The sequence below is a fragment of the Sphingomonas hankookensis genome (genome assembly GCF_001619955.1).
In the GTDB taxonomy this organism is placed as follows: domain Bacteria; phylum Pseudomonadota; class Alphaproteobacteria; order Sphingomonadales; family Sphingomonadaceae; genus Sphingomonas; species Sphingomonas hankookensis_A.
This window is the reverse complement of record NZ_LQQO01000045.1, coordinates 111,003-157,351: the sequence shown is the minus strand read 5'-3', so window position 1 is coordinate 157,351 and position 46,349 is coordinate 111,003. Positions and strand designations below refer to the sequence as shown.

Annotated in this window: 49 protein-coding genes and 2 pseudogenes (1 of these 51 only partly in view); 22 read left to right on the top strand and 29 right to left on the bottom strand. The window is 67.3% G+C overall.

The features are described 5' to 3' along the window. The 3 genes from tsaB to AVT10_RS15335 form a co-directional block, all read right to left on the bottom strand. Window positions 1-424, bottom strand: a 424-nt coding sequence (gene tsaB, locus AVT10_RS15345; RefSeq protein WP_066693398.1) for a tRNA (adenosine(37)-N6)-threonylcarbamoyltransferase complex dimerization subunit type 1 TsaB, incomplete at its 3' end; no start/stop codon positions are given. Between the two features lie 7 nt (window positions 425-431). Continuing rightward, entirely contained in the window at window positions 432-1,022 is a 591-nt protein-coding gene (locus AVT10_RS15340; protein ID WP_420038514.1) for a malonic semialdehyde reductase, read from the bottom strand. Then, window positions 1,022-1,597, bottom strand: coding sequence for a NifU family protein (locus AVT10_RS15335; protein ID WP_066693430.1), 576 nt, complete (start codon window positions 1,595-1,597; stop codon window positions 1,022-1,024). Before AVT10_RS15335 ends, AVT10_RS15340 begins: the two co-directional genes overlap by 1 nt. 136 nt (window positions 1,598-1,733) lie before the next feature. Between AVT10_RS15335 and AVT10_RS15330 the strand changes: the two genes are divergently transcribed. Then, window positions 1,734-2,453: a Crp/Fnr family transcriptional regulator gene (locus tag AVT10_RS15330; protein ID WP_066693425.1), complete on the top strand. Its 720-nt coding sequence runs from the start codon at window positions 1,734-1,736 to the stop codon at window positions 2,451-2,453. Window positions 2,454-2,558: 105 nt separating this feature from the next. Next, entirely contained in the window at window positions 2,559-5,477 is a 2,919-nt protein-coding gene (locus AVT10_RS15325; protein WP_084401772.1) for a M16 family metallopeptidase, read from the top strand. A 279-nt stretch (window positions 5,478-5,756) separates the two neighbouring features. On the opposite strand, the gene AVT10_RS15320 is transcribed toward AVT10_RS15325, so the two are convergent. The 3 genes and pseudogenes from AVT10_RS15320 to AVT10_RS15310 form a co-directional block, all read right to left on the bottom strand. Continuing rightward, window positions 5,757-6,977: an MFS transporter gene (locus AVT10_RS15320; RefSeq protein WP_066693390.1), complete on the bottom strand. Its 1,221-nt coding sequence runs from the start codon at window positions 6,975-6,977 to the stop codon at window positions 5,757-5,759. A gap of 223 nt (window positions 6,978-7,200) precedes the next feature. Further along, window positions 7,201-7,683, bottom strand: coding sequence for a hypothetical protein (locus AVT10_RS15315; RefSeq protein WP_066693388.1), 483 nt, complete (start codon window positions 7,681-7,683; stop codon window positions 7,201-7,203). Window positions 7,684-7,712: 29 nt separating this feature from the next. Then, window positions 7,713-7,844, bottom strand: a pseudogene (locus tag AVT10_RS15310) (MFS transporter); the annotation flags it as partial. Window positions 7,845-8,320: 476 nt separating this feature from the next. Between AVT10_RS15310 and AVT10_RS15305 the strand changes: the two are divergent. Next, entirely contained in the window at window positions 8,321-8,710 is a 390-nt protein-coding gene (locus AVT10_RS15305) for a hypothetical protein (protein WP_066693384.1), read from the top strand. Window positions 8,711-8,742: 32 nt separating this feature from the next. Here AVT10_RS15305 and AVT10_RS18365 read toward each other — a convergent pair. The 3 genes and pseudogenes from AVT10_RS18365 to AVT10_RS15295 form a co-directional block, all read right to left on the bottom strand. After that, window positions 8,743-9,138: pseudogene (locus AVT10_RS18365) on the bottom strand (glycoside hydrolase family 73 protein); the annotation flags it as partial. Then, on the bottom strand, window positions 9,105-9,593 hold the full coding sequence (locus AVT10_RS18970) for a peptidoglycan-binding domain-containing protein (RefSeq protein ID WP_198158604.1): 489 nt from the start codon (window positions 9,591-9,593) through the stop codon (window positions 9,105-9,107). The pseudogene AVT10_RS18365 and the gene AVT10_RS18970, both read right to left, overlap by 34 nt. 115 nt (window positions 9,594-9,708) lie before the next feature. Beyond that, entirely contained in the window at window positions 9,709-11,499 is a 1,791-nt protein-coding gene (locus tag AVT10_RS15295; protein ID WP_066693380.1) for an AMP-dependent synthetase/ligase, read from the bottom strand. A gap of 101 nt (window positions 11,500-11,600) precedes the next feature. Here AVT10_RS15295 and ggt point away from each other — a divergent pair, with 101 nt between their 5' ends. Beyond that, window positions 11,601-13,340, top strand: coding sequence for a gamma-glutamyltransferase (gene ggt, locus AVT10_RS15290; RefSeq protein ID WP_066693378.1), 1,740 nt, complete (start codon window positions 11,601-11,603; stop codon window positions 13,338-13,340). A gap of 213 nt (window positions 13,341-13,553) precedes the next feature. Here ggt and AVT10_RS15285 read toward each other — a convergent pair whose 3' ends face one another. Further along, entirely contained in the window at window positions 13,554-14,231 is a 678-nt protein-coding gene (locus AVT10_RS15285) for an HPP family protein (RefSeq protein ID WP_066693416.1), read from the bottom strand. Continuing rightward, on the bottom strand, window positions 14,231-15,217 hold the full coding sequence (locus AVT10_RS15280; RefSeq protein WP_066693376.1) for a quinone-dependent dihydroorotate dehydrogenase: 987 nt from the start codon (window positions 15,215-15,217) through the stop codon (window positions 14,231-14,233). The genes AVT10_RS15285 and AVT10_RS15280 overlap by 1 nt, the downstream gene beginning before the upstream one ends. Before the next feature lie 384 nt (window positions 15,218-15,601). Here AVT10_RS15280 and AVT10_RS15275 point away from each other — a divergent pair, with 384 nt between their 5' ends. The 9 genes from AVT10_RS15275 to AVT10_RS15235 all read left to right on the top strand — a co-directional run bounded on the left by AVT10_RS15275 (window position 15,602) and on the right by AVT10_RS15235 (window position 23,849). After that, window positions 15,602-16,030, top strand: a complete 429-nt coding sequence (locus AVT10_RS15275; protein WP_066693373.1) for an SUF system Fe-S cluster assembly regulator — start codon at window positions 15,602-15,604, stop codon at window positions 16,028-16,030. After that, window positions 16,030-17,493: a Fe-S cluster assembly protein SufB gene (gene sufB / locus AVT10_RS15270; RefSeq protein WP_066693371.1), complete on the top strand. Its 1,464-nt coding sequence runs from the start codon at window positions 16,030-16,032 to the stop codon at window positions 17,491-17,493. Before AVT10_RS15275 ends, sufB begins: the two co-directional genes overlap by 1 nt. After that, window positions 17,490-17,786, top strand: coding sequence for a hypothetical protein (locus tag AVT10_RS15265; RefSeq protein ID WP_066693367.1), 297 nt, complete (start codon window positions 17,490-17,492; stop codon window positions 17,784-17,786). Before sufB ends, AVT10_RS15265 begins: the two co-directional genes overlap by 4 nt. Before the next feature lie 43 nt (window positions 17,787-17,829). Further along, complete coding sequence (gene sufC, locus AVT10_RS15260) at window positions 17,830-18,573, top strand: Fe-S cluster assembly ATPase SufC (RefSeq protein WP_066693365.1); 744 nt, start codon at window positions 17,830-17,832, stop codon at window positions 18,571-18,573. 142 nt (window positions 18,574-18,715) lie between these two features. Next, entirely contained in the window at window positions 18,716-19,792 is a 1,077-nt protein-coding gene (locus AVT10_RS15255) for a SufD family Fe-S cluster assembly protein (RefSeq protein ID WP_066693363.1), read from the top strand. Then, window positions 19,771-20,994 carry a cysteine desulfurase gene (locus AVT10_RS15250; RefSeq protein ID WP_066693360.1) on the top strand — a complete coding sequence of 408 codons (1,224 nt, stop codon included), beginning with the start codon at window positions 19,771-19,773 and terminating at the stop codon, window positions 20,992-20,994. The genes AVT10_RS15255 and AVT10_RS15250 overlap by 22 nt, the downstream gene beginning before the upstream one ends. Further along, complete coding sequence (locus AVT10_RS15245; protein WP_066693357.1) at window positions 20,991-21,449, top strand: SUF system Fe-S cluster assembly protein; 459 nt, start codon at window positions 20,991-20,993, stop codon at window positions 21,447-21,449. Before AVT10_RS15250 ends, AVT10_RS15245 begins: the two co-directional genes overlap by 4 nt. Beyond that, the gene (locus AVT10_RS15240; RefSeq protein WP_066693354.1) at window positions 21,449-21,796 is read left to right on the top strand and encodes a HesB/IscA family protein; all 348 of its coding nucleotides are present in this window, start codon (window positions 21,449-21,451) and stop codon (window positions 21,794-21,796) included. Before AVT10_RS15245 ends, AVT10_RS15240 begins: the two co-directional genes overlap by 1 nt. Window positions 21,797-21,818: 22 nt before the next feature. After that, window positions 21,819-23,849: a TonB-dependent receptor gene (locus tag AVT10_RS15235; protein WP_066693351.1), complete on the top strand. Its 2,031-nt coding sequence runs from the start codon at window positions 21,819-21,821 to the stop codon at window positions 23,847-23,849. Window positions 23,850-23,877: 28 nt separating this feature from the next. Here AVT10_RS15235 and AVT10_RS15230 read toward each other — a convergent pair whose 3' ends face one another. The 9 genes from AVT10_RS15230 to AVT10_RS15190 form a co-directional block, all read right to left on the bottom strand. Then, window positions 23,878-24,204: a hypothetical protein gene (locus AVT10_RS15230; protein ID WP_066693349.1), complete on the bottom strand. Its 327-nt coding sequence runs from the start codon at window positions 24,202-24,204 to the stop codon at window positions 23,878-23,880. A gap of 50 nt (window positions 24,205-24,254) precedes the next feature. Then, window positions 24,255-24,458: a hypothetical protein gene (locus AVT10_RS15225; protein WP_066693348.1), complete on the bottom strand. Its 204-nt coding sequence runs from the start codon at window positions 24,456-24,458 to the stop codon at window positions 24,255-24,257. A 56-nt stretch (window positions 24,459-24,514) separates the two neighbouring features. After that, window positions 24,515-24,727 (bottom strand): cold-shock protein, encoded by a 213-nt coding sequence (locus tag AVT10_RS15220; protein ID WP_066693346.1) that lies wholly within the window; start codon window positions 24,725-24,727, stop codon window positions 24,515-24,517. Window positions 24,728-24,914: 187 nt separating this feature from the next. Further along, complete coding sequence (locus AVT10_RS15215) at window positions 24,915-25,325, bottom strand: hypothetical protein (protein ID WP_066693344.1); 411 nt, start codon at window positions 25,323-25,325, stop codon at window positions 24,915-24,917. Window positions 25,326-25,422: 97 nt separating this feature from the next. Next, window positions 25,423-25,617 (bottom strand): hypothetical protein, encoded by a 195-nt coding sequence (locus tag AVT10_RS15210; protein WP_066693339.1) that lies wholly within the window; start codon window positions 25,615-25,617, stop codon window positions 25,423-25,425. After that, entirely contained in the window at window positions 25,595-26,104 is a 510-nt protein-coding gene (locus tag AVT10_RS15205) for a hypothetical protein (RefSeq protein WP_232308041.1), read from the bottom strand. The genes AVT10_RS15210 and AVT10_RS15205 overlap by 23 nt, the downstream gene beginning before the upstream one ends. Window positions 26,105-26,139: 35 nt before the next feature. Beyond that, complete coding sequence (gene uvrA / locus AVT10_RS15200; protein ID WP_066693336.1) at window positions 26,140-29,100, bottom strand: excinuclease ABC subunit UvrA; 2,961 nt, start codon at window positions 29,098-29,100, stop codon at window positions 26,140-26,142. Next, entirely contained in the window at window positions 29,097-29,468 is a 372-nt protein-coding gene (locus tag AVT10_RS15195) for a GCN5-related N-acetyltransferase (protein WP_198158603.1), read from the bottom strand. Before AVT10_RS15195 ends, uvrA begins: the two co-directional genes overlap by 4 nt. Further along, the gene (locus tag AVT10_RS15190; RefSeq protein ID WP_066693334.1) at window positions 29,465-30,271 is read right to left on the bottom strand and encodes a DUF1206 domain-containing protein; all 807 of its coding nucleotides are present in this window, start codon (window positions 30,269-30,271) and stop codon (window positions 29,465-29,467) included. Before AVT10_RS15190 ends, AVT10_RS15195 begins: the two co-directional genes overlap by 4 nt. 82 nt (window positions 30,272-30,353) lie before the next feature. On the opposite strand from AVT10_RS15190, the gene AVT10_RS15185 reads away from it, so the two are divergent. Next, window positions 30,354-31,205: an energy transducer TonB gene (locus AVT10_RS15185; RefSeq protein ID WP_164523843.1), complete on the top strand. Its 852-nt coding sequence runs from the start codon at window positions 30,354-30,356 to the stop codon at window positions 31,203-31,205. Between the two features lie 4 nt (window positions 31,206-31,209). Here AVT10_RS15185 and AVT10_RS15180 read toward each other — a convergent pair whose 3' ends face one another. After that, on the bottom strand, window positions 31,210-31,671 hold the full coding sequence (locus AVT10_RS15180; protein WP_066693330.1) for a vgr related protein: 462 nt from the start codon (window positions 31,669-31,671) through the stop codon (window positions 31,210-31,212). Between the two features lie 54 nt (window positions 31,672-31,725). Further along, window positions 31,726-32,442 carry a hypothetical protein gene (locus tag AVT10_RS15175; RefSeq protein ID WP_066693328.1) on the bottom strand — a complete coding sequence of 239 codons (717 nt, stop codon included), beginning with the start codon at window positions 32,440-32,442 and terminating at the stop codon, window positions 31,726-31,728. Between the two features lie 195 nt (window positions 32,443-32,637). Here AVT10_RS15175 and AVT10_RS15170 point away from each other — a divergent pair, with 195 nt between their 5' ends. Beyond that, entirely contained in the window at window positions 32,638-33,738 is a 1,101-nt protein-coding gene (locus AVT10_RS15170) for a helix-turn-helix transcriptional regulator (protein WP_066693325.1), read from the top strand. Between the two features lie 19 nt (window positions 33,739-33,757). Here AVT10_RS15170 and AVT10_RS15165 read toward each other — a convergent pair whose 3' ends face one another. After that, window positions 33,758-34,192 (bottom strand): copper chaperone PCu(A)C, encoded by a 435-nt coding sequence (locus tag AVT10_RS15165; RefSeq protein WP_066693323.1) that lies wholly within the window; start codon window positions 34,190-34,192, stop codon window positions 33,758-33,760. A gap of 155 nt (window positions 34,193-34,347) precedes the next feature. On the opposite strand from AVT10_RS15165, the gene dnaK reads away from it, so the two are divergent. The 3 genes from dnaK to AVT10_RS15150 all read left to right on the top strand — a co-directional run bounded on the left by dnaK (window position 34,348) and on the right by AVT10_RS15150 (window position 38,141). Continuing rightward, window positions 34,348-36,255 carry a molecular chaperone DnaK gene (dnaK, locus tag AVT10_RS15160; protein WP_066693317.1) on the top strand — a complete coding sequence of 636 codons (1,908 nt, stop codon included), beginning with the start codon at window positions 34,348-34,350 and terminating at the stop codon, window positions 36,253-36,255. Between the two features lie 115 nt (window positions 36,256-36,370). Further along, window positions 36,371-37,492, top strand: a complete 1,122-nt coding sequence (gene dnaJ, locus AVT10_RS15155; protein WP_066693314.1) for a molecular chaperone DnaJ — start codon at window positions 36,371-36,373, stop codon at window positions 37,490-37,492. Window positions 37,493-37,658: 166 nt separating this feature from the next. Continuing rightward, on the top strand, window positions 37,659-38,141 hold the full coding sequence (locus tag AVT10_RS15150) for a GNAT family N-acetyltransferase (protein WP_066693311.1): 483 nt from the start codon (window positions 37,659-37,661) through the stop codon (window positions 38,139-38,141). Between the two features lie 16 nt (window positions 38,142-38,157). On the opposite strand, the gene AVT10_RS15145 is transcribed toward AVT10_RS15150, so the two are convergent. Both AVT10_RS15145 and purB read right to left on the bottom strand, forming a co-directional pair. Then, a complete protein-coding gene (locus AVT10_RS15145) occupies window positions 38,158-39,504 on the bottom strand; it encodes a methyl-accepting chemotaxis protein (protein ID WP_066693309.1) in 1,347 nt (448 codons plus the stop codon). A gap of 73 nt (window positions 39,505-39,577) precedes the next feature. After that, window positions 39,578-40,888 (bottom strand): adenylosuccinate lyase, encoded by a 1,311-nt coding sequence (gene purB, locus AVT10_RS15140; RefSeq protein WP_066693307.1) that lies wholly within the window; start codon window positions 40,886-40,888, stop codon window positions 39,578-39,580. Window positions 40,889-41,096: 208 nt separating this feature from the next. On the opposite strand from purB, the gene AVT10_RS15135 reads away from it, so the two are divergent. After that, complete coding sequence (locus AVT10_RS15135) at window positions 41,097-41,573, top strand: EF-hand domain-containing protein (protein WP_232308040.1); 477 nt, start codon at window positions 41,097-41,099, stop codon at window positions 41,571-41,573. A gap of 56 nt (window positions 41,574-41,629) precedes the next feature. Here the strand turns inward: AVT10_RS15135 and AVT10_RS15130 are convergent, their stop codons facing one another. The 4 genes from AVT10_RS15130 to AVT10_RS15115 are packed head-to-tail and all read right to left on the bottom strand — an operon-like array spanning window position 41,630 to window position 43,709. Further along, the gene (locus tag AVT10_RS15130) at window positions 41,630-42,175 is read right to left on the bottom strand and encodes a sugar O-acetyltransferase (RefSeq protein ID WP_066693301.1); all 546 of its coding nucleotides are present in this window, start codon (window positions 42,173-42,175) and stop codon (window positions 41,630-41,632) included. Continuing rightward, entirely contained in the window at window positions 42,175-42,858 is a 684-nt protein-coding gene (gene radC, locus AVT10_RS15125) for a RadC family protein (protein WP_066693297.1), read from the bottom strand. Before radC ends, AVT10_RS15130 begins: the two co-directional genes overlap by 1 nt. Window positions 42,859-42,903: 45 nt before the next feature. Continuing rightward, on the bottom strand, window positions 42,904-43,140 hold the full coding sequence (locus tag AVT10_RS15120) for a helix-turn-helix domain-containing protein (RefSeq protein ID WP_055789866.1): 237 nt from the start codon (window positions 43,138-43,140) through the stop codon (window positions 42,904-42,906). Then, window positions 43,140-43,709 (bottom strand): hypothetical protein, encoded by a 570-nt coding sequence (locus tag AVT10_RS15115; protein WP_066693294.1) that lies wholly within the window; start codon window positions 43,707-43,709, stop codon window positions 43,140-43,142. Before AVT10_RS15115 ends, AVT10_RS15120 begins: the two co-directional genes overlap by 1 nt. A gap of 144 nt (window positions 43,710-43,853) precedes the next feature. Between AVT10_RS15115 and AVT10_RS15110 the strand changes: the two genes are divergently transcribed. The 3 genes from AVT10_RS15110 to AVT10_RS15100 all read left to right on the top strand — a co-directional run. Next, window positions 43,854-44,528, top strand: a complete 675-nt coding sequence (locus AVT10_RS15110) for an acyloxyacyl hydrolase (RefSeq protein ID WP_126013415.1) — start codon at window positions 43,854-43,856, stop codon at window positions 44,526-44,528. After that, window positions 44,528-44,854 carry a hypothetical protein gene (locus AVT10_RS15105; RefSeq protein ID WP_066693291.1) on the top strand — a complete coding sequence of 109 codons (327 nt, stop codon included), beginning with the start codon at window positions 44,528-44,530 and terminating at the stop codon, window positions 44,852-44,854. Before AVT10_RS15110 ends, AVT10_RS15105 begins: the two co-directional genes overlap by 1 nt. Window positions 44,855-44,951: 97 nt before the next feature. Continuing rightward, on the top strand, window positions 44,952-46,349 hold the 5' portion of the coding sequence (locus AVT10_RS15100; protein ID WP_232308039.1) for an intermembrane phospholipid transport protein YdbH family protein. Its footprint extends 1,773 nt past the window's final position; only the first 1,398 of its 3,171 coding nucleotides appear in the window; the start codon lies at window positions 44,952-44,954; its stop codon lies off the right edge, out of view.

Here is a 46,349-nt window from a genome sequence, read left to right as displayed (position 1 = left end):
CCGCATCGGCGGGCTTGCGCGACACCGCCGGTCCATCGGCGACCAGATCGCCGTCGAACCCCTGCTGAAACACCTCGCCATGGCCGCCGTCGAGCACCGCGACGATCGCGTCGCCCGGTTGCTCGGCGAGCGCGGCGGCGGCGATCAGCGCCAGCGACGAATAGCCCGTAACCGGCACGCCCCAGCCGATGCCCAGCCCGCGCGCCGCCGCCAGCCCGACGCGCACGCCGGTAAAGCTGCCCGGCCCGCAATCGACCAGGATCGCGTCGGCGCGTCCCTGATCGGGCAGGGCGGCGATCATCGGCACCAGCCGTTCGGCATGGCCGCGCCCGACGACGACATGGTCGCGCGCGATCACTGCGCCATCCTCGATCAACGCGACCGAGCAGGCGGCGGTGGCGGTTTCGATGACCAGCGTCCGCACGAGGGGGTCAGGCGATCCGGTTGAACTTGGCGAAATCGGGCCGGGGCGACCGCGGATGCAGGCTGGCGGTATCGCCATAGCCGAGCGTCGTGATGAAATTGGCGTGGACCGACGGCATATCGGCAAAGAACGCCTTGTCCACCGCGCCGGCATCGAAGCCCGACATCGGCCCGGTATCGAGCCCCAGGGCGCGTGCCGCGAGGATCAGATAGGCGCCCTGCAACGACGAATTGCGAAAAGCCGATGCCTGGCGCAGCTCGGCATTACCGTCGAACCACGACTTCGCATCGGTATGCGGGAACAGTTCGGGCAGATGTTCGTGAAATTCGGTGTCCATGCCGATGATCGCGGTCACCGGCGCGGCGCGAATCTTGTCGGGGTTGGTCCCGCTGGCGCAGGCGGCCAGCTTGTCCTTCGCCTCTGGCGAGGTGCACCACACGATCCGCGCCGGCAGCTGGTTGGCGCTGGTCGGACCCCATTTCAGCAGGTCCCAGATCGCGTGCAGCGTCGCATCGTCGACCGGCCGATCGGTATAGTGGTTGAACGTGCGCGCGCTGCGGAACAGCGTGTCGAGCGCCTGGTCGTCGAGCTTGGCCATCAGACTGCACGAACCTCCGTGACTTCGGGGACATAATATTTGAGCAATTGCTCGATCCCGTTCTTCAGCGTCGCGCTGGACGACGGGCAGCCCGAACAGGCGCCCTGCAGCTGCAGATAGACCTTGCCCTGGTCGAACCCGCGATAGACGATGTCGCCGCCGTCATTCGCCACCGCCGGACGGACGCGGGTTTCGATCAGTTCCTTGATCTGTTCGACGATGTCGGCGTCTTCCGGATTGTCGGTGAACGCCGCGTCCTCGGCCGGAACCGAGAAGCCGGCGGTGCCGGTCGCGTGGAACAACGGCATGCGCCCGCCGAAATGGTCGAGCAGCAGCGCCAGCACATCGGGCTTCAGATCGGCCCATTCGCTGCCCGGCGCCTTGGTCACCGACACGAAGTCGCGGCCGAAGAACACGCCGACGACATCGCCCAGCGCGAACAGCTGCGTGGCGAGGGGCGATGCTTCCGCTTCCTCCGGCGACGCGAAGTCGCGCGTGCCGGCGTCCATCACGACCTGCCCGGGCAGGAATTTCAGCGTCGCCGGATTGGGCGTGGATTCGGTTTCGATCAACATGGCGTCCATGTGGCGGCATGGGCACGGGGGATCAAGGGCGGTTGCGGAAACGCTGGGTTGTGCGGTGGCGACCCGCGCGTTGCCACGATTGTTACGCTCCTGTACGAGCCGGGAAAGGCAGAAGGGGAACGTGCCCGTGATCGAGACGCATCTGGCGAAACTGCGCGCACGCGACACGATTTCCGAGGAGGAGGAGCAGGTCATCCGTGCCTCGCTGGGCGAGGTGCGCGAATTGCGGGCGCACGTCACCTGCATCCGCGCCGGCGAGCGGCTGAGCGCGAGCACGCTGCTGCTCGACGGGTTGATGTGCCGCTACAAGGATCTGCCGGGCGGCGAGCGGCAGATCACCGAATTGCATGTCGCGGGCGACTTCCTCGACCTGCACAGCTTTTCGCTGAAACAGCTCGACCATAATGTCATGGCGCTGACCCCGTGCCGCGTCGTGCTGGTGCCGCATGCCAAGCTGACCGAGATTACCGAGACCCAGCCGCATCTGGCGCGGGTCTACTGGTTCCTGACCGCGCTCGATGCCGCGATCCACCGCGAATGGGAATTGTCGCTCGGCCGGCGCAGCGCGATCCAGCGGATCGCCCACCTGATGTGCGAGTTGCGCGTGCGGCTGGGCCTGATCGGGCAGGCGGACGATGACGGCTTCTCCCTGCCGCTGACCCAGTCCGACCTGTCCGACTGCACCGGCCTTACCCCGGTCCATGTCAACCGCACGCTGCGCGACCTGCGCGAACGCGGGCTGATGGATTTTCGCGGGCGGCGGGTGACGATCCATGATCTTGCCGGGCTGACCGCGCTGGCCGAGTTCGACGATTCGTACCTGTATCTGCGTCGCGAGGAGCGTTGAGGCCAAGCTGAGCCGGGGCTGAACCAGAGGCGCGTTTCGCCTTTATATTTGCAGCGCGCTGTCGATACTGGTCGGGCCGTTGCAACGACGCTACACCTGCCGCCCATGGCATCTTCGTTTCGTCTGGCCACGGGTGCGTTCACGACCCTGGCCCTGATCGCCGCGCCGCTCGCTGCGCAGACCCCGCCCGCATCGCCCGCGCCCGCATCGCCGGCCCCCGCGCGCCAGCTTCCACCGCTGGAGCCGGTGGCGCAGGGGCCGGACACGCCGTGGCTGTTCAAGGGCAGCGACATTCCGCCCGACCGGTCATGGACCTATGGCGTGCTGTCCAACGGCCTCAAATATGCGGTGCGCAAGAATGGCGTGCCGCCGGGGCAGGTCGCGATCCGCGTCGCGATCGGCACCGGATCGCTGATGGAAACCGACAGCGAGCGCGGCTTCGCGCACCTGATCGAACATCTGACCTTCCGCGGGTCGGTCCATGTGCCCGATGGGGAATCGAAGCGGGTGTGGCAGCGTCTGGGCGTCACTTTCGGCTCCGACAGCAATGCGTCGACCAGCTTTACCCAGACGGTCTACAAGCTCGACCTGCCCTCCGCTACGCCCGCCGGGTTGGACGAGAGCATGAAGATCCTGTCGGGGATGATGGCCGAACCGACGCTGACCCAGGCGGCGCTCGACGCGGAACGGCCGGTGGTGCTGTCCGAACAGCGCGAACAGCCCGGGCCCCAGGTCCGCTTCGGCGATGCGGTGCGCGCGCTGTTCTTCGCCGGGCAGCCGCTGTCCGACCGCTCGCCGATCGGCAATGTCGACACGTTGCAGGCGGCGACCGCCGCCAGCGTGAAGGCGTTCCACGACCGCTGGTATCGTCCCGATCGCGCGATCATCGTCATCGCCGGTGACGCCGATCCCGCCATCCTCGAAGCGATGGTGAAGAAGCATTTCGCAGGCTGGCAGGGCAACGGCCCGTCGCCGGCCGAGCCGAAGTTCGGATCGCCCAAGGCGGGCGAGCCGGTGGCGGCGGCGGTGAGCGAACCGACCATGCCGACGCTCGTCCAGATGGCGGTGCTGCGACCGTGGACGGTCGGTGACGACACGATCCTGTTCAACCAGGAACGCATGATCGACCAGATTGCGCTCCGCATCCTCAACCGCCGGCTGGAAAGTCGCGCGCGTGCCGGGGGCAGCTATATCTCGGCCGGAGCGAACCTCGACGACGTGTCGCGATCGGCCAACATCACCCAGCTGTCGATCCTGCCGCTGGGCGACGACTGGGCGGCGGCGCTGCGCGACGTGCGTCAGTCGATCGCCGACGCGATGCGCACTGCGCCTACCCAGGCGGAGATCGACCGCGAGGTCGCCGAAATCCGCGCGGGCATGGAGAATGAGGTGCGCACTGCGCCGGTGACGGCGGGCGCGCTGCTCGCCGACAATCTGATCGCGGCGACCGACATTCGCGAAACCGTCGCCGGGCCGGAAACGTCGCTGCGCATCTTCGAAGGGGCGGTGACCAAGAAGTTCTTCACCCCGGCACGCGTGCAGGCGGCGACGAGGAAGGTCTTTGCCGGCACCGCCACCCGCGCGATCGTCAACACCCGCACCCCCGATCCGACCGCGCAGACCAAGCTGACCGCCGCGCTGACGCAGAAGATCGCCGGCAGCGCGAGCCGGCGCAGCGGGCAGGGGGCGATCGGCTTCGACCGGCTGCCTTCGCTCGGCAAGCCGGGTGCGATCACCGCGCGCAGCATGGCGCTGAGCGATCCGCCGATCGAGCGCGTCGACTTCGCCAATGGCTCGTCGCTGCTGCTGTTCCCGAACGAGTCCGAAACCGGCAAGGTCTATGTCCGCGTCCGGTTCGGCCGGGGGCTGAACGCGCTGCCGGCCGACCGGCGTACGCCCGCTTTCGCCGCCGACCTCGCGCTGGTGGCGTCGGGCATCCAGACGCCGAAGGGCGTACTGGGGCAGGAGGAGCTCGACCGGCTGACCGGCGGGCGGCAGATCGGGCTGTCCTTCGGGATCGACGACGACGCGTTCAGCCTGTCGGGGATCACCACCGCCGCCGACCTCGCCGACCAGCTCAAGCTGATCGCGGCGAAGCTGCAATCGCCGGCATGGGACCCCGCGCCCGTCGCCCGCGCGCGGGCGGTGATGCTGGCGAGCTATGATGCGCTGGGCGCCTCGCCCGACGGCGTGATGGCGCGCGACCTCGACGCGCTGCTCCACGATAACGACCCGCGCTGGGGCACGCCCGACCGCAAGGAGATCGAGGCGCTGACCCCGGCGGCGTTCAAGGCGCTTTGGGCGCCGCTGCTCGCCTCTGGTCCGATCGAGGTGCAGGTGTTCGGCGACGTGCAGCAGCAGCCGGCGATCGACGCGGTTGCCGCGACCATCGGTGCGATGGCGCCACGTCCCGCCGCGAACACCCCGCCGCCGCCGGTCCGTTTTCCGGCGCATGTCGCGACACCTGTCACCCGCACCCATAGCGGCCAACCCAACCAGGCCGCCGCCGCCATTGCATGGCCGACCGGTGCGGGCAGCGCGGGCCTGACCGAAAGCCGCAAGCTGGAGGTGCTGGCCGCCGTGTTCCGCGACCGGCTGCTCGATCGCCTGCGCAGCCAGGCAGGCGTCAGCTATTCGCCGAATGTCGACAATGGCTGGCCGGTCGGCCTGCCCGGCGGCGGGCGGATCATGGCGATCGGCATGGTGCCGCCGGACAAGACCGGCTTCTTCTTCGACCTCGCCCGCGAACTGGCCGCCGATCTGGTCAAGACGCCGGTGCCCGAGGACGAACTGGACCGCGCCAAGCTGCCGGTGATCCAGATGATCGCCCGCATGTCGAGCGGCAACATGTTCTGGATGAACCAGACCCAGGGCGGCACCCGCGACCCCGCGCGACTGGCGGCGATCCCGGGCATCATCAACGACATCCGCGCAACGACCCCGGCCGAGTTGCAGGCACTGGCCGCAAAATATCTGGTGCCGGCCAAGGACTGGTCGATGCAGGTGCTGCCGGAGAAGAAGTAAGGCTCCTCCCCGGAACGGGGAGGGGGACCATCCGGAGGATGGTGGAGGGGGGTGTCCGCGCACGAACCGGTGGCGGACGCCCCTGACTTTTAGAAAGAAGGTAGGGGTTCGCGCGGAAGCGCGGAGACGCGGAGGGGTTGCGTTCCGGGCGAAGCGCTCGCGAACGGGAGACCTTGCGTGACCGGATAGGCTGATAGTGAGGCCGCTGACGCGGGGAACGCTGGCACAAGGCGCAACCCCTTCGCGTCTCCGCGCCTCCGCGCGAACCCCTACCTGCTTCTACGCCTCCACAACCTGACGAACCGGTGCGCCTGCCAGCACCGCGAGCCCCCAGATCGCAAACCCGCCCAGCGCCAGCCCGGCGCCGACGATCCCCGTCGAGGTCCAGCCATAGCCGGCCGCGATCGCCAGTCCGCCGGCCCATGGCCCGATGGCGTTGGCGGTGTTGAACGCCGAGTGGTTGAGCGACGCCGCCAGACTCTGCCCCTGCTGCGCGATGTCCATCAGCCGCGTCTGGAGCACGGTGCCGAGTGCCCCACCGATACCGATCAGGAACACGATCGCCAGCATCGACCATAGCTGCCCCGCCGCGAGCGGATAGAGCGCCAGCGTCCCCGCGCTCCATAGCAGCAGGCTGCCGGCGGTCGGCATCAGCGCGCGGTCGGCGAAGCGCGGCACGACCAGATTGCCGAAGGTCATGCCCGCGCCGAATACTGCCAGCACCACCGGTACCATCGCCGGCGCGGCGCCGGTCACCTCGATCAGCGTCGAGGCAAGATAGGTGTACACCGCGAACATCCCGCCAAAGCCGATCGCGCCGATGCCGAGCGTCAGCCACAACTGCCCTGATTTCAGCACGCCCAGCTCGGCCAGCGGGCTGGCTTGTACGTCCGGCCGGTCATGCGGCGCGGCCCAGGCGACCATCGCCATCGTCGCCGCCGCCAGCACCGCGACTACGCCGAAGCCCCAACGCCAGCCCAGCGCCTGCCCCAGCGCATTGGCCAGCGGCACGCCGACGATCGTCGCGACGGTCAGCCCCAGCATCACCCGCCCGATCGCCTGGGTCCGCTTCTCCGGGGGGACCAGCGATGCGGCGACCAAAGCGGCAATCCCGAAATAGGCGCCATGCGGCAACCCGCTGAAGAAGCGCGCGACCAGCATCGCCTCATAGGTCGGGGCCAGCGCGCTCGCCGCATTGGCGATACCGAAGCACGCCATCAGCGCGATCAGCACCGTCCGCCGCGCCATCCGCGCGGTCATCACCGCCAGCAGCGGGGCGCCGACGACTACGCCCAGCGCATAGGCGCTGATGACATGCCCCGCCGTCGGCTCGTCGATGCCGAGGCCGGGGGCGAAGAACGGCACGAGGCTCATCGTCGCGAACTCGGTCGTCCCGATCGCAAAGCCACCCAGCGCGAGCGCGAGATGGACGAGGGCAGGGCTACGGGTCGGGGTCACAGGCACGCTCCTTGCTGCAACGCAGCATTCGAAGCGCGCCATATGGGAAGGGGTCGGGGCAGTTCAACAATGAATAGCTATGCGGTGGCAAAGGGCGCTGCCGAATGCCGGCACTGTCGTGTTCGCCCCAACCGTCATCCCCGCGAAGGCTGGGATCTCCCGGTTATGCTTGGGGCAGGAGCCGCTTGAGGAACTAGCTTTTGCTGGGGCGACGCGCTGGTTCGGGCGGATCGGCAGCAAGCTTCGGCCTGGTCGCCGCTGCGCGCTACCGCGACGCGAAGTGGATCAGGACGCGGCGGTCCGGCAGCAGCATCGCAAAGCCGGTAGAGTACAGGTCCGATGCGAACGGCCGTCCGTCCGACACGGAGCGGTCGAAGACATAGTCCTTACCCCGCCGGTGCCGGGCGAGATCGATATCGGCCAGCAGCCACGCGGGCGGCGCGGCGACCGTGACCGGCTGCGTTGCCGGGGCCGATTCGAGCGCGCGGGCGATCTTGGCGGCATCGCCCTCGGAATAGCGGACTACGACCCACAACGCCCGGTCGGTCGGGCCGAAGCCGTCGTCCCTGCCGACGGGGTCGAGCGACCACCGCGCCTCGACCGGCACGGGTTGCAGCGTGACGAGCTTTCGCAACGTGGCGACGTCGTTCCGTGCGCCTTCGACCATATCTGCCGTGCTCTTCGAACAGCCGGGCGACCCTGCCATGACCAGCGCCCCGATCGCGAGCGTCCGGGCCAGCCGCTTCACGTCCGGTTTCGGATGCGGCGGTTGTCGTCGACCACGACGCCTAGCGCATAGGCGCTGATGACATATCCCGCCGTCAGCTCGCAAATGCCGAGGCCCGGCGCGAAGAACGGCACGAGGTTCATCGTTGCGAACTCGGTCGTCCCGATCGCAAAGCCACCCAGCGCGAGCGCGGGATGGACAGGGCAGGGCTGCGGATCGGGGGCACCGGCACGCTCCTTGTTTTGGTGCAGGTTCGGAAGCGGGCGATATGGGATAGGGTATCGCCGGTTCAACGGTGAATAGCTATGCGCGACGTCCTGGCGTCTGCCTGTGACGGCAACGTTTTTTTCCCCGTCATTGGGGTTCCAAACTTTCCTGCCACCTTTGCGACCGTTGTCTGGGATCGGGCAACGCCGACCTGCGTTACCTCGCAACTGCTCAGGATGCCGGCGTTGGAATGGTAACCGGAACTGCGCTTCACGCCTGGTACAGGCCCTACACGTATGACAAGCGTGGAATCGGAGGTGGATGGATGCGATCTGTATCGGGAACGGTTCGGGCGGTTGTGCTGGCTTCGGCTATGTTGGTGTCTGGCGTAGCCGGTGGTTTGCCGGCAGTCGCAACCGGTGTCCACGCGGCTGGGCAGTGGCCGACTTATGTGAATGCGCGCTACGGCTATCGCGTCTGCTATCCAGCCGGACTGCTTCGGCCGGCTGCAGAGGCCCCGAACGGCGATGGGCGCCGCTTCAACGGCGCGGGTGGTGCCGTCTTGCGCGTTTGGGGCAGCAATAACGCGCTGAACGACACGGTTGCCTCGAGCGCGGCCGAGGATCGCAAACGGCTGACCCAAAACGGGCAGGTGAGCTATGCCGTGACGCGTCCGAACTGGTATGTGCTGTCGGGACGTCAGAATGGTCAGATATTCTATCTAAAATCGATGCTTGCCCACGGTACGTTCAGCACGATGGAGTTGCGCTACCCCGCAGCGGCGCAACGCCAATGGGCGCCGGTCGTCGCGCGCCTGTCGAAGTGCTTCAGCGCCGCATAGGCCAGACGGGGAGAACCGTTCCAGGGACGGCCTTACCGCACGTTAAATCGATAGAAGTTGTTGCTGTTCATCAGAGACTTCAGCTTCCGACCATAGCCTGGATCGGTTGCATAGACGCCGGTCAGCGCATCCGCGAAGGCGTTCGGGTCGGGCAGGGTCGCTCGCGCGTTACGATAGGGGCGACCGGTCGCGAGCAACCTGCCATGGTGATCGAATGCGTCCGCGATCGAGGCAAAGGCGCGAAATCCAGCGCGGATGCGGACGCGCTGGCCGTTGATGACTTCTTCGGTGCCGGTGCTGACCGATGGTTCACCACGCCTGGCCTTGATGCCGAAGGGATTGTTGCTGCCGGGAGGCATTCGGCTGCCCCATGCGCTTTCCAAGGCCCATTGGGCTAGCGTGACGGAAGCGGGGATGCCCCAACGTGTCTGAGAGGCCTGGCGGCACGGATTACCGCATCGGGTGGCGTGCGCCCGCGCGCGGCCATGGTATCGGGAGTCGGTGGCGTTGCGCGGGTAACTGGGACCGCCGGCCCAGGCGTGCGTGGAGGACGACGCGAAACAGGGGGTGCAACAGGTGGCGGTGCCTTGCGTACTTCAGCCCGGGGAATGCTGTGCACGCGCCTGGCGCCGTTGAGCGCACGCAGTGTTGGCCCACCCGGATCGACGCGACCATCGGGCTGGCGCACGATGCCGTGGCGGCGTTGCCAGCGGGCAATGAGATCTACGGTAAGTGGACCGGCATCGCCATCGATCACCAGCGGCCGGACGCCGGAGGGTAGATGTTCGTTGAGCAATTGCTGTACGGCGGCCACATCGGGCCAGCGATTAAGCCCGCCCCGGCCCACGGATCCGGCAAGGCGCACTTCGGCTGCATGGCGCATCTTCCACCTTCTCTATGTCGTCGTTCGATGACGCAGCCGATTAACGCAGATCGAGCCGCTGGGATGCGTCACGTCGGCCGTCCGTATTGCGACGCCACAGGCTCGTCGGCCGCGATCAATTTCGGTACAGCGCGTCCAGCCGCTCGCCATACACCTCTTTCAACACATGCCGCCGGATCTTCAGGCTGGGCGTCAGCTGCTGGTTCTCGATGGTGAAGGGTTCGTCGGCGATGATGAAGCGGCGGATGCGTTCGGTGACCGACAGGTCCTTGTTGACCCGCTCCACCGCCGCGCCGAGCGCCGCGCGATAGTCGCTGTCCTCGCGCAGCTTCGCGAAGTCGCAGCGTGCTCCGCCCTTCGCACAGAATTGCTGGGTCCATTCGGCGTCGGGCACGATCACCGCGACCATATAGGGGCGCCGGTCGCCCGCGATCATCGCCTGCGCGATCTCGTTCTGCAGGGTCAGCATCCCCTCGACCTTTTGCGGCGCGACATTGTCGCCCTTGTCGTTGACGATGATATCCTTCTTGCGGTCGGTGATGCGGATGCGGCCCTTGGCGTCGATCTCGCCGATATCGCCGGTGTGCAGCCAGCCGTCCTTGAGCACGCGCGCCGTTTCCGCCTCGTTGCGCCAATAGCCGTGCATGACCAGTTCGCCGCGCACCAGGATTTCGCCGTCCTCGGCGATGCGGACCTCGGTCTCGGCGAGCGGCGGACCCACCGTGTCCATCTTGATCCCCGCCGCCGGGCGGTTGCACGAGATGACCGGCGCCGCCTCGGTCTGGCCATAGCCTTGCAGGAAGCACAGGCCGAGCGACTGGAAGAACCCGCCGACTTCCGGGTTGAGCGGGGCGCCGCCCGACACCATCGCCTTCAACCGCCCGCCGAAGCGCTTGCCGACCTTGGGTTTGAGCAGCGTGTCGACCAGCAGCTTGGTCGGCCGGTCGAGCAGGGTGGGGCCGTTCTCCTTGCCCCCGATCGTGACGGCGCGGTCGAGCAGCCACGACGATACGCGGCCCTGTTTCTGCACCGCCTTGGTAATGCGGGTGCGCAATACCTCGAACAGGCGGGGGACGACGACCATGATCGTCGGGCGGACTTCCTCGATATTGCTGGCGAGCTTGTCGAGGCCTTCGCTATAGTAAATCTGCCCGCCCAGCGCGATCGGGAAGTGCTGGCCGCCGGTATGTTCATAGGCGTGGCTGAGGGGGAGGAACGACAGGAACACCTCGTCGTCCCAGCCGAAATCCTCCGAGATGACGGTGCAGCAGCCATTGACGTTGTGCAGGATCGCGCCGTGATGCTGCATGACCCCACGCGGGGACCCGCCGGTGCCCGAGGTGTAGATGATGCAGGCGAGGTCGTCGCGGGTGAAATCGGCCTGCGCCGCGACGCTCGCCGGGTCGGCGGGGTGCCGGGCGATCAGGTCGTGCCAGTCGTGGAATTCGAGGCTGCCCTGCTGCGCGGTCTTCATCCGTTCGATCATGATGATCTTTTCGGACGACTGGGTGGTGCGCAGCGCGGCGGGGAGGACGGTGCGCGCCAGCTTTTCGGTCGACACGATGATCGCGCAGGCGCCCGAATTCTCGATGATATGGCCATGGTCGCGCACGGTATTGGTGACGTAGGTCGGCACGGTCACGCAGCCGGCCGCCATGATCGCCAGGTCGGAGATGCACCATTCGGGCCGGTTCTCGCTGACCAGCATCACCCGGTCCCCGCGCTTCAGCCCGATCGCCTTGAGCGCCGTGGCGAGGCTGGCGACCTGTCGCGCGGCATCGGCCCAGCTGATCGACTGCCATGCGCCCGCCTGTTTGCTCCACAGGAACGGCGCGTCGCCGCGTTCGGCCGCCCGCGTAAAGAACATCGCGACCAGATTGGGGAATCGTTCCAGTTGCCGGGCCATTGCTTATCCTTCTCCTGTCGCCGGGTGTAGGCAGGCGGAACCGGTACGGCAACGTTCGACAGCGGGTGACGGGGGCGACCGCGTTGGTTAGACAGGCGGTCATGAAGATGTTCGCCACCACCGTCGCCGCGCTCGCCACCGTCACGCTGGGGGGCTGCAACGTCCTGCCCTTCGGGAAGAAGGAGGTGGCGACGTCTGCGACACAGGCGCCGCCGACCGCGCCGGCGGGACAGGCGCAGAAGTTCGTGATCTCGGCCAACCCGATCGCCAGCGAGGCGGGGATGGCGGTGCTGCGCAAGGGCGGCAGCGCGGTCGACGCGGCGATCGCGGTTCAGGCGATGCTGTCGCTGGTCGAACCGCAAAGCTCCGGCCTCGGTGGCGGCGCGTTCCTGACCTATTTCAACGCGAAGACCGGCAAGGTCGAAATCTATGACGGGCGCGAGGTTGCGCCCGCCGGCGCCACGCCGACCATGCTGATGGGCGCCGATGGCCAGCCGCTGCCCTTTGCGCAGGCGGTGCTGAGCGGGCGGGCGACCGGGGTGCCGGGCGCGGTCAGGATGCTGGGGCAGGCGCATGCCGACCATGGCACGCTCGCCTGGAACCAGTTGTTCGACGATGCGGAAGAGGTCGCGCGCAAGGGGTTCGTGATCTCGCCCCGGCTCGGTCGGTTCCTGGGCGGCAAGTCGCCGCAGTTGCAGGCGGAGGATGTCCGCCGTTACTTCAAGGGCAAGGGCGGGGCGCTCGCCACCACCGGCGACCGGATCAGGAATGGCGACTATGCCGATTTCCTGAAGCGGCTGGCCAAGCAGGGGCCGGACGCGCTGTACACCGGCAAGACCGCCGAGCGGATCGTGGCGAAGACCACCAGCGGCAGCCTGCCCGGCACGATGACGCTTGCCGACCTCGCCGCCTATCGCGCGGTGAAGCGCGATCCGCTGTGCGGCAACTGGCGCGCGTACATCGTCTGCACGCCGCCGCCGCCGTCGAGCGGGGTGGGGCTGCTCGAGCTGCTCGCGATCCTCGGCCGCACCGATATCGACAAGCGCGGGCCGAACGACCCGCAGAGCTGGTATCTCTTCGCCGAGGCGAGCCGGCTGATGTATGCCGATCGCGACCTGTATGTCGGCGATCCCAAGTTCGTGAACGTGCCGGTCGCAGGGCTGCTCGCCCCGGCCTATATCGCCGAGCGGGCGAAGCTGATTGGCCCGTTCGCCGGACCCGCCCCGGCGGCGGGCGTGCCGGCCGGGGTGGTGACGGCGGCGGCGGACACGACGCGCGAGCCGGCGGGCACGTCGCATTTCATCGTCGGTGATGCGCAGGGCAATGTCGTGTCGATGACGACCACGGTCGAGAGCTTCTTCGGCACCGGGCGGATGGTCGACGGCTTCTTCCTGAACAACCAGATGACCGACTTCGCCTTTTCACCGCGCGATGCGCAGGGCCGGCCTGCGGCCAATGCGGTGGCACCGGGCAAGCGGCCGCGGTCGTCGATGACGCCGCTGGTGATGATCGACCGGCAGGGCAAGTTCGCCGGGGCGCTGGGATCGGCGGGCGGCAATGCGATCCTCGCCTATGTCGGCAAGTCGCTGGTCGGTGCGGTCGAATGGAAGCTGACCATGCAGCAGGCGCTGGCGCTCCCCAACCTCGTCGCGCGGGGCAGCAGTTTTCAGGGGGAGGTGACGAAGTTCTCGCCGGAAATCCTGAGCGGGCTGGCGGCACGGGGTGTCCGGTTGCAGCCGGGGCAGGGCGAGGATTCGGGGCTGCACGGGGTCATCATCCGCGACGGGAAGGTCGATGGGGGTGTCGATCCGCGGCGTGAGGGTAAAGTGATCGTGGAGTAGAAGGTTGGTTCGCGCGAAGGCGCGAAGGTACGAAGAAGAAGGACGAGGGGTTCGCGCAGAGGCGCGGAGACGCGGAGGAGGTGCATTTGCGGCTCCGTCTCGCGTCAGCCAGACCTTCGCTCTTCCGGAAGCCAGCAGCATGAAGGCCGCTGGCGCGGCTGACCGATCCGCGAACGCAACCCCTCCGCGTCTCCGCGCCTCTGCGCGAACCCCTTACTTCTTCCGCCGAACCGTCGCGAAATGTTCGGCCCGTTCGAGCAGCAGCGTCAAATCCTCCCGCGCGATATCGAACGCGTCCGGCGTCTCCGCCAGCGCGGCGTCGATATCCTCCAGCCGGACCCCGCCCGGCTCCACTGCCGCCTGAATCGCGGCGGGGGTCGCCGGCTGGTGCGGATAGCTGAGTGCGGTCATGCGGTGATAGAAGATGCCGATCGACACCAGCGCGATCGAATTGATCCCGACCGGCGCGAAGGCGAAGGCATAGCCCGCATCATGGATGCCCGCACTGCCGATCACCGCCGTCAGCGCCGCCGCCCCGCCCGGCGGATGCAGGCAGCGGCACAGCGACATGAGGAGAATGGCGAGGCCCACCGCGACCCCGGCGGCGATCGTCACATTCGGGATCGCCTGGAACACCGCGACACCGACCAGCGTCGACAGGATGTTGCCGCCGACCACCGGCCAAGGCTGGGCGAGCGGACTGGCCGGCACCGCGAACACCAGCACCGCCGATGCCCCCAGCGGCGCGACGATGATCGGCAGGTCGCCCTCGATCCACGGCACCTGCGCGCAGACGACCATGGTCAGCGCGATGCCGATGCCCGCACCGATGCAGGCGACGACCCGCCGGCCGAACCCGGCATTGGCGAGCAGCGAACGGAACAGCCGGATCACAATCCGTCGACGATCCGCCGGGCGAGGCCGGGGCCTTCATAGACCAAAGCGCTATAGAGCTGGACGAGGCTGGCCCCGGCGTCGAGCCGCCGCCGCGCTTCGTCCGCCGATCCGACACCGCCGGCCGAAATCAGGGGGATCGCACCGTCCGCAATCTCGCGCGCCTCGACCAGCTTGGCGAGTGCCAAGGGGGCGAGCGGCGCGCCCGACAGCCCCCCGGTCTCTTTCGCATTCGCCGACCGCAGCGTATCGGGGCGCGAGATGGTGGTGTTAGACACGATCAGCGCATCGATCCCGCCATCGACCGCCGCGCGGATCGCGACCTCCAGTCCCTCGCGCGACAGGTCGGGCGCGACCTTCAGGAACAGTGGTACGCGCTTGCCACCGACATGGCGCGCGGCGTCGCTCGCGGCGATCAACTGCCCCAACTCGGGCTGCGATTGCAGGTCGCGCAGGCCCGGCGTGTTCGGGCTGGAAATGTTTATCGTGACATAATCGGCGAGCGGCGCAGCCTTGGCGACCGCCGTCCCGTAATCGGCGATGCGGTCGGTCGAATCCTTGTTCGCGCCGACATTGATGCCGATGATGCCGGGGCGGGGGGTGAGCGCCGCGACCCGTGCCAGCGCCGCGTCGATCCCGCCATTGTTGAAGCCGAGCCGGTTCACCACGCCCCGGTCCTCGGGCAGGCGGAAGATGCGCGGCTTGGGATTGCCCGGCTGCGGCTGGGGGGTCAGCGTGCCGACCTCGACGAATCCGAAGCCTAACCCCAGGAACCCGGCGACCGCCCGCGCATCCTTGTCGACCCCTGCCGCCAGCCCGACCGGATTGGGGAAGCGAATGCCCGCCACCGTCACCGCGTGTTTGTCGTCGGTGCGGGGGGCGAGCGGTGCGCCGGCTTTCCCCCACGCCTCCAGCGTGGCGATCGTCAACGAATGCGCGCGTTCGGCGTCGAGGGCGAAGAGAAGCGGGTGATACCAGGCCATATGCGGCGCTCTATCGTTCAGCGGCGACGGAAGGAAGATTCGGTTTCACGCGAAGGCGCGAAGGCGCGAAGAAGAGAGTGGTTCGCGCAGAGGCGCGGAGGAGGTTCGCTCGCCACCCCGTCTCGCGTCAGCGAGACCTTCATACTTGCGGCAACCAACAGGATGAAGGCCGCTGGCGCAGCTGACCGATCCGCGGGCGCAACTCCTCCGCGCCTCCGCGCCTCTGCGCGAACCATTCTTCCTTCTTCTCTTCGCACCTTCGCGCGAAACCAAATCCTCGAGCCCCCAAACAATCGATCACAACGATCGACAGAAACCCGGTTGACCTCACGCCCCCGCGCGACCACATGCCAATCCGACCGGAATGATCCGATTAAGGAATCCATGCGCCTTTCCAGCCTTGCCGACTATGCCGTCGTCCTGCTCGCCGCCACCGCGCGGCGGGGCGGCGATGCGCGCGTGACGGCGACCGTGCTGGCGGAGGAAACCGGCCTGCCGCTGCCGACGGTGCAGAAGCTGGTCAGCCGCCTGTCCGCCGCCGGGCTGATCGAAACCGGGCGCGGCACCGGCGGCGGTTTCCGCCTTGCCCGCGCCCCGCAGGCGATCGACCTGGCGCAAATCATCGAGGCGATCGAGGGGCCGATCGCGCTCACCACCTGCGTCGACGCCGCGCGGCATGATTGCGCGGTGGAGACGAACTGCATGATCCGCCCCCATGCCGGCACGGTCAACGCCGTGGTCCGGGGCGCTCTGGCGGGCGTGACGCTCGCCCAACTCGCGAACACCGGGGCGATGCCCCAAGAGGTAGTGTGATGGCCACCAAGAATGCCGAGGCGCTCGCCGCCGCGAACAAGAAGTACGAGTGGGGTTTCTCCTCGGACATCGAACAGGACTTCGCGCCCAAGGGGCTGAGCGAGGACACCGTCCGCTATATCAGCGCCAAGAAGGGCGAGCCCGAATGGATGCTCGACTGGCGGCTGAAGGCGTTTCGCCTGTGGCAGACGATGGAGGCGCCCGACTGGGCCAAGCTGAACCTCGATCCGATCGACTATCAGGACGCGTACTATTACGCGGAGCCGAAGAAGAAGCCCTCGCTGTCGTCGTTGGACGAGGTCGATCCCGAAATCCTGCGCGTCTATGAAAAGCTCGGCATCCCGATCGAGGAGCAGAAGGTGCTCGCCGGGGTCGAAGGGTCGCGCAAGGTTGCGGTCGATGCCGTGTTCGACAGCGTGTCGGTGGCGACGACCTTCCGCAAGGAACTCGAAGCCGCCGGCGTCATCTTCCGCTCGATCAGCGAGGCGATCCGCGAATATCCCGAGCTGGTCCGCAAGTGGCTGGGCAAGGTCGTTCCGCAACGGGACAATTTCTTCGCGACTCTGAACAGCGCGGTCTTCTCGGACGGCACCTTCGTCTACATTCCGGAGGGCGTGCGCTGCCCGATGGAGCTGTCGACCTATTTCCGGATCAACGCCGAGAATACCGGTCAGTTCGAACGGACGCTGATCGTCGCCGACAAGGGCTCTTACGTCAGCTATCTCGAAGGCTGCACCGCGCCGATGCGCGACGAGAACCAGCTGCACGCGGCGGTGGTCGAGCTGGTCGCGCTCGACGATGCCGAGATCAAATATTCGACCGTTCAGAACTGGTATCCCGGCGACGAGAACGGGAAGGGCGGCATCTATAATTTCGTGACCAAGCGCGCCTTGTGTCAGGGCAGGAACAGCAAGGTGTCGTGGACGCAGGTCGAGACTGGCTCCGCGATCACCTGGAAATATCCGTCCTGTGTGCTGGCGGGTGAGAACTCGGTCGGCGAATTCTATTCGGTCGCGGTGACGAACAATCGCCAGCAGGCCGATACCGGCACCAAGATGATTCATCTGGGCAAGGGGTCGCGCTCGACCATCGTGTCGAAGGGGATCAGCGCCGGGCGCAGCGACAATACCTATCGCGGGTTGGTGCGCGTCGGTCCTTCGGCGGAGGGCGTGCGCAACTTTACCCAGTGCGACAGCCTGCTGCTCGGCGACCAGTGCGGCGCGCACACCGTGCCGTACATCGAGGTCAAGAACCCCTCGGCCCAGATCGAGCATGAGGCGACGACGTCGAAGATTTCCGAGGATCAGATGTTCTACGCGATGCAGCGTGGGCTGGATTCGGAAGCGGCGGTCGCGCTGATCGTCAACGGCTTCGCCCGCGAAGTCCTGCAGCAGCTGCCGATGGAGTTCGCGGTCGAGGCGCAGAAGCTGCTCGGCATTTCGCTTGAAGGGTCGGTGGGGTGATCGCGCTGCTGCTCGCGCTGCAGGCGGTCGCGCCGACCGCGCCCTATGCCGACTGCCTGTCGGAGCGGATCAATGCGGACGCGCGCATGGAGAAGCCGCCGACCGAGGCCGCGGCCCGCGTCGCGATTTTCGACGACGCGGCCAAGGCGTGCGCACCGGTGCGGGCGAAGGTCGCTAAGGCGCATGGCCCGATGCTCGACAAGATCGATGCGTCGATGAAGGCGGTGCTGACCAACCCGGACGCCGCCGAGGCCGAGTTCGGCACCGAACCGGTCGCGGGCGAGACGCCGTAAGATTTGGATCTGCGGGCCTGACCCCGCACGAACAGGACGGAACATGCTGAAGATCGACAATCTCCACGCCGAAATCGACGGCAAGGAAATCCTCAAGGGCCTCTCGCTCAGCGTCAATGCGGGCGAGGTCCATGCTATCATGGGGCCGAACGGCGCGGGCAAGTCGACGCTCGGCTATGTGCTGGGCGGGCGTCCCGGCTATGAAGTGACCGAGGGCAGCGTGACCTTCGCGGGTGAGGACCTGCTGGAGATGGACGCCGATGCCCGCGCCGCCGCCGGCCTGTTCCTCGGCTTCCAGTATCCGGTCGAGATTCCCGGCGTGTCGAACGTCCAGTTTCTGCGCGAAAGCCTGAACAGCCAGCGCCGCGCCCGCGACGAAAAGCCGCTGTCGGGCGCCGAATTCCTGAAGCTCGCCCGTGCCCAGGCGGACGGCCTCGGCATGGACATGGACATGCTGAAGCGGCCGGTGAATGTCGGCTTTTCGGGCGGCGAGAAGAAGCGCAACGAGATGGTGCAGATGGGCATCCTCGACCCCAAGCTCGCCATTCTCGACGAAACCGACAGCGGCCTCGACATCGACGCGCTGCGCATCGTCGGCGACGGCATCAACCGCATCATGCGCTCGCCGGACAAGGCGGTTATCCTCATCACCCACTACCAGCGGCTGCTCGACTATGTGCAGCCGGATTTCGTGCATGTACTCGCCGATGGCCGCATCGTGCGCTCGGGCGGGCCGGAACTGGCGCACGAGCTGGAACGCGAAGGTTATGGAGCGGTGGCGGCATGATGACCTTGCAGATCCTCCCCGCTCGCGGGGAGGGGGACCAGCCGCAGGCTGGTGGAGGGGGATTGCCCCAGATGCTGCGTTCGTGGAGGTCCCCCTCCACCATGCTGCGCATGGTCGCCTTCCCCGTGCCGGGGAGGATCTGATGGCCACTCTTCCCACAAACCGTGACGAGGCGTTCCGCTGGACCGATCTTGCCGCGCTGACCGCAGCTGCTACTTCGGCGCGGGGCGCGGTGGCGAGTGCGGAAGGCTATTGGCTCGACCTCGCCGGCCCGCGCATCCTGTTCGTCGACGGCGTCTATGCGGCCGACCGGAGCACGCCGGGTCATGTCGCGCTGTCCCCGTTGACGCTCGACACCGCGCACCCGCTGGGCGTGCAGGCATCCGGTGCGGCGGGCTGGTCGATCGACCTGTCGGCGGCGGAGATCGTTGATACGGTGCAGATCGTCCATGTCGCGACCGGGGCGGAGAACCATCTGCCCGCGCGCCTGACGCTCGACGAGGATGCGGTCGCGTCGGTCGTCGAGACCTATGTCGGCAACGGCTGGACCAATCGCCTGACGCAGATCGACCTCGAACGCGGCGCGCGGCTGATGCGCAGCGTCCGCTTGCTACAAACGGACGGCTTCGTATCGATCCGCGACGAAGCGGTGGTGGGCGAGGCGGCAAGCCTCGTATCGCAGTTCCTCGGCGCCGGCGGCATGGGCAGCCGCATCGACGCGCTGTTGACGCTGGATGGGGACGGTGCGTTCGTCGATTATGGCGGCGCGCTGCTGACGCGCGACGACCAGCGGCAGGAATGTGCCGTCGCCGTCCGCCACGCTGCCCTGAACGGCTCCAGCCGCCAGACCTGGCGCGCGGTCGCCGCCGATCGCAGCCAGGCGAGCCTCGCCGCCCGCGTCGAGGTTGCCCGCGGCGCGCAGAAGACCGATGGCGAACAGTCGCTGCGTGGCCTGCTGCTGCAACGCACGGCGACGGTGAACCTGAAGCCCGAACTCGAAATCTTTGCCGACGACGTGAAGTGCGCGCACGGCGCGACAGTCGGCGAACTCGATGCCAAGGCGCTGTTCTACCTGCGCAGCCGCGGCGTGAGCGAAGCGCGGGCCAAGGCATTGCTGACCACCGCCTTCGTGGCGGACGCGCTTGACCGGATCGGCGACGAGACGGTGCGCGAAGCCTTTGCCGCCGATGCCGATGCATGGCTGGAAGCGGCGCTTTGAGCGGCACCACCCCCCTCGACCGCGTGAGCGACTTTCCGGCGATTCCCGCCGGCTGGTCGTATCTCGACACCGCCGCGACCTCGCAGAAACCGCAGGCGGTGATCGACGCGATCACGCGGGCCTATGATACGACCTACGCCACCGTGCATCGCGGCGTGTATCAGCGCTCGGCCGACATGACGCTCGCCTATGAAGCCGCGCGGCGTCGCGTGGCATCGTTCATCGGCGCCGGCGGGCCGGAGGAATGCGTGTTCGTGCGCGGCGCGACCGAGGGGATCAACCTGATCGCTCAAGGCTGGGCCGAACGGCATTTGAAGGCCGGCGACCGCATCCTGCTGTCGATGCTCGAACATCATTCGAACATCGTGCCATGGCAGCTGATCGCCGAACGCATCGGCGTGGCGATCGACGTCGTGCCGCTGACGCAGGACGGGCGGATCGATCTCGACGCGATGGCGGCGATGATCCAGCCGGAGCACAAGCTGGTATCGCTGGCGCATGTGTCGAACGTGCTAGGCTCGGTCCTCGACGCGCGGCGGGCTGCGGATATCGCGCATTCGGTCGGCGCGAAGCTGCTGCTCGATGGCTGCCAGGCGGTGCCGCGCGTGGCGGTCGACGTCGCCGCGCTCGACTGCGATTTCTACGTCTTTTCCGGGCACAAGCTCTACGGCCCGACCGGTATCGGCGTGCTGTGGGGCCGCCCCGAACTGCTCGAAGCGATGCATCCGGTGCAGGGCGGCGGCGCGATGATCGATCGTGTGACGTTCGAGCGCACCACCTATGCGCCACCGCCCGCTCGGTTCGAGGCGGGGACGCCGCATATCATCGGTGCGCTCGGGCTCCACGCCGCGATCGACTATGTCGACAGTATCGGGCTGGACGCGATCCATGCGCATGAAACCGCACTGGTCACCGCTGCCCGCGACGCACTCGGCCGGATCAACTCGGTCCGGTTGCTCGGGCCGGACGATGCCGCCGGAATCGTCAGTTTCGTGGTGGAGGGGGTGCATCCGCACGATGTCGGCACCATCTTGGACGAGGAACGGGTCGCGATCCGTGCCGGCCATCATTGCGCACAGCCGCTGATGGACGTGCTGGGCGTCCCCGCCACCGCGCGGGCGAGCTTCGGCGTGTATAACGGACGGTCCGATGTCGATGCGCTGGTGCGCGGACTGGAACGGGTAAGCAGGATTTTCGGATGAACGACGAACGCAGCTTTCAGGTCGAGGAGGTCGACGCCGTGACGTCGCCGCCGCGCGCGCGCGTGACCGACGCGGACCAACCACGCCGCCGCGACTATCTGGGCGATTTCCTGGCGAAGAAGCCCGAGCCGGTATCGACCGGCGAACCGGGCGGCGACGTGTATGAAGCCGTCATCGCCGCGCTCAAGGAAATCTTCGATCCCGAAATTCCGGTCAATATCTACGACCTAGGGCTGATCTACGGCGTCGACGTGGCGGACAACGGCCATGTCGCGGTGACGATGACGCTGACCACGCCGCATTGTCCGGTCGCGGAATCAATGCCGGCCGAGGTCGAACTGCGCGTGTCGGCGGTGCCGGGCGTGTCGACCGCCGACGTCAATCTCGTCTGGGACCCGCCATGGGACCCGCAGAAGATGTCGGACGATGCCAAGCTCGAACTGGGAATGCTGTAATGGCCACGCGCGTCCGCCCCGCCGCGATCATCCTGACGCCCAATGCCGAACGCCGGGTCGCCGACCTGATGGCGAAGGCGCCCCCGGAAGCAATCGGCGTCAAGCTGTCGACCCCGCGCCGAGGCTGTTCGGGGCTCGCCTATTCGGTCGATTACGTCACCACCGCCAATGCGATGGACGAACGGATCGAGACGCCGGGCGGCACCTTCTTCGTCGATGGCGGATCGATCCTCTACCTCATCGGTTCGACGATGGACTGGGTCGAGGACGATTTTACCGCGGGCTTCGTCTTCGCCAATCCGAATGCCAAGGGCGCGTGCGGGTGCGGGGAGAGCTTCACGGTCTGATCGTCCCTGTTGGGGGACAGGCGTGAAGCGTTTCTGGTTGGTGTTGGCCGCGTGGCCGGGCGTGGCGGCGGCGCAGGACGCGCCGGAGATCGTCGTTACCGGGCGCGGCCTTGCCGATGGGCCGGGCGACCGGGTCTATGACATCGTCACGCTGGAGCGCGATCGCATCCTGTCGTCCGCGAGCGGCCGGGTAGAGGATGTGCTGCGCGACGTCGCCGGGCTCCAGCAATTCCGCCGTTCCGATTCCCGCAGCGCCAATCCGACGTCGCAGGGGATCACCTTCCGCGGCCTCGGCGGCAATGCCTCCAGCCGCGCGCTGCTGCTGCTCGACGGCGTGCCGCAGGCCGACCCGTTCGGCGGCTGGGTCGCCTTTCCCGCCTATGCGACCGATCGGCTGGGCCGGGTACGCGTCACGCGTGGCGGGGGTAGCGGCGTTGCCGGTCCGGGAGCGCTGGCGGGTACGATCGAACTCGACAGCGCAGGGCCAGGTGATCTGAGCCCGTTTGCGGCATCGATCGCCGGGGGCAGCCGTGCGTCGATCGATGCGCGCGGATCGGCGGCATTGGTGCGCAGCGGCGGGTTCGCCACCCTGTCCGGCGCCTATGCGCGTGGCGACGGCTTCGTGCCCATCGTGCGCGAGGATCGCGGTACGGCCGACCGTGCCGCACCGTTCGAACAGGCCAGCGCCGCCGCCCGCGCCGTGGTGCAGATCGCACCCATGACCGAATTGCAGGCCAATGTGTCGGCCTTCACCGACAGCCGCGACCGGGGTCTCGACTTCACCGACAATCGCAGCGAAGGGGCGGATGCCAGCCTCCGCTTAGTCGGGCGCGGGCCGCTCGGCTGGTCGCTGCTCGGTTATCTCCAGACCCGCGCCTTCGCCAGCCGTTTCGCCAGCGTCGGGGCGGGGCGGGCGTCGACCGCGCTGACACTCGACCAGTATAATGTCCCTGCGACCGGCATCGGCGGCCGAGCGGAGATCGCGCCCGAATGGGGCGGGGTGTCGCTCCGCCTGGGTGGCGACCTGCGCGTGGTGACCGGCGAGACGCAGGAACGTTACACCTATGTCGCAGGCAACCCGACCCGGCGGCGGGTCGCCGGCGGGCGCAACACCACGGCCGGCCTGTTCGCCGATGCCAGCGTCACTAGCGGCGATCTCGTGTTCAGCGCCGGTGGCCGGATCGACCGCTGGGCGATCGGCGATGGCCGGTTGCAGGAAGCCGCCCTGACCGGTGCGACGCTGACCGATCAGCGCTTCGTCGATCGGCAGGGATGGGAGCCGACCGGACGCGCGGGCGTCGCCTGGACGCCGGCCGATCCGCTGACGCTGCGACTGGCCGGCTATCGCGGCTGGCGGTTGCCGACGCTCAACGAACTCTATCGCCCGTTTCGGGTCGGCGCGGATGCGACCGCTGCCAATGCCGCGCTTGCCCCCGAAACGCTATGGGGCGCGGAGGCCGGCGTGGAATTGCGGCCGGCAGCCGGCGTCCGCTTCGCCGCGACCGCCTTCGCCAACGATCTGCGCGATGCCATCGCCAATGTGACGGTCGCGAACGGCCCCGGCACCTTCCCCGGCGTCGGCTTCGTGTCGGCGGCCGGCGTGTTCCGGCGCCGCGCGAATCTCGATCATGTGCGGGTGAAAGGGATTGAACTGGATGCATCGGGGCGGGTCGGACCGATCGAAGGGCGGCTGTCCTACGCCTATACCGATGCACGGGTCTGCGACATGGGTGCGCTGGATGGCCTGCGCCCGGCCCAGACGCCGGCGCATAGCGGATCGGCGACGCTCGGCTGGCGCCGCGACCGGTGGCAGGCGTCCGCAACGCTGCGCCATGTCGCCGGGCAATATGAGGATGACGCGAATCTGCGTCGCCTGTCGGCTGCAACGACGCTCGATCTTTTCGCCACGCTGCCGGCGACTCGCTGGCTGGCGTTCGAGGCACGGGCGGAGAATGTGACCGACACGCGGATCGAGACTGCGATCGGTGGGGACGGTGTCGTCGAACGGGCCGCGCCCCGTACCTTATGGCTGGGGGTACGGCTGGGCGGCTGATCGCGGATCGATCCGCCGCCCGGCTGGGTCAGGCGCCGGTCTGCGACGCCATGCTGCCGCGCGGCTCGACCATCGTCGGCACCGGGCCGGTCGCCGGGCGCAGTGCCTCGCGATCGGCAGCGGAAACCGGTGCGGTCGGATCGGGACGGAAGGCTTCAGGCGCGCGGTCGGTCGGGCCGGGACGATCCTTGTCCAGCGCCAGATCGGGCGCGGCATGGCCTTCGGTCGGTTTGCGCCGAGCCAGCAGCACGCCGAACAGGCCGACGGCAATGCCGGTGGCGGCCAACGCGACAGTACGCAGCGTCGAAACGCCTGCGGTGCGCGATTTCGGCTTGTGTTTCTTATGGTTGGCCATGGTCGATCCCTTCGCTGTTCACCGGTCCAACGACCGGCACAGCGACAGGTTCAACCGATGGTTTCGCTCCGGCGGACGGTCGCCGCTTCGCGGATCAGCCGCTGTTCGGTCGTGCGCTCGGCGCGGTCGGCCATTTCGGTCCATGCCTGTTCGGCACGGCGGCAGCGTTCGCGGACATTGTCCAGCGTCGCGGCTTCAGCATTGGCGCGCTCCACGGCGGCGCGGGCACGATAGGCTTCGGCGGTGTCGGCCAAGAATATCCTCCAAGCAAAAGGGGCGGGCGGAGATCGCTCCGCCCGCCCCACGAAAATCAGTCTGCGGCGGTCAGGTTGACCGCGCTCACCCGGCCGCGCCGGTCTTCTTCCAGCTCATAGCCCACGCGCTGGTTCTGGTTCAGCGTGACCATGCCGGCGCGCTCGACCGCCGAAATATGGACGAAGGCGTCGGTGCCGCCATTGTCGGGGGCGATGAAGCCATAGCCCTTGTCGATGTTGAAGAATTTTACGGTGCCGAGATTGGCCATGAAGGTTCCTTCCGGAGGTTGCGGGCGCCGGAAACACCCGACCCCCGTGCCTTAGGCAGCAGGGAAAGAAGGAACTTGCCGCAAAGCAGGACACCATCGATTTGCGACTGTAGCGAAGCGGATATGGGTATCGGCCCGCCCCCGTGCAAGGGGCGGGCCGATGTCGTTCGAAACGTCGCCGGTCGGGTCAGCGGCAGCGGACGTTGTTGCGGTCGATCGCTTGGCCACCGGCTGCGCCGGCGGCACCGCCCAGCAGCGCACCCAGCAGGCCCGAACCGCCCGGCCGCAGCGCGGTGCCAAGCACGCCACCGGCGATGCCGCCGACGATCAGACCGGTCGTGCCGTCGTTGCGGCGGCAATAATAGCGGCCGTCCTGACCGACATAGACCCGGTCGTTCCGCGACAGGCGGCGTTCGCGATAGCGGCGGTCGTCGCGGTAATAGCGTGCGGCGTCATAGCCATTGTACGAGGGGTCGGGGCGATCCCAGTCGTAGCGGCCATAGCCGGCATCGGCATAGCGCGGACCGCCCATGCCGTAATCGGTGCATCCGGTAACCAGGGTAGCGGCGGCGACGAGGCCGAGGGTGAGCGCACGCATGTCGACGGATCCTTCGCTTGATATCGATCAAGCCCGAATGCCGGGGCGCGACGGAGCTTCCGAAATTATACGGGAAACGGCGGTTTCGCCGCCGGTGCTACCAGCGCCCGCCGGCGGCCTCGATCGCCGCGAGGAGCGCGCGTTTGCTGTCGGTCCGATTGCTGCCGGCGTTGCGCGGCAGCTCCGGGTTGCCAAGTGCCGCGCGGCGCTCGGCCAGCTGCTGCGCGATGTCGGCATGGCGCAGCCGGGGGCCCGGCCAGTCCTCCGCTTCAGTCGAGATCGTCGACGCCATGATCACCTGCACTTTCCTGCCGTATCCGCTGTTCAAGATAGGCGCGATCGAGAGAAGAATGAAGCCGGTACAATAACCGAGCCTGTTCGATCCGATCCGGTGCGGTGCCGGAAGCATATTGCCCCATCCGGTCCGCGATCAGGTCTTCCACGCCGAGAATGGCAAACGAGGAACCGGGCGCGAAATCGTCGATCAGCATGATCCGTTCGCGCGGAACCAGCCCGTCAAGTGGGACGCGGCCCACGACCTCGAACCCGAGCGCCAGTTCGGGATGGATCCAGCCCTGCGTCGCGTTGCCGGGCCCGCTTGGACGAATGAAGCCATGCTCCCGCAAAACCGCTTCCACCTCCTCCTGCACAGGCGAGCACAGATCGAAGTCGCCGGTGGAAACGGCGCTGCCCGACCAATATTCGACAGCCGCCCCGCCGACCAGGATCGGGCGGGGCTGACCGGTGGCGCGCAACGCCTCGCTGACCGTCGCGAACATCCGCAACGCAGCTTCGAACGGCGCTCGCCAGAGACTCACTCGGCCGCCTGTGCCCTGGGTGTCAGCAGCGGCTTGAGATATCGCCCGGTGAAGCTCCCCTCGACCGCTGCGACGGTTTCCGGCGTGCCTTCCGCCACTACACGGCCGCCCTTGACGCCGCCTTCCGGCCCCATGTCCAATATCCAGTCGGCGGTCTTGATGACGTCGAGATTATGCTCGATCACTACCACGGTGTTGCCCTGCTCGACCAACTGGTGGAGCACCTCCAGCAATTTGCGCACATCCTCGAAATGCAGGCCCGTCGTCGGTTCGTCGAGGATGTAGAGCGTGTTGCCGGTCGCGCGCCGCGCCAGTTCCTTGGCCAGCTTCACCCGCTGCGCCTCACCGCCCGACAGCGTCGTCGCCTGTTGCCCAACCTTGACGTATCCCAGCCCGACCTCGGCCAGCATCGCCATCTTGTCGCGGATCGGCGGCACCGCCTTGAAGAACTCGACCGCGTCCTCGACCGTCATGTCGAGCACATCGGCGATGCTCATCCCCTTGAACTTCACCTCCAGCGTCTCGCGATTGTACCGCGCGCCGTGGCACACGTCGCACGTCACATAGACGTCGGGCAGGAAGTGCATCTCGATCTTCAGCACGCCATCGCCCTGGCATGCCTCGCACCGGCCGCCCTTCACGTTGAAGCTGAACCGGCCGGGCTTGTAGCCGCGCGCCTGTGCTTCGGGCAGACCGGCGAACCAGTCGCGAATCTGGGTGAACGCGCCCGTATACGTCGCCGGGTTCGATCGCGGCGTACGGCCGATAGGCGACTGGTCGATGTCGATCACCTTGTCGAGATGCTGCAGCCCGGTGATCTTGTCATGCTTGCCCTGCACGATCCGGGCGCCGTTCAGGGTGCGGGCGGCGGCGGCGTAAAGTGTGTCAATCGTGAAGCTCGACTTGCCCGACCCCGACACGCCGGTGATGCAGGTGAAGGTGCCGAGCGGCAGCGACGCGGTGACACCGGTCAGGTTGTTGGCGGTGGCATTGTGCACCGTCAGCTTCTTGCCATTGCCCTTGCGCCGTTTGTCGGGCAGCGGCACCGACCGCGTGCCGTTGAGGTAATCGGCGGTGATCGATCCCTTCGACTTCAGGATCTGCTTCAGCGTTCCCTTGGCGACGACCTCGCCGCCATGGACGCCGGCGCCCGGCCCCATGTCGATGACGTAATCGGCGGTGCGGATCGCATCTTCGTCATGCTCGACCACCAGCACCGTGTTGCCGAGATCGCGCAGACGCCTGAGGGTCGCCAGCAGCATGTCGTTGTCGCGCTGGTGCAGCCCGATCGACGGTTCGTCGAGGACGTACAGCACCCCCGACAGCCCGCTGCCGATCTGCGAAGCAAGGCGGATGCGCTGGCTCTCACCACCCGACAGCGTGCCACTGGTCCGGTCGAGGTTCAGATAATCCAACCCCACATTGTTGAGGAAGCCGAGCCGCTCGACGATCTCCTTCAGGATCGACTGGGCGATCGCCTTTTGCTGGTCGTTGAAATGCTCAGGCAGCGACTGGAAAAAGGCGAGGGCATCGACCACCGACAGCCGCGTCGCGTGCGCGATGTCCTGCATCGCGACCTTGACCGCCAGCGCCTCGGGCTTCAACCGCGCGCCATGGCAGGTCTCGCAGGGCTGCGACGCCTGGTACTTCGCCAGTTCCTCGCGCATCCACGCGCTCTCGGTCGACAGCATCCGCCGGTTGAGATTGCCCAGCACGCCCTCGAACGGCTTCTTGACGTCATACGACTTCTTGCCGTCGATGAAGGTCAGCGTCACCGGCTTGCCGGCGGTGCCGTGCAGGATCACGCGCTGCGCTTCCTCGGGCAGGTCCTTCCATGCCGCGTCGAGCGAGAAGCCATAGGCCTTCGCCAGCGATCCGAGCACCTGCATGTAATAGGGGGAGGGCGGGTTGGACTTCGCCCACGGCACCACCGCGCCTTTCTTGATCGACAGTTCGTGGTTGGGGACGATCAGGTCCTCGTCGAACTCCAGCCGTTCGCCAAGACCATCGCACGCCGGGCAAGCACCCTGCGGCGCGTTGAAGCTGAAGAGGCGCGGTTCGATCTCGCTGATCGTAAATCCGCTGACCGGGCAGGCGAATTTTTCGGAGAACACGATGCGGTTGTCGGGGATGCCGGCGCCCTTCAGCTTGCCGGTCTGCGGCGCTGCCTCGGTCGCGCGGTCGCCCTGTTCGCTGTCCAGCGGCGGATTGCCCGACTGCGCCTGCGCCACCGTCGTATCGACCAGGTCGACATAGGCGAGGCCATCGGCGAGCTTCAGCGCGGTCTCGAAACTCTCGGCCAGACGCGTCGCGGCATCGGCGTTCACCACCAGCCGGTCGACGACGATCTCGATGTCGTGCTTGAACTTCTTGTCGAGCGCCGGCGCGTCCTCGATCAGATGGACTTCGCCGTTCACCCGCACGCGCTGGAACCCGGCCTTCTGCCATTCGGCCAGTTCCTTGCGATACTCGCCCTTGCGCCCGCGCACGACCGGCGCGAGCAGCAGCAGCCGCGTACCTTCGGGCAGCGCCAGCACCCGGTCGACCATCTGGCTGACGGTCTGCGCGCTGATCGGCAGGCCGGTGGCGGGGGAATAGGGCACGCCGACCCGCGCCCACAGCAGGCGCATATAGTCGTAGATTTCGGTGACCGTCGCGACCGTCGATCGCGGGTTGCGGCTGGTCGTCTTCTGCTCGATCGAGATCGCCGGCGACAGCCCTTCGATATGCTCGACATTGGGCTTCTGCATCAGTTCGAGGAACTGCCGCGCATAGGCCGACAGCGATTCGACATAGCGCCGCTGCCCTTCGGCATAGATGGTGTCGAAGGCGAGGGACGACTTGCCCGAACCCGACAGGCCGGTGATGACCGTCAGCGTATCGCGCGGGATGTCGATATCGACGCCCTTGAGGTTATGCTCCCGCGCACCGCGGACGGAGATATGGGTCAGGCTCATGCGGTCCGTTCTATCTTCGTTCTTTTGGATTGGCTAGGGCGAGAGATGGGGGTGCCTCGTCCCGGTTTCGAGGGGGCCTTGCCGCGCCATTCCAGCGAGCGTCGGTTGAGGTCGGGCAGATCGGCATCGCCCGTCAGCGCCTGTTCTCCCAACGCCACCGCCTGCGCGAGGGCGGCCGGATCGGCATGGGCATAAGCCGGACGTCCGGCGACATGATCATACCATTGCCCGCCGAATGCATTGTCGAGCAGGATGCGCTGGAAACAATGGTCGGCCACCACCGGCCATCCGCGCTCCCGCGCCACCGCCGGCAGCTCGCGCCGGGTCAGGTCGAGCCAGCGCGCCTCCAGCACCTCACGCCCGGTCATGCCGGCAACCGCACCTGCAACCGGCGCCAGCGCGCCTCGACGAAGCTGAACGCCCCGAACGCGATGAAGCCGATGCCGATCGCGCTGAGCAACAACTGTCCGCCCGCCTGCCGCTGCATGAGTGCCATGCCGCTCGCCATGCCGCCGGCTTCGTCGGCATCCGCCGCCCATGCCGCGGCGACGAACAGGAACGCGATCGCCGCGAACACCGCTGCCCGCGCGCCATAGCCGATGCGACCCATGGTACAGACATAGTCGGGCACCGGCGTTCCACCCGACAGGGTGCGGGCGAACTCGCCGGTCCATGCCTTTTTCGCCTGCTGGACCGCCGCCGCCAGCAGGCCGATGGCGACCAGTGCCACCAGCAACCGTCCGCCCGGCTGATCGAGCATCCATGCCGTCCAGTCATGGGCGCTCTCCTCGCCGCCGACACGGCCGGTCGCCCGCGCGCTGTGCAGGGAGAGGCGCGCGGCGGTCCATGCCAGCACGACATGGGCGATCCCGCTGACCGCATGGCCGGCGCGACGGAATGCGCCCTTGGCGTCATTGTCCTGCGCTTCGGGATCGAACAGCGCCTCGGTCAGCCGCCACAGCGCATAGCCGGCCAGCCCCGCCGCCATCGCCGCCAGCAGCCATTCGCCAAACGGTTCGTCGGCCAGGCTGGCGATGGCACCCTGATTGTCGCCGGCCTTGCCGCCGCGCAGCGCGGCGTCGATCGCGAACCAGCCGACGATGCAATAGACGATACCGCGCGCCGCGAATCCGAGGCGGGCGAGCAGGGTGGCGCCTTTGCGCGTCGACATGGGGGCAGGCTTTCAAAATCGTTGCGCGATGCCAACAGCTTGCCGGCCAGAGGGTTCCGATAGTTGCGAGCGGGCAATGCCCATGGCACCGTGCAGGCAGGGGCAATGCGGGGCAATGCGGGGCAATGCGATGAAGGCGATCATGCTGGCGGCGATACTGGCGGGGCAGGGCGGTGCGGCGGATGTGCCGCCGCTCAAGCCGGCATCGGCATGGAGCGTCAACTATGCCGAGGATATGTGTGTCCTCAGTCGCGATTATGGCGATGCGGGCAACCGCGTCAGCGTGTTGTTCCGGCCTACGCCGTTCAACGACCGTGTACAGACGGTGCTGGTCGGTGATCGAAAACAGTTGGGATATTCGCCGCGGGTCAAGGTTCAGATCGATGGTCGCGCGGGGAAGGGCGTGTTCGATGGTGACGGACAGCGTACGTCCTTGCCGAAGGGGCGAAACATGGGGATCACCTTCGATCTGCCGCGCGATACCGTCACCGACTTTGCAGGAACGGAGCCGGTGGGCTTCGCCTTATCAGGTGGGAAGCCGTTTCGCGTGAACCTTTCGCTGTCGCGTGCCGCATTGACCGCGCTACGCAAGTGCGAAACCGATCTGATGCAGAGTTGGGGTTTCGACGTCGGCGCGGTCGATACTGCGCCGGTGCTGCCGGCACGGGCCCAGCGCGATCCGTCGATGTGGCTGTCAAACAGCGATTTTCCGCGTCAGCTGCTGGGCGCGAACGCGAACGTTACCGTCGCCTGGATCATCACGAAGGAGGGGGGCATTCGCAATTGTCGTGTCGTCCGCTCGTCCGGCAATGCAACGTTCGATGCGATCCCGTGCGAAGCGCTGGCGCGACGCGCGCGCTACACGCCGGCACGCGACGCGAACGGGCATCCGGTCGAAACGCTGTCGTCGCGCGTCATCCGTTTCAAGTCCTGACGCCTTAACCCCGCCCGAACGGTAGCAGCGCTTCGTACACTTCCAGTGGCGGCTTGTCCTTCATTGCCACGCCCTGTCGCAACAGAAAGGCGTGGCGGACGATTTCCGCCTGCTGTTCGATGCCATACGCTTCGAACGGTTTTCCCGGCACGACGGTGTAGCGATAGGTGCAGAAGGGATGTCGCATGAGAGGCAGCCAGTAGCGCCCGCGATGTTGCGTCTGGTGGATGTGCATCATCTCGTGCAGGAACAGCGCGGCCAGATCGCGCCCGGCAGCGGCGAAGTCGTCGCGGTACAACGTGCCCCGTGGGTGGAAATGGATGCAGCCGGTCGGCGCCATCGCGACCTGTCTGGGCTGAAAGAACGCCCATTTCGCATTCGCCACTCGCGCCTGCTGATAATCGATCGTGTCGCCGAACATCGTGCGGGCTAGCTCGGTCTCGGCGGGGGTCAGCGGACGGCGCATGCGGCCGACATGGTGGTGCGGCCCGCGCGGTTAAAGGCGCGGGCCGTTGAGGCTTCAGAAACGATAGCCGATCGCGACTTGCAGGACCGGATAGACCTTCACCTTGTCGACATCGTCCTGCAGCGAGCGGCGCTCGGCTTCCAGGTCCGCGCGCAGGGTCGGGTCGTTGCGCTTTTGGCCGGTGGCGGTCAGCGGATCGATCTTGAACGCGCCCTGGAACAGCACGCCGGCATCGAAGCCGAACATGAACCCGCGGCGGTTGCTGCCCGCCCAGCCCAGGGTCAGCATCGGCGAGAATTTGCGCGGGGCGGCGCGGGCGCTCAGCGTGCCGATGTCGCGCGGCTGATATTCGTTGCCGTTGATCTCTACCGCGACATTGGGCGTGGCGGTCAGGCCGATTTCGTTGTTGTTGATACGCGCCCCGCCCGACACGCGAAAATTGCCGCCGAACGGATAGGCGTCCACCGTCGCCCCGAACGAGTTCAGCTTGACCTTGCCATCGAAGCTGACGTCCTCCGGTTCGAACGAGGCGTTGACGGTCAGGAAGCTCGCGCCGCCGCGGATGCCGACATGGTCCGAAATGCGCCAGCCGATTTCCGGCCCGATGCCGAGCGTCCCGGCCGCTACCGCCACCGCATAGGTCGATTGCGGATCGCCGTCGGTCGCGGCCGACGCGGGCGGTTCGGAAACCGGACCGGCGGCGGTCTGCGCGGCTGCGGGCAGCGCAAGGAAAAGAGTGCCGGCAAGCGCGCCGGCCCGTGAAATACGCATGATGTCCCCCTCAGAACGGATGGTGCGGCCCCCGGTGCGTCGCACACCCTTGCCGCGCTGCACCTATGTCGATGCCGCACCGCACGGACATCATTCAAATGCGGTATGGCCATGCGCCTCTCGAGAATTTATCCGTTCGGTCGGCCCCGTCCGGTGGGACGGACGGCGTCGTGCTGCAGGGGCGAAGGGGGATCGGTGGACGTCACCGACATCGTCGAACGGTTCCGCAGGGCGGCGTTCGGCCTGGAGGACTGGCAGGACGCGCTGGCCGGTTTTGCCGGGGCGACCGACGCGCGCGTGGTCCACCTGATCGGCATGGATCGATCGGGGGCCGTCGCGTTCGACCTGATCCGGGGGGTGACGCCCGACATGGTCGACACCTTCGTGCGCGAAGGCGGGTTGAGCCGCCACACCAATCCGCGCACCGGGGTGGCGATCGATGGTCCGATGCTGAGGACGGTGTTCGACGATGCGCTGTTGAGCCGGCACGAACGCGACGCCCTGCCGATCTATCGCAACCTGTTCGACCGCGCCGATGCGGGCTTTGCCGCGCTGACCCGCCTGCGCGTGCCGGGGTGCGATGCGATCCTGTCCTTGCTGCGGCCACGATCGTTCCTCGATTCGGCGGACCGCGAGGCGCACATCATCGATGCGGCCGCGCCGGCCCTGTCCGACATCATGGCCCAGGCGGTGGCGCTGGGGGCCGGGCTCGACCGCACGGTTCGCGAAACCGCCGAGCTGCTGGAGCAGCGCGTGCTCCTCCTCGATGGCGACCGACGCATGGTGCAGATGTCGCCGGGGTGCGAGGCGTGGCTGGCGCCGGCCGGGCCGTTGACCATGCGCGGCGGCCGGATCCATGCCCGCGATGCGGCGACCGATCGGGCGCTGTCGCTCGCCATCGCGCAGGCGCTCGATCCGCTACAGGCGCTCCGCCCCGGACGGCGGGTCGTGCTGCGCATGCCGGGCAGCGACGGCCATGACGAGGGCGAGCGGTTGATCCTGACGGTCCGTGCGGCACCGCGACGCCCCTCGGGACCGCTTGCCCGCGCCCGAGTGATGCTGTCCGCGAAGACCGCCGCGGCGCCCTCGGCGGAGTTGTTCGCCGACCTGTTCGGCCTGACTCCGGCCGAGGCGCAGGTCGCGGTCCTGCTGGCGGTGGGGCATGACAGTGCCGCCATCGCCCGGTTGCGCGGATGCAGTGTCGCCACCGTCCGCACGCAGGTCATGGCGCTGCTGAACAAGACCGGCACCCATCGGCAGGGTGAGCTTGTCGCGAGGCTGCGCGGGGCCTGCTGAGCCGCCGCCGCACCCGGCGTCAGGGTGCCGGATCGCCCGCGCCGACCAGCTTTGCGTCGACGGTGACGTCCTCCCACCGTTCGAAGCGGAAGGTCAGGGGTATCGTGCCGCCGGGGCGCAGGTCGCCCTTCAGGTCGAACAGCATGACATGCGTTCCGCCCGGTCGCAGCAGGATGCGGTGGTCGCCGCCGAACGACAGGCTTTGCAACGGCCGCATCGATGCCATGCCGCCATGGCCCGTCATGCTCTCGTGCAGCTCGCTGCGACCCGCCGCCGGAGTCGTGACGCCCGTCACACGGTCGGCCGTCGATCCGCGCGACACGATCGCATAGGCGGCGGCGGGGCGTCCGGGCACGGCGGGCAGGCGGACCCACGCATCCTCGACCCGCGGCGGGTTCTGGCATCCCGTCAGCGCGCCTGCCGCTGCTGCCAGCGCGATCCACCGTGTCTTCATGCGCACGCTCCTGTCCCGATACGGTTCCCTATGCCGCGCATAATCTTGCGGCAAGCCGAACCCTGCCTATATCCGCCCTCGGAACGACCCGGACGGCACTACCCCGTGCCACCGGGTCCAGGTTTTACATTCAACCCGGGGGCCAATGAGGGACCATGGCTAAAGTTATCGGTATCGATCTGGGCACGACCAACAGCTGCGTCGCGGTGATGGAGGGCGGTAGCCCCAAGGTCATCGAAAATGCGGAAGGCGCGCGGACCACGCCGTCGATCGTGGCGTTCGCAAAGGATGGCGAGCGCCTGATCGGCCAGCCGGCCAAGCGTCAGGCCGTCACCAACGGCGACAACACGATCTTCGCGGTGAAGCGCCTGATCGGCCGCCGCTTCGACGATCCGGTCACCAAGAAGGATACCGAACTGGTTCCCTACACCATTGCGCGCGGCCCGAACGGCGACGCGTGGGTGAAGGCGGGCGGTGAGGAATATTCGCCGTCGCAGATCAGCGCGTTCATCCTGCAGAAGATGAAGGAAACCGCCGAATCGTATCTCGGCGAGACGGTAACCCAGGCGGTCATCACCGTCCCCGCCTACTTCAACGATGCCCAGCGTCAGGCGACCAAGGACGCCGGCAAGATCGCCGGTCTCGAAGTCCTGCGCATCATCAACGAACCGACGGCGGCGGCGCTCGCCTACGGCCTCGACAAGGACAATAACAAGACCATCGCGGTCTATGACCTTGGCGGCGGCACGTTCGACATCTCGGTTCTCGAGATCGGCGACGGCGTGTTCGAGGTGAAGGCGACCAACGGCGACACCTTCCTGGGCGGCGAAGACTTCGACGCGAAGATTGTCCAGTTCCTGGCCGACGAGTTCAAGAAGGTCGAAGGCATCGACCTGACCAAGGACAAGCTGGCGCTCCAGCGTCTGAAGGAAGCCGCCGAAAAGGCGAAGATCGAGCTGTCGTCGGCGCAGACCACCGAAGTCAACCTGCCGTTCATCACGGCGGACGCTACGGGCCCGAAGCACCTCGTCAAGTCGATCAGCCGTGCCGACCTCGAGCGTCTGGTCGAAGACCTCGTCAAGCGCACGCTCGAGCCGTGCAAGAAGGCGCTGGCCGATGCCGGTGTGCAGGCGAGCGCGATCGATGAGGTCGTGCTGGTCGGCGGCATGACCCGCATGCCGCGCGTCCGCGAGGTCGTGAAGCAGTTCTTCGGCAAGGAACCGCACACCGGCGTGAACCCCGACGAAGTCGTGGCGATCGGTGCCGCGATCCAGGCCGGCGTGCTGCAGGGTGACGTGAAGGACGTGCTGCTGCTCGACGTGACCCCGCTGTCGCTGGGCATCGAGACGCTGGGCGGCATCATGACCCGCATGATCGACCGCAACACGACTATCCCGACCAAGAAGTCGCAGGTCTATTCGACCGCCGACGACAATCAGGGTGCGGTGACGATCCGCGTGTTCCAGGGCGAGCGCGAAATGGCCGCCGACAACAAGATGCTGGGCCAGTTCGACCTCGTCGGCATCCCGCCTGCGCCGCGCGGCGTGCCGCAGATCGAGGTCACGTTCGACATCGACGCCAATGGCATCGTCAACGTGTCGGCCAAGGACAAGGGCACGGGCAAGGAGCAGCAGATCCGCATCCAGGCCTCGGGCGGCCTGTCGGACAGCGACATCGACCAGATGGTCCGCGACGCCGAGCAGTTCGCCGAAGAGGACAAGAAGCGTCGTGCCGGTGCCGAGGCGAAGAACAACGCCGAATCGCTGATCCACACGACCGAGCGTCAGCTGGCCGACAATGGCGACAAGGTCGATGCGTCGCTGAAGTCCGAGATCGAAGCCGCGGTCGCCGAGACCAAGGCGGCGGTCGAGAGCGGCGATGCCGATCGCATGACCGAAAAGAGCCAGGCGCTGGCGCAGGTCGCGATGAAGCTCGGCCAGGCGATCTACGAAAAGCAGCAGCAGAGCGAAGCCGCCCCGGCGGCCGATGCCCAGCCGGAGAACAAGGCCGACGACGTGGTCGATGCCGAATTCTCGGAAGTCGACGACAGCCACAAGGCGTGATGACTGCTCCCTCTCCCCCTCGGGGGAGAGGGCCGGGGAGAGGGGGCGTCGCAGGTGACTGCCCCTCTCCCAACCCTCTCCCCGCCAGCGGGGAGAGGGCTTTTGGGGTTTTCGAATGACCACCGAAGTCGATTTCTACGAACTGCTCGAATGCGAGCGCACCGCGGATGCGGGGACGATCAAGTCGGCCTATCGCAAGCTCGCGATCAAATATCACCCCGACAAGAATGCCGGGTGCAAGGATTCCGAGGCGAAGTTCAAGGCGATCAACGAAGCCTATGACTGCCTGAAGGACCCGCAGAAGCGCGCGGCCTATGACCGCTACGGCCATGCCGCCTTTCGTCAGGGTGCGGGCGGGCCGGGCGGCGGCGCGCAGGATTTCGGCGGCTTTTCCGACATTTTCGAAAGCGTCTTCGGCGAATTCATGGGCGGCGGCCGGCAAGGGCGTGCCGGACCCCGTCGCGGTGCCGACCTGCGCTACGACATGGAGATTTCGCTGGAGGAGGCCTATCACGGCCACCAGACCGAGATCACGGTCGATGTATCGACGTCCTGCGCCCCGTGCGGCGGCAGCGGCGCGTCGCCGGGGACCAAGGCGCGGACCTGTCACACCTGCAACGGGCAGGGCAAGGTCCGGGCGCAGCAGGGCTTTTTCGTCGTCGAGCGCGCCTGCCCGACCTGCCACGGCGCGGGACAGGTCATCAGCGACCCATGCCCGGTGTGCAATGGCGAGGGCCGGGTCGACCAGACCAAGACGCTGCAGGTCAATATCCCGCCTGGCGTCGACGAAGGCACGCGCATCCGCCTGACCGGTGAGGGCGAAGCGGGCGCACGCGGTGCGCCGGCGGGCGACCTCTACATCTTCCTGCACGTGAAACGCCACGCGCTGTTCGAACGCGAGGGCACCGCGCTGCATGCTCGCGCGCCGATCAGCTTTACGACGGCGGCGCTGGGCGGGACGATCGAAATCCCCGGCCTCGACGGACAGAAGCACAGCATCCGCGTGCCGGCCGGCATCCAGTCGGGCAAGGAACTGCGGCAGCGCGGCGCGGGCATGCCCGTGCTGCAGGGGCGCGGCCATGGCGACATGGTCATCCATATCGAGGTGGAGACCCCGACCCGCCTGTCGGCGCGGCAGAAGGAACTGCTCGAAGCGTTCCGCGAGACCGAGACCGGCGAGGAATGTCCGGAATCGATGGGCTTCTTCAGCCGGTTGAAGACCGCGCTCGGCGGGTAAGGGACAGGTCGTCCGCTTCCATCGTCATCCCGGCGAAGGCCGGGATCCATTGTGTCGGGTGTTCGCGAACGATACGCGACGTTCCGCCGTCAATGGATCCCGGCCTTCGCCGGGATGACGATGGAATGTGATACGACACTGCGACCCAACCAAGGATCAAGCGACCATGACCGCCCAGTGGCGCCTCGCCACCGCCGCCGACGCGCCCGATATCGCCATGCTCGCGCGTGCCGAACTGGGCGCCTATGGCGAGGCGGCGGACCTGTACGCCGAACGCATCGCGCTCAGTCCCGAAGGCTGTTGGGTGCTGGCGGACGGTGATGCGCTGATCGGCCACTGCATCAGCCATCCCTGGCACCGGCTCGCGCCGCCGACGATGCACGCATTGCTCGGCAACCTGCCGCCCAGCGCCGATTGCTGGTACCTCCACGACGTCGTCGTCGCACCCGCCGCACGCGGTACGAAGGCGGTCGAGCGCCTGCTGCCGATCCTCGACGCCATTGCCGCGCAGCGAGCGATCCCCGTCCTCGCGCTGATCGCGGTCGGCGGGGCCGATGCCTATTGGGTGCGCCAGGGGTTCATCGCGGCACCGGGCGGCGCGGCCGGTTTCGGTGCCGGCGCGGTGTACATGGAGCGACCGGTCGGCTGACCGGCTTCCCCGGCCGTCAGCGTCGGCCGCCCGCCACCATCCGGAGCGGCGCGCTGTACGTGCCCCGCAGGTCGGCCCGGCCTATCCGGAATACCGCGACGGCATCGTTCAGCCGCGCCGCTTCGTCGGCCAGGCTGCGCGCGGCGGCGGTCGTTTCCTCGACCATCGCCGCATTATGCTGGGTGATGCTGTCCATTTCGCCGACCGCGATATTGATCTGGCCCAGCGTATCGGCCTGCTGGCGGGCCGAAGTGGCGATATTGCCGATCAGCGAGCGGATACGGTCCATCTGTTCGGTAATGCGCTTCAACGCGACACCGGTGTTCGCCACCAGTTCCACGCCCCGGTCGACCTGTGCAGTGGAGGCGCTGACCCGCGCCTTGACGTCCTTCGCCGCCTCGGCCGATCGCTGCGCCAGCGCGCGGACTTCGGAGGCGACGACCGCGAAGCCCTTGCCCGCATCCCCGGCGCGCGCCGCCTCGACCCCGGCGTTCAGTGCCAGCAGGTTCGTCTGAAACGCGATGCCGTCGATGACGGCAATGATGTCGCCGATCTCCTTCGACGCGCGCTCGATGCCGCCCATTGCCTGCGTCGTGTCCTCGACGACGCTGACGGAGCTTTGCGCATCGCGATGGGTGTCGGCGACGATCGATTCGGTCGTTTCGACCAGCGTGGCGGCTTCGCGCACATTCTGGGTAATTTCCTGGATCGCCGCCGCCGATTCCTCGAGACTTGCTGCCTGGCGTTCGGTGCGGCCCGACAGATCGTCCGATGCCTGGCGGATATCGCTGCACCCGTTGTGCAGCGCCGCCGCAACCGAGGTCACTTCGGCCATCGACTGTGCCATCGTGTCGGCGGCGGTGTTGAAGCTCGCCCGCAGCGGTTCGAACTCGGCGCTGAACGGCGTGTCGAGCCGGACGTTCAGGTCCCCCGCCGCGAGCGACGACAGCCCCTGGGTCAGCGCATCGACGACGCGCCCGGTATTGGTCAGGTCCTGAATTTGGACCAGCACCGCATCGGCGGCCTCGTCGGCGATCGGGATCAGCGTGACGAGCATGCGCACCTCGTCGGCACCGCGCATATTGTACCATTCGAACCGGGCGTGACCGTCGCGGATCGCCTGTTGCACGCGTTCGCCGACATGTTCGATGCTCGGCCGTCCGTCGCCCTGCGTCGCGCGTGAGAATACGACCGGGTTCTGGCCGATGATGTCGCGGCGCGGCAGCCCGTACACCTGTTCCGCCGCCGGATTGCATTCGACGAACGCGCCGCCTTTCAGCAGCAGGACGGCGTCGGGCGAATGGCGGTACATCGCCATCGCGGTGCGGGTTTCGAGATCGGTTGTGGAGCGACGGAAGATCATGCGCGCTTCTACCGGCGCGGCGTTAATATTATACTATTGTCCCGCCGGGTCGGTACCCGGCGGGACCATGTGATCACGCCTGTCCGAACACCCGGGCGAAGATCGTGTCGACATGCTTGTAGTGGTAATCGAGGTCGAACCGGCTCTCGATCTCTTCCGCCGACAATGCAGCGGCAACGTCCGGATCGGCCTTCAACAGTTCGAGCAGCGACAGCGCGCCGTCCGATTCCCACACCTTCATCGCGTTGCGCTGGACATAGCGATACGAATCTTCGCGGCTCACCCCGGCCTGGGTCAGTGCCAGCAGCACGCGCTGCGAATGGACGAGGCCGCCCATCTTGTTGAGGTTCTTTTCCATCCGCGTCGGATAGACGACCAGCTTGTCGATCACGCCGGTCAGGCGGGCGAGCGCGAAGTCGAGCGTGATCGTCGCGTCGGGGCCGATATAGCGCTCGACCGACGAGTGGCTGATATCGCGCTCATGCCACAGCGCGACGTTTTCCAACGCGGGCGTCACATAGCCGCGAACCATGCGGGCGAGGCCGGTCAGGTTCTCGGTCAGCACCGGGTTGCGCTTGTGCGGCATCGCCGACGACCCCTTCTGGCCCGGCGAGAAATATTCCTCGGCCTCCAGCACTTCGGTGCGCTGCAGATGACGGATTTCGGTCGCCAGCCGCTCGATCGACCCGGCGATCACGCCCAGCGTGGCGAAGTACATCGCATGGCGGTCGCGCGGGATGACCTGGGTCGACACCGGTTCGACGGTGAGGCCCATCTTCTGCGCGACATGTTCCTCGACGCGCGGGTCGATGTTGGCAAAGGTGCCGACCGCGCCCGAAATCGCGCAGGTCGCGACTTCGGCGCGGGCATTGCGCAGGCGGGTGCGGCAGCGGTCGAACTCGGCATAGGCTTGCGCCAGCTTCAGGCCGAAGGTGACCGGCTCGGCATGGATGCCATGGCTGCGGCCGATGGTCGGGGTCAGCTTGTGCTCGCGCGCGCGGCGTTCGATCACCTCGAGCAGCTTGTCGAGATCGGCGAGCAGGATGTCGGACGCGCGCGCCAGCTGCACCGCAAGGCAGGTGTCGAGCACGTCCGAACTGGTCATGCCCTGATGCAGGAAGCGCGCCTCCGGCCCGGTCCGCTCCGATACGTGCGTCAGGAAGGCGATGACGTCATGCTTGGTCTCCGCCTCGATCGTGTCGATCCGTTCGACGTCGAAATCGGCGTCGTTCATCGCCCAGATCTTCTCGGCGGCTTCCTTCGGCACCACGCCCAGTTCGGCCAGCGCGTCGGTCGCGTGCGCCTCGATCTCGAACCAGATGCGGAATCGGGCCTGGGGCTGCCACAGGGCGGTCATTTCGGGGCGGGAGTAGCGGGGAATCATGGCGGGCCTTTCCAAACGGGCGAACGGTTGGCCGCGCCCTAGCAACAAGTCGCGGACGAATCGAGCCTGTCATGCGATAGAAGAGTAGCGAAGGGGCTTCAATCGAAACCGAAACGACCTAAGTTGGTTGGATCATCGCATAGTCGTCATCAAGTCTTTGTGGCGATAGCATGAAGTTCCGAACCAATCCGAAAGGAGTAATTCGATGATGAAGCGTATTCTTCTCGCCAGTGCCGTTCTGATGTCGACCCCGGCATTTGCCCAGGACGCCGCGCCGGCGCAAACGACTGCTCCAGTAACGCAGGCGGCGCCCGCCGCGCCGGCGACAACTCCGGCTGATCCGTCGGTTGCCGCTACGCAGGCGGCTCCGGCTACCCAGCCCGACCCCGCGACGCAGACCGCGCAGACGACGGCGGAGGCCGGCCAGCCCGCCAGCGGCACCCAGATCGCCCAGATCGTCGAGGCCGAATTCCCGAAATACGACAAGGACGGGAAGGGCCAGCTGACCGAAAAGCAGTTCGGCGAATGGATGGTCGCCCTGCGATCGGCCAGCGAACCCGGCGTGACTGCCGACAAGCCCGAGGTGAAGAGCTGGGTCAAGCAGGCCTTCGCCCAGGCGGACAAGGACAAGTCCAAGGCGGTGAGCAAGGCGGAGCTGACCAGCTTCCTGACCCAGAGCGCCTGATCGCCATCCAGAGCTGATATCGATGCGACCGCCGGGAGCGACCCGGCGGTCGCTTCTTATCGCACGCGCGCCGGATTCCCCACGACCGTCGCCCCCGCCGGCACATCGCGCGTCACCACCGATCCCGCGCCGATCAGAGCATCGTCGCCGACCGTGACACCCGGCAGGAGAATCGCGCCGCCGCCGATCCACACATTGCGCCCGATCGTCACCGGCCGCCCGAATTCCAGCATCTGCGCCCGCACCGCCGGGTCGCGCGGATGATCGGCCGCGAGGATCTGCACGCCCGGCCCGATCTGAGTCTTGTCGCCGATGGTGACCGCGCACACGTCGAGGATGACGCAGCCATAGTTCAGGAACACATCTTCGCCGACGGTGATGTTGTAGCCATAATCGATGTGGAAGGGCGGGCGGATGGTCACGCCGGTCCCGACGCACGCCAACCCTTCGCGCAGCAGCGCCGCGCGGGCATCGGCCGCCATCGCGATCGACGCGTTGTAGCGGTCCATCCACGCCGCCGCGCGCGCCACGTCGGCGACTAGTTCGGCGTCGCCGGCATGATACAGCTCGCCGGCGATCATCTTTTCCTTTTCGGTACGCATCAGAACATTCCCTTGGCGCGCAGGCTCGTATGCCCCTTGGCACCGATGATGAGGTGGTCGTGGACGGTGATGCCGAGCGGCTTGCCCGCCGCGGCGATGGTGCGGGTCAGGTCGATGTCCGCGCGGCTGGGGCTATGGTCGCCGCTCGGATGGTTGTGGACGAGGATCAGCGCCGCCGACCCCAGGTCCAGCGCCCGGCGGATCACCTCGCGGGTATAGATCGGCGCCTCGTCGATCGTCCCTTCCGCCACCAGTTCGTCGCGAATCAGCAGGTTGCGGCTGTTGAGGTGCAGCACGCGGATACGCTCGACCGCCAGATGCGCCATGTCGGCGTGAAGATAGTCGAGCAGCGCTTGCCAGTTCGACAGCACCGGGCGTTCCGCCACCTGCGCCTGCAACATCCGCGTCGCCGCGGCCTGCGCGATGCGGATCGCCGCCACCGCGCTGTCGCCCATGCCCGACACCTTGCCCAGCGCCAGCGGATCGGCGGCCAGCAGTCCGCCGATCCCGCCGAATTCATGCAGCAACGTCTTCGCCAGCGGCTTGGTATCGCGCCGGGGGATCGCCAGCGTCAGCAGATATTCGATCAGTTCATGGTCGAGCAGCGCCGCGCCGCCATGCTCCAGCAACCGCCCGCGCAGGCGCGCACGGTGGCCGGTGCCGTCGGTCTCTGGCGTGGTCATGGGCGTTTGCCTAGCGGATCGTGGTGCAGGGGGCGAGGGGGCGGATCACTCCTCGCCCCCGGCGCGCAGGTCGTCGTCGGACGGGGTGTAGTCGAGAATATCGCCCGGCGTGCAGTCGAGATAACGGCAGATCGCGGCCAGCGTCGCGAAGCGCACTCCCTTCACCTTGCCCGATTTCAGCAGCGACAGATTCGATTCGGTGATCCCGATCGCCTCGGCCAGTTCCTTCGACCGTACTTTCCGCCGGGCAAGCATCACGTCGAGATTGACGACGACCGGCATCAGACGAAATCGGCCAGTTCGCGCTCGGCCCGAAAGCCCGCCTCCAATGCCCAGATCGTGGCATAGGCGGCAAACGCCAGCATCAGGAGCAGCAAGGTTGTCTCCACCATTATAGGCGAGGCGATTGTCTCCGGCTGGCCAAAACCATTGGCTAGCAACAGGCTTTGAGCGATGGGCGCGATGACGCGCGTACAGGCCAGCACGATCGCGGCGCGCGATGCCCGCCGTAACCATGGCAGCGCGTCGACTAGGGCATTGCGCCGCTTCTGCCCAAGGCGTCGCAGCGCCATACCAACCGCAAACAACAGAACCGCCATCGGTCCGTGTTGCAGCAGCGTGACAGCGGCCAGTCCGATGCGGATGCCGGGCATTGCCGCCCATGTGTCGAAACGATGGCGGGCCGCCGGATCGCGGTCCAATTTGGCCAGCGTTTCGTCGGGCAGCAGGTTCGCCGCATCAGCGCCGGCGCGGCAGCCTTGTTGGGAATCGCAATTCCAATACGGTCCCGGTGCCGCCGCTGCGACCAGCGTTATTACCCCGAGCAAGGCACCAATCACGAGAAACAGCATGCCGATCCCACGGCAGACCCGCGCTTTCTTCCGCGGTAACGAATATCCGTCTAACACAAGATACTTTCTGTTTTACAGCAATTATTGTCGATGATACAGCATCGGCAACGGCTAAGCGACTGCCGTTTGCGGGAAGGGGTTCATATGATTCGGTTGGAAAAGGGCGTCCTGGGCGCAGTGTTGGCGCTCGCCTCGACGACGGCGATGGCGCAGGAGGGGCCGGAACCAATGCCGCCCCGCGAGCAGGCCGAGATCGCGGTCGGCGTCCTGCGGCACGGCGCCAACTTCCACCCGCTCGGCAGCAAGCTGATCTTCGACCTGCCCGCATTGCCGGCCGGCCAGATTTACGAGGGCGAGGAGGAGAACGGCACGGTCGACGTGCAGATCGCCTATCGCACCGCGCCGCTGCGCATCCTCCTGAAACCCCGCCTGACGGCGAAGGTGCAGATCAACACCGCCGGGCGCACCAGCTTCTTCAGCGTCGGGGCGGAGTGGCGCCAGCATATCCTGCGCGGCTGGGTCTATGGGCAGGCGGGGATCGGCGCGACGGTCATCGACGGCTACAGCTTTACCCCTGATCCGTTCCAGCCCGGCATCTCGAACGAAGAGGCTTGGCGGCGCTACGACATCTATCGCCGCCGGACCTCGTTCGGGTCGAAAATCCTGTTCAATCCCAACGCGTCGATCGGGGTGCGGGTCGACCGGCGCTGGGCGGTCGAACTGGCCTGGGAACATCACAGCCATCGCCAGATATTTTCCGATACCAATCCTGGCATCGACCATGTCGGTATCCGCGTCGTGCGGCGGCTGGGGCGGTGATGCTCGCCGTCCTCGCCGCCGCCCTGCTGTCGGCACAGGCCGCACCGCCTGCGTCTCCGTCCGATGATGAGATCGTCGTCACCGGCGAACGCCCGCGCAATTTTCGGATCGTCACGAAACGCGACCGTCGTGCGGGCATCACCCGTTGCACGCTGAAGCCGCCCAGCGGCGACCCACTGCTCGATACGGGCATCTGCCAGGCATATCTCGCCTGCGTACCGACGGTGCGGACCGGGCCGGAAATGGAGGCGTGCATGCGGCCTCCGATGGGACGGGAGGTGAAGGCGTGGCAGGAACGGCGCAAGGCGGCGATGGCGACGCGCTGAGCCGCGCGCAACTTCCGTTGCGCTGCCGGAACCGTTTGCCGCCTCTCGCGCTTGACCCGGATGGCGCCCATGCGCGACGAACGAGGCGAACAGCGGAGTGACGGGTCTGGGCGGTGACGACGAGGAGGCGGTGGAGACCGTAGCGTCGCCGCGTCGCCATGGCCGCAAACGGCGCCGCTTCGCGCAGGTGCTGCTCGTCGTGTGCGGCATCGTGCTGCTGCTCGCGGCGCTGGTATGGACGCAGCGCCGGCCGATCGCCGACAATCTGGTCCGCCGCGAACTGGAAAAGCGCGGGGTCGCCGCGCGCTACCGCGTGGCGCAGATCGGGCTGGGGCGGCAACGGCTGGTCGATGTCGTACTGGGCGATCCCAGGGCGCCCGACCTGATCGCCGACTGGATCGAGGTCGATACCGAGGTCGGGCTGAACGGCGCCAAGGTCGTCGGCGCACGCGTCGGGCAGGCGCGGTTGCGCGCGACGCTTCGTCCTGACGGCACGGTGTCGTTCGGACAGATCGACCGGTTGCTCCCGCCGCCGTCGGGCAAGCCGTTCGCGCTGCCCGATTTTACCGTCGCGGTCGACGATGGCCGCATCCGGCTCGCCACGCCCTATGGCGTGATCGGTGCGAAGCTGGCCGGGCGCGGCAATCTTGCGAACGACTTTACCGGGAGGCTGGCGGCGGTGGCGGAGCGGCTGTCGCTCAATGGCTGCGGGATCGATCGGCTCGCCGCGAACCTGTCGCTGCGGACGGCGACTGGCGGCCCATCCCTGTCCGGTCCGATCCGGGCCCAGGCCGCCGCCTGCGGCGACGTACGGCTGGTCGGACCGGTCGTGCAGGCGGAGGCGCAACTCTCGCCCGGGTTCGATCGGTGGCGCGGGCGGGCCGAGGTCGCCGCCGAGCGGATCGCTGCGCCGCAAACGCGGGTCGCCGCGCTGTCGGGCACGATCGGCTTCGACGGTCGGGCGCAGGGAACGACGGGCACGCTCGACCTCACCTCGGGTGATTTCGTCCTGCCGGACCTTGCGGGGCAGGCGTTGTCGATCGCCGGGCGTTATGCAGTGGGCGGCGTGCCTGCGTTCGAGGGGCGGATCGGCGCGCGAGGCGCACGGCTTTCCCCCGCGATGGTCGCGCGGATCGCCGGTAGCGCGGATGCCGCCGCGGGTACACCGGTTGCTCCACTGGCGACCGCCGCGATGCGCGCGGCGGCCCGCGCCGCACAGCGTTTCGACCTGTCGGCCGAGGTTGCCGCGCGCCCGCTGGCTGCGCGAATCGACCGGCTGGCCTTCGTTGCGGCCAGCGGTGCGCGCGCCACGCTGCGCGACGGACCGGTCCACTGGGTGTCGGGCAAGGGCGTGACGCTCAACGGCACGCTGGCGATGGGCGGTGGCGGGCTGCCGGCCGCCAGCATCCGCCTGACCCATGCCGGACCGGGATCGCCGGTGAACGGCACCGCGACCATCGCCCCCTATGCGGCAGGCGATGCGCGGCTGGCGCTG

Coding starts and splice junctions, on each gene's coding strand:
- dnaJ (WP_066693314.1), top strand. CDS start 36,371: ATGACCACCGAAGTCGATTTCTACGAACTGCTCGAATGCGAGCGCACC.
- sufB (WP_066693371.1), top strand. CDS start 16,030: ATGGCCACCAAGAATGCCGAGGCGCTCGCCGCCGCGAACAAGAAGTAC.
- AVT10_RS15185 (WP_164523843.1), top strand. CDS start 30,354: ATGGCACCGTGCAGGCAGGGGCAATGCGGGGCAATGCGGGGCAATGCG.
- AVT10_RS15245 (WP_066693357.1), top strand. CDS start 20,991: ATGAACGACGAACGCAGCTTTCAGGTCGAGGAGGTCGACGCCGTGACG.
- AVT10_RS15255 (WP_066693363.1), top strand. CDS start 18,716: ATGGCCACTCTTCCCACAAACCGTGACGAGGCGTTCCGCTGGACCGAT.
- radC (WP_066693297.1), bottom strand. CDS start 42,858: ATGACCACGCCAGAGACCGACGGCACCGGCCACCGTGCGCGCCTGCGC.
- AVT10_RS15115 (WP_066693294.1), bottom strand. CDS start 43,709: ATGCTGTTTCTCGTGATTGGTGCCTTGCTCGGGGTAATAACGCTGGTC.
- AVT10_RS15105 (WP_066693291.1), top strand. CDS start 44,528: ATGCTCGCCGTCCTCGCCGCCGCCCTGCTGTCGGCACAGGCCGCACCG.
- AVT10_RS15210 (WP_066693339.1), bottom strand. CDS start 25,617: ATGGCGTCGACGATCTCGACTGAAGCGGAGGACTGGCCGGGCCCCCGG.
- purB (WP_066693307.1), bottom strand. CDS start 40,888: ATGATTCCCCGCTACTCCCGCCCCGAAATGACCGCCCTGTGGCAGCCC.
- AVT10_RS15175 (WP_066693328.1), bottom strand. CDS start 32,442: ATGCGTATTTCACGGGCCGGCGCGCTTGCCGGCACTCTTTTCCTTGCG.
- AVT10_RS15150 (WP_066693311.1), top strand. CDS start 37,659: ATGACCGCCCAGTGGCGCCTCGCCACCGCCGCCGACGCGCCCGATATC.
- dnaK (WP_066693317.1), top strand. CDS start 34,348: ATGGCTAAAGTTATCGGTATCGATCTGGGCACGACCAACAGCTGCGTC.
- AVT10_RS15145 (WP_066693309.1), bottom strand. CDS start 39,504: ATGATCTTCCGTCGCTCCACAACCGATCTCGAAACCCGCACCGCGATG.
- AVT10_RS15195 (WP_198158603.1), bottom strand. CDS start 29,468: ATGACCGGGCGTGAGGTGCTGGAGGCGCGCTGGCTCGACCTGACCCGG.
- AVT10_RS15325 (WP_084401772.1), top strand. CDS start 2,559: ATGGCATCTTCGTTTCGTCTGGCCACGGGTGCGTTCACGACCCTGGCC.
- AVT10_RS15165 (WP_066693323.1), bottom strand. CDS start 34,192: ATGAAGACACGGTGGATCGCGCTGGCAGCAGCGGCAGGCGCGCTGACG.
- AVT10_RS15335 (WP_066693430.1), bottom strand. CDS start 1,597: ATGTTGATCGAAACCGAATCCACGCCCAATCCGGCGACGCTGAAATTC.
- AVT10_RS15250 (WP_066693360.1), top strand. CDS start 19,771: ATGGCTGGAAGCGGCGCTTTGAGCGGCACCACCCCCCTCGACCGCGTG.
- AVT10_RS15220 (WP_066693346.1), bottom strand. CDS start 24,727: ATGGCCAATCTCGGCACCGTAAAATTCTTCAACATCGACAAGGGCTAT.
- ggt (WP_066693378.1), top strand. CDS start 11,601: ATGAAGATGTTCGCCACCACCGTCGCCGCGCTCGCCACCGTCACGCTG.
- AVT10_RS15280 (WP_066693376.1), bottom strand. CDS start 15,217: ATGGCCTGGTATCACCCGCTTCTCTTCGCCCTCGACGCCGAACGCGCG.
- AVT10_RS15120 (WP_055789866.1), bottom strand. CDS start 43,140: ATGCCGGTCGTCGTCAATCTCGACGTGATGCTTGCCCGGCGGAAAGTA.
- AVT10_RS15110 (WP_126013415.1), top strand. CDS start 43,854: ATGATTCGGTTGGAAAAGGGCGTCCTGGGCGCAGTGTTGGCGCTCGCC.
- AVT10_RS15190 (WP_066693334.1), bottom strand. CDS start 30,271: ATGTCGACGCGCAAAGGCGCCACCCTGCTCGCCCGCCTCGGATTCGCG.
- AVT10_RS15275 (WP_066693373.1), top strand. CDS start 15,602: ATGCGCCTTTCCAGCCTTGCCGACTATGCCGTCGTCCTGCTCGCCGCC.
- AVT10_RS15205 (WP_232308041.1), bottom strand. CDS start 26,104: ATGTTCGCGACGGTCAGCGAGGCGTTGCGCGCCACCGGTCAGCCCCGC.
- sufC (WP_066693365.1), top strand. CDS start 17,830: ATGCTGAAGATCGACAATCTCCACGCCGAAATCGACGGCAAGGAAATC.
- AVT10_RS18970 (WP_198158604.1), bottom strand. CDS start 9,593: ATGCGCCATGCAGCCGAAGTGCGCCTTGCCGGATCCGTGGGCCGGGGC.
- AVT10_RS15130 (WP_066693301.1), bottom strand. CDS start 42,175: ATGCGTACCGAAAAGGAAAAGATGATCGCCGGCGAGCTGTATCATGCC.
- AVT10_RS15215 (WP_066693344.1), bottom strand. CDS start 25,325: ATGCGTGCGCTCACCCTCGGCCTCGTCGCCGCCGCTACCCTGGTTACC.
- AVT10_RS15340 (WP_420038514.1), bottom strand. CDS start 1,022: ATGGCCAAGCTCGACGACCAGGCGCTCGACACGCTGTTCCGCAGCGCG.
- AVT10_RS15320 (WP_066693390.1), bottom strand. CDS start 6,977: ATGGCGCGCTTCGAATGCTGCGTTGCAGCAAGGAGCGTGCCTGTGACC.
- AVT10_RS15135 (WP_232308040.1), top strand. CDS start 41,097: ATGAAGCGTATTCTTCTCGCCAGTGCCGTTCTGATGTCGACCCCGGCA.
- AVT10_RS15295 (WP_066693380.1), bottom strand. CDS start 11,499: ATGGCCCGGCAACTGGAACGATTCCCCAATCTGGTCGCGATGTTCTTT.
- AVT10_RS15180 (WP_066693330.1), bottom strand. CDS start 31,671: ATGCGCCGTCCGCTGACCCCCGCCGAGACCGAGCTAGCCCGCACGATG.
- AVT10_RS15240 (WP_066693354.1), top strand. CDS start 21,449: ATGGCCACGCGCGTCCGCCCCGCCGCGATCATCCTGACGCCCAATGCC.
- AVT10_RS15230 (WP_066693349.1), bottom strand. CDS start 24,204: ATGGCCAACCATAAGAAACACAAGCCGAAATCGCGCACCGCAGGCGTT.
- uvrA (WP_066693336.1), bottom strand. CDS start 29,100: ATGAGCCTGACCCATATCTCCGTCCGCGGTGCGCGGGAGCATAACCTC.